Annotated in this window: 51 protein-coding genes (1 of these 51 cut by a window edge); 14 read left to right on the top strand and 37 right to left on the bottom strand. The window is 73.8% G+C overall.

Annotation, left to right across the window (positions count from 1 at the left end; translation table 11 throughout):
* A protein-coding gene (locus ABT299_RS23125) for a type 1 glutamine amidotransferase domain-containing protein (RefSeq protein ID WP_190862390.1) crosses the window boundary here: on the bottom strand, positions 1-137 show its beginning. It extends 418 nt beyond the left edge of the window; the window shows 137 of its 555 coding nt (coding positions 1-137); it begins with the start codon at positions 135-137; its stop codon lies beyond the left edge, outside the window.
* A gap of 65 nt (positions 138-202) precedes the next feature.
* Here ABT299_RS23125 and ABT299_RS23120 point away from each other — a divergent pair, with 65 nt between their 5' ends.
* Positions 203-910: a DUF6597 domain-containing transcriptional factor gene (locus ABT299_RS23120; RefSeq protein ID WP_190862388.1), complete on the top strand. Its 708-nt coding sequence runs from the start codon at positions 203-205 to the stop codon at positions 908-910.
* A 60-nt stretch (positions 911-970) separates the two neighbouring features.
* Here the strand turns inward: ABT299_RS23120 and ABT299_RS23115 are convergent, their stop codons facing one another.
* A complete protein-coding gene (locus ABT299_RS23115) occupies positions 971-1,831 on the bottom strand; it encodes a hypothetical protein (protein ID WP_500251959.1) in 861 nt (286 codons plus the stop codon).
* A 195-nt stretch (positions 1,832-2,026) separates the two neighbouring features.
* Between ABT299_RS23115 and ABT299_RS23110 the strand changes: the two genes are divergently transcribed.
* Positions 2,027-3,460 carry a pyridoxal phosphate-dependent decarboxylase family protein gene (locus ABT299_RS23110; protein ID WP_500251958.1) on the top strand — a complete coding sequence of 478 codons (1,434 nt, stop codon included), beginning with the start codon at positions 2,027-2,029 and terminating at the stop codon, positions 3,458-3,460.
* A 35-nt stretch (positions 3,461-3,495) separates the two neighbouring features.
* Here ABT299_RS23110 and ABT299_RS23105 read toward each other — a convergent pair whose 3' ends face one another.
* The 19 genes from ABT299_RS23105 to ABT299_RS23015 all read right to left on the bottom strand — a co-directional run bounded on the left by ABT299_RS23105 (position 3,496) and on the right by ABT299_RS23015 (position 24,342).
* Positions 3,496-4,071 (bottom strand): GNAT family N-acetyltransferase, encoded by a 576-nt coding sequence (locus ABT299_RS23105; protein ID WP_387030063.1) that lies wholly within the window; start codon positions 4,069-4,071, stop codon positions 3,496-3,498.
* Between the two features lie 73 nt (positions 4,072-4,144).
* Positions 4,145-5,608, bottom strand: coding sequence for a glutamate synthase subunit beta (locus ABT299_RS23100; protein WP_190862379.1), 1,464 nt, complete (start codon positions 5,606-5,608; stop codon positions 4,145-4,147).
* Between the two features lie 17 nt (positions 5,609-5,625).
* Positions 5,626-10,182, bottom strand: coding sequence for a glutamate synthase large subunit (gene gltB, locus ABT299_RS23095; protein ID WP_190862377.1), 4,557 nt, complete (start codon positions 10,180-10,182; stop codon positions 5,626-5,628).
* A gap of 418 nt (positions 10,183-10,600) precedes the next feature.
* Entirely contained in the window at positions 10,601-11,980 is a 1,380-nt protein-coding gene (locus ABT299_RS23090; RefSeq protein WP_500251957.1) for a hypothetical protein, read from the bottom strand.
* 33 nt (positions 11,981-12,013) lie between these two features.
* Positions 12,014-12,811, bottom strand: coding sequence for a hypothetical protein (locus ABT299_RS23085; RefSeq protein ID WP_190862373.1), 798 nt, complete (start codon positions 12,809-12,811; stop codon positions 12,014-12,016).
* 114 nt (positions 12,812-12,925) lie between these two features.
* Entirely contained in the window at positions 12,926-13,663 is a 738-nt protein-coding gene (locus tag ABT299_RS23080; protein WP_387030072.1) for a VIT1/CCC1 transporter family protein, read from the bottom strand.
* Between the two features lie 9 nt (positions 13,664-13,672).
* A complete protein-coding gene (gene lgt / locus ABT299_RS23075; RefSeq protein ID WP_500251956.1) occupies positions 13,673-15,151 on the bottom strand; it encodes a prolipoprotein diacylglyceryl transferase in 1,479 nt (492 codons plus the stop codon).
* A gap of 106 nt (positions 15,152-15,257) precedes the next feature.
* A complete protein-coding gene (locus tag ABT299_RS23070; RefSeq protein WP_500251955.1) occupies positions 15,258-16,058 on the bottom strand; it encodes a DsbA family protein in 801 nt (266 codons plus the stop codon).
* Positions 16,059-16,207: 149 nt separating this feature from the next.
* Positions 16,208-16,990, bottom strand: coding sequence for a DsbA family protein (locus ABT299_RS23065; RefSeq protein ID WP_190862366.1), 783 nt, complete (start codon positions 16,988-16,990; stop codon positions 16,208-16,210).
* A 56-nt stretch (positions 16,991-17,046) separates the two neighbouring features.
* Complete coding sequence (locus ABT299_RS23060; protein WP_190862364.1) at positions 17,047-17,535, bottom strand: vitamin K epoxide reductase family protein; 489 nt, start codon at positions 17,533-17,535, stop codon at positions 17,047-17,049.
* A gap of 178 nt (positions 17,536-17,713) precedes the next feature.
* Positions 17,714-18,526 carry a tryptophan synthase subunit alpha gene (gene trpA, locus ABT299_RS23055; protein WP_190862362.1) on the bottom strand — a complete coding sequence of 271 codons (813 nt, stop codon included), beginning with the start codon at positions 18,524-18,526 and terminating at the stop codon, positions 17,714-17,716.
* On the bottom strand, positions 18,523-19,755 hold the full coding sequence (trpB, locus tag ABT299_RS23050) for a tryptophan synthase subunit beta (RefSeq protein ID WP_387030081.1): 1,233 nt from the start codon (positions 19,753-19,755) through the stop codon (positions 18,523-18,525). Before trpB ends, trpA begins: the two co-directional genes overlap by 4 nt.
* 133 nt (positions 19,756-19,888) lie before the next feature.
* Entirely contained in the window at positions 19,889-20,695 is an 807-nt protein-coding gene (gene trpC / locus ABT299_RS23045) for an indole-3-glycerol phosphate synthase TrpC (protein ID WP_190862358.1), read from the bottom strand.
* A 133-nt stretch (positions 20,696-20,828) separates the two neighbouring features.
* The gene (locus tag ABT299_RS23040) at positions 20,829-21,284 is read right to left on the bottom strand and encodes a DUF2752 domain-containing protein (protein WP_500251954.1); all 456 of its coding nucleotides are present in this window, start codon (positions 21,282-21,284) and stop codon (positions 20,829-20,831) included.
* 34 nt (positions 21,285-21,318) lie between these two features.
* On the bottom strand, positions 21,319-21,978 hold the full coding sequence (locus tag ABT299_RS23035; RefSeq protein ID WP_190862356.1) for a winged helix-turn-helix domain-containing protein: 660 nt from the start codon (positions 21,976-21,978) through the stop codon (positions 21,319-21,321).
* On the bottom strand, positions 21,975-22,685 hold the full coding sequence (locus tag ABT299_RS23030) for a TIGR02234 family membrane protein (protein ID WP_500251953.1): 711 nt from the start codon (positions 22,683-22,685) through the stop codon (positions 21,975-21,977). The genes ABT299_RS23035 and ABT299_RS23030 overlap by 4 nt, the downstream gene beginning before the upstream one ends.
* Positions 22,682-23,065, bottom strand: coding sequence for a phosphoribosyl-AMP cyclohydrolase (hisI, locus tag ABT299_RS23025; RefSeq protein WP_190862352.1), 384 nt, complete (start codon positions 23,063-23,065; stop codon positions 22,682-22,684). Before hisI ends, ABT299_RS23030 begins: the two co-directional genes overlap by 4 nt.
* 137 nt (positions 23,066-23,202) lie before the next feature.
* The gene (locus ABT299_RS23020) at positions 23,203-23,409 is read right to left on the bottom strand and encodes a cold-shock protein (protein WP_018657218.1); all 207 of its coding nucleotides are present in this window, start codon (positions 23,407-23,409) and stop codon (positions 23,203-23,205) included.
* 252 nt (positions 23,410-23,661) lie between these two features.
* Positions 23,662-24,342: a TIGR03085 family metal-binding protein gene (locus ABT299_RS23015; protein ID WP_433138075.1), complete on the bottom strand. Its 681-nt coding sequence runs from the start codon at positions 24,340-24,342 to the stop codon at positions 23,662-23,664.
* 143 nt (positions 24,343-24,485) lie between these two features.
* Between ABT299_RS23015 and ABT299_RS23010 the strand changes: the two genes are divergently transcribed.
* From ABT299_RS23010 to ABT299_RS22995, 4 genes are all read left to right on the top strand, one after another.
* The gene (locus tag ABT299_RS23010; RefSeq protein WP_190862348.1) at positions 24,486-26,327 is read left to right on the top strand and encodes an ABC transporter ATP-binding protein; all 1,842 of its coding nucleotides are present in this window, start codon (positions 24,486-24,488) and stop codon (positions 26,325-26,327) included.
* The gene (locus ABT299_RS23005; protein WP_500251952.1) at positions 26,324-28,105 is read left to right on the top strand and encodes an ABC transporter ATP-binding protein; all 1,782 of its coding nucleotides are present in this window, start codon (positions 26,324-26,326) and stop codon (positions 28,103-28,105) included. Before ABT299_RS23010 ends, ABT299_RS23005 begins: the two co-directional genes overlap by 4 nt.
* A 475-nt stretch (positions 28,106-28,580) precedes the next feature.
* Positions 28,581-29,648 (top strand): hypothetical protein, encoded by a 1,068-nt coding sequence (locus ABT299_RS23000; RefSeq protein ID WP_241756066.1) that lies wholly within the window; start codon positions 28,581-28,583, stop codon positions 29,646-29,648.
* 75 nt (positions 29,649-29,723) lie between these two features.
* A complete protein-coding gene (locus ABT299_RS22995; protein WP_190862344.1) occupies positions 29,724-30,173 on the top strand; it encodes a hypothetical protein in 450 nt (149 codons plus the stop codon).
* Positions 30,174-30,186: 13 nt separating this feature from the next.
* On the opposite strand, the gene ABT299_RS22990 is transcribed toward ABT299_RS22995, so the two are convergent.
* The gene (locus ABT299_RS22990; RefSeq protein WP_500251951.1) at positions 30,187-30,759 is read right to left on the bottom strand and encodes a phosphorylase family protein; all 573 of its coding nucleotides are present in this window, start codon (positions 30,757-30,759) and stop codon (positions 30,187-30,189) included.
* A gap of 78 nt (positions 30,760-30,837) precedes the next feature.
* Between ABT299_RS22990 and ABT299_RS22985 the strand changes: the two genes are divergently transcribed.
* Positions 30,838-32,013, top strand: a complete 1,176-nt coding sequence (locus ABT299_RS22985) for a winged helix DNA-binding domain-containing protein (protein WP_500251950.1) — start codon at positions 30,838-30,840, stop codon at positions 32,011-32,013.
* Between the two features lie 156 nt (positions 32,014-32,169).
* The gene (locus tag ABT299_RS22980) at positions 32,170-33,324 is read left to right on the top strand and encodes an acyl-CoA dehydrogenase family protein (RefSeq protein ID WP_500251949.1); all 1,155 of its coding nucleotides are present in this window, start codon (positions 32,170-32,172) and stop codon (positions 33,322-33,324) included.
* A gap of 30 nt (positions 33,325-33,354) precedes the next feature.
* Here ABT299_RS22980 and ABT299_RS22975 read toward each other — a convergent pair whose 3' ends face one another.
* Complete coding sequence (locus tag ABT299_RS22975) at positions 33,355-33,960, bottom strand: hypothetical protein (protein WP_500251948.1); 606 nt, start codon at positions 33,958-33,960, stop codon at positions 33,355-33,357.
* Between the two features lie 160 nt (positions 33,961-34,120).
* Between ABT299_RS22975 and ABT299_RS22970 the strand changes: the two genes are divergently transcribed.
* Complete coding sequence (locus ABT299_RS22970) at positions 34,121-35,824, top strand: CocE/NonD family hydrolase (RefSeq protein ID WP_500251947.1); 1,704 nt, start codon at positions 34,121-34,123, stop codon at positions 35,822-35,824.
* Between the two features lie 4 nt (positions 35,825-35,828).
* On the opposite strand, the gene ABT299_RS22965 is transcribed toward ABT299_RS22970, so the two are convergent.
* From ABT299_RS22965 to ABT299_RS22925, 9 genes are all read right to left on the bottom strand, one after another.
* Positions 35,829-36,689, bottom strand: coding sequence for an ATP-grasp domain-containing protein (locus ABT299_RS22965; protein WP_500251946.1), 861 nt, complete (start codon positions 36,687-36,689; stop codon positions 35,829-35,831).
* Positions 36,690-36,719: 30 nt separating this feature from the next.
* Entirely contained in the window at positions 36,720-37,496 is a 777-nt protein-coding gene (gene hisF, locus ABT299_RS22960; protein ID WP_500251945.1) for an imidazole glycerol phosphate synthase subunit HisF, read from the bottom strand.
* 16 nt (positions 37,497-37,512) lie between these two features.
* Positions 37,513-38,232: a bifunctional 1-(5-phosphoribosyl)-5-((5-phosphoribosylamino)methylideneamino)imidazole-4-carboxamide isomerase/phosphoribosylanthranilate isomerase PriA gene (gene priA / locus ABT299_RS22955; protein WP_387030104.1), complete on the bottom strand. Its 720-nt coding sequence runs from the start codon at positions 38,230-38,232 to the stop codon at positions 37,513-37,515.
* Between the two features lie 56 nt (positions 38,233-38,288).
* The gene (gene hisH / locus ABT299_RS22950; RefSeq protein ID WP_190862315.1) at positions 38,289-38,927 is read right to left on the bottom strand and encodes an imidazole glycerol phosphate synthase subunit HisH; all 639 of its coding nucleotides are present in this window, start codon (positions 38,925-38,927) and stop codon (positions 38,289-38,291) included.
* Positions 38,924-39,109 carry a CG2302 family histidine operon protein gene (locus tag ABT299_RS22945; protein ID WP_500251944.1) on the bottom strand — a complete coding sequence of 62 codons (186 nt, stop codon included), beginning with the start codon at positions 39,107-39,109 and terminating at the stop codon, positions 38,924-38,926. Before ABT299_RS22945 ends, hisH begins: the two co-directional genes overlap by 4 nt.
* A 2-nt stretch (positions 39,110-39,111) precedes the next feature.
* Complete coding sequence (hisB, locus tag ABT299_RS22940; protein WP_190862312.1) at positions 39,112-39,705, bottom strand: imidazoleglycerol-phosphate dehydratase HisB; 594 nt, start codon at positions 39,703-39,705, stop codon at positions 39,112-39,114.
* Positions 39,702-40,802: a histidinol-phosphate transaminase gene (locus ABT299_RS22935; RefSeq protein WP_500251943.1), complete on the bottom strand. Its 1,101-nt coding sequence runs from the start codon at positions 40,800-40,802 to the stop codon at positions 39,702-39,704. The genes hisB and ABT299_RS22935 overlap by 4 nt, the downstream gene beginning before the upstream one ends.
* Positions 40,799-42,106 (bottom strand): histidinol dehydrogenase, encoded by a 1,308-nt coding sequence (hisD, locus tag ABT299_RS22930; RefSeq protein WP_433138111.1) that lies wholly within the window; start codon positions 42,104-42,106, stop codon positions 40,799-40,801. Before hisD ends, ABT299_RS22935 begins: the two co-directional genes overlap by 4 nt.
* A gap of 91 nt (positions 42,107-42,197) precedes the next feature.
* Positions 42,198-43,013, bottom strand: a complete 816-nt coding sequence (locus ABT299_RS22925; RefSeq protein WP_387030113.1) for a PhzF family phenazine biosynthesis protein — start codon at positions 43,011-43,013, stop codon at positions 42,198-42,200.
* 200 nt (positions 43,014-43,213) lie between these two features.
* On the opposite strand from ABT299_RS22925, the gene ABT299_RS22920 reads away from it, so the two are divergent.
* Together ABT299_RS22920 and ybaK are read left to right on the top strand one after the other, a co-directional pair.
* Entirely contained in the window at positions 43,214-43,876 is a 663-nt protein-coding gene (locus ABT299_RS22920) for an LON peptidase substrate-binding domain-containing protein (protein WP_190862304.1), read from the top strand.
* Positions 43,877-43,958: 82 nt separating this feature from the next.
* Entirely contained in the window at positions 43,959-44,471 is a 513-nt protein-coding gene (ybaK, locus tag ABT299_RS22915; RefSeq protein WP_190862302.1) for a Cys-tRNA(Pro) deacylase, read from the top strand.
* On the opposite strand, the gene ABT299_RS22910 is transcribed toward ybaK, so the two are convergent.
* Positions 44,355-44,957 carry a hypothetical protein gene (locus ABT299_RS22910; protein WP_433138118.1) on the bottom strand — a complete coding sequence of 201 codons (603 nt, stop codon included), beginning with the start codon at positions 44,955-44,957 and terminating at the stop codon, positions 44,355-44,357. The genes ybaK and ABT299_RS22910 overlap by 117 nt on opposite strands.
* Before the next feature lie 142 nt (positions 44,958-45,099).
* Here ABT299_RS22910 and ABT299_RS22905 point away from each other — a divergent pair, with 142 nt between their 5' ends.
* Positions 45,100-45,813 carry a DUF6882 domain-containing protein gene (locus tag ABT299_RS22905; RefSeq protein WP_190862299.1) on the top strand — a complete coding sequence of 238 codons (714 nt, stop codon included), beginning with the start codon at positions 45,100-45,102 and terminating at the stop codon, positions 45,811-45,813.
* Between the two features lie 119 nt (positions 45,814-45,932).
* Here the strand turns inward: ABT299_RS22905 and dnaE are convergent, their stop codons facing one another.
* Positions 45,933-49,463 carry a DNA polymerase III subunit alpha gene (gene dnaE, locus ABT299_RS22900; protein WP_500251942.1) on the bottom strand — a complete coding sequence of 1,177 codons (3,531 nt, stop codon included), beginning with the start codon at positions 49,461-49,463 and terminating at the stop codon, positions 45,933-45,935.
* Positions 49,464-49,938: 475 nt separating this feature from the next.
* Here dnaE and ABT299_RS22895 point away from each other — a divergent pair, with 475 nt between their 5' ends.
* A complete protein-coding gene (locus tag ABT299_RS22895) occupies positions 49,939-50,334 on the top strand; it encodes a chorismate mutase (RefSeq protein WP_500251941.1) in 396 nt (131 codons plus the stop codon).
* A gap of 62 nt (positions 50,335-50,396) precedes the next feature.
* Here the strand turns inward: ABT299_RS22895 and ABT299_RS22890 are convergent, their stop codons facing one another.
* The 3 genes from ABT299_RS22890 to ABT299_RS22880 form a co-directional block, all read right to left on the bottom strand.
* Positions 50,397-51,332, bottom strand: a complete 936-nt coding sequence (locus tag ABT299_RS22890) for an RluA family pseudouridine synthase (RefSeq protein ID WP_500251940.1) — start codon at positions 51,330-51,332, stop codon at positions 50,397-50,399.
* Complete coding sequence (gene lspA, locus ABT299_RS22885; RefSeq protein ID WP_500251939.1) at positions 51,332-52,015, bottom strand: signal peptidase II; 684 nt, start codon at positions 52,013-52,015, stop codon at positions 51,332-51,334. The genes ABT299_RS22890 and lspA overlap by 1 nt, the downstream gene beginning before the upstream one ends.
* A 68-nt stretch (positions 52,016-52,083) precedes the next feature.
* Complete coding sequence (locus tag ABT299_RS22880) at positions 52,084-52,413, bottom strand: TraR/DksA family transcriptional regulator (protein ID WP_347256925.1); 330 nt, start codon at positions 52,411-52,413, stop codon at positions 52,084-52,086.
* 898 nt (positions 52,414-53,311) lie between these two features.
* Here ABT299_RS22880 and ileS point away from each other — a divergent pair.
* A complete protein-coding gene (ileS, locus tag ABT299_RS22875; protein ID WP_500251938.1) occupies positions 53,312-56,488 on the top strand; it encodes an isoleucine--tRNA ligase in 3,177 nt (1,058 codons plus the stop codon).
* The last annotated feature ends 99 nt before the right edge of the window (positions 56,489-56,587 follow it).

Here is a 56,587-nt window from a genome sequence, read left to right as displayed (position 1 = left end):
CCGGACTGGGTGGAGACGAGGCGCGGGGTGGCGCCGGCCTGCTCGACGGCCTTCCACGGTTCGGTGAGCTCGACCTGCTCGGTGCCTTCGGGGGCGCAGAGGAAGGCGATGGTCTTGCCCTGGAGATCGGACGGCATGTTCTGTTCCTCCCATTCGGTTCTTCGCGTCCTCTGCCCGGGGAGGCGGGTGGTATGCAGGGGTGATGAATCCCACGGGCTATCGCGAGGTCCCCGAGCGCGGGGCGGGGCTGGTCTGCTCGTGGACGGCCGCGCTGCCGGCGGGTGCGGAGCCGTTCGTGCAGCGGGTGGTGCCGGACGGGTGCGTGGACGTGATCTGGTCGGCGGACGGGATCCAGGTGGCGGGCCCGGACACGGGTCCGATGCCGGCGGCGCTGCGTCCGGGGGCGGAGATGGTGGCGGTGCGGTTCGGGCCGGGGGCGGCGCCGCCGGTGCTGGGAGTGCCGGCGGACGCGCTGCGGGACGGGCGTGGGCCGCTGCGGGACCTGTGGGGCGGGGCGGCGGACGAACTGGCGGACGCGGTGGCCGGGGCCGGGTCGCGGGAGGCGCGGCGTGCCGTGCTGGTGGCGGGCGTGCGGGCGCGGGCGGCGCTGGCGGGGCCGGTGGATCCGCTGGTCCCGGTGGTGGTGGCGGGGCTCGCCGGCGGGTCGGTGCGCGAGGTGGCGGACGCGGTGGGGCTGGGTGAGCGGCAGTTGCGGCGGCGTTCGCTGGCGGCGTTCGGGTACGGGCCGAAGACGCTGCAGCGGGTGCTGCGGTTCCAGCGGGCGCTGGGGTTGGCGCGCTCGGGGATGGCGCTGGCGGACGTGGCGCAGGCGGCGGGGTATGCCGATCAGCCGCATCTCGCGAACGAGGTGCGGGCGCTGGCGGGGGCGCCCGTCCGGGTCCTGTTGTGAGGCGGACGCCGCCGGGTGGGTGGGGAGGGCGTCCGCCGAGGCCGGGCCGCGGGGCGGGGGTCAGGGTTTGAGGCGGCCGTAGGCGCGCAGGGTTTTGAGCCGTTCGACGGTGACGTGTCCGCGCCATTCGGGGCGGGTGGCGGGGGTCCAGATGAGGAAGCGGACGTCCCAGCCGCCGTCCTCGTCCTGGGCGTCGATGAGGGCGTCGAGCGCGGCCTCGATGGCGGTGTCGCCGAGGAGGCGGTGCCCGTATCCGCCGGGTGCGGGGGCGAAGTCGAGGGGGTCTTGGTGGTCGCTGCGGGCGCGGTCGGCGAAGGTGTCGCGCAGGCGGGTGAAGGCGGCTTCGGCGCGGGCGCGGTCGGGCACGTGGTCGAGGAAGGCGAGCAGGGCGAGGACGTCGTAGGGGCCGGGGTCGGCGGGCGGGTCGTCGAGGTGGCGCCAGCAGAAGGCGGTGGCGGTGTCGAGCCAGGGGTGGCGTGATCGGGCGCGGTGGAGCCGGCCGGCGAGGGCGGCGGTGGGGTTGATCGCGGCGGGCGGGTCGTCGGGGGTCTGCCACCAGGGCGCGTGGGGGGCGTCGTGGACGGCGGGCAGGACGAAGGGCACTCCCCCGTCCGGGGTGGTGATGGCGGCGAGGTGGGCGGCGATGCGGTCGACGGCGGGGTGGTCGTCGGCGCCGGCCTCGTGGAGGACGTCGAGGGCGTGCTGGGTGGCGGCGGGCTGGCTCGCCTCGCCGCGCAGGTCGGGTTCGAGGGCGTGGCCGTAGCCGCCGCCGGGGTTCTCGTAGGCGGCGAGCGCGGCGAGGAGGGGTGCGGCGGGGGCGCCGTGGAAGTGCAGGTCGAAGCGGCGGCGGTCGATCACGCGGGCGTTGCGCCGCATGAACTCCCGGGCGCGGGCGAGGTCGGTGGCGTTGAGCGTTCTCATGGGGCCTCACCGTAGGGCGGTGGGGTGAGGCCGGTCTTGGAGGAATCGGACGCGGTGGGCCCGGCCGCCCCAGCGGTGGGCGACCGGGCCCCTGGTGTCCCGCGCGGGGATGGGGCGGGACGGTAGCGGACCCGTACGTTCCCCACAAGCGGATGACGGTGATCCGTCGGGCGGTTCGTGTGGTCTGCTGGTGCCATGAGCGATCCTCTGGACGAACATGACAGGGCGGCCGCCGCGCTGGGTCCGGTCGTGGAGGCGGCGGGGCCGTACCTGGACGGGCTGGCGGAGCGCCCGGTGCACGACCGGGCGATGGACGTCCTGCTGGACGAGTTGGACGGGCCGCTGCCGGAGCGGGGCGAGGGGGCGCCGGCGGCGGTCGGGCGGTTGGTGCGGGTGGGGACGGCGGCGGCGACGCACTCGTCCGGTCCGCGGTTCTTCCATTTCGTGGTGGGCGGGTCGACGCCGGCGGCGATGGCGGGCGACTGGACGGCGTCGCTGCTGGACCAGGCGGCGGGGCTGTGGCTGACGTCGCCGCTGGCGGCGCGGGCGGAGACGGTGGTGCTGCGCTGGCTGAAGGAGCTGTTCGGGCTGCCGGCGTCGTTCGGCGGGGTGCTGACGCCGAGCGCGACGCTGGCGCACGTGACGGGGCTGGCGTGCGCGCGGCAGTGGTGGGCGGGCCGGCACGGGGTGGACGCGGCGTCGCAGGGGCTGGCGGGGCTGCCGGCGATGCCGGTGTTCAGCAGCGGGCTGGTGCACGTCAGCACGCGCAAGGCGCTGCAGATCCTCGGTTGCGGGCGGGACACGCTGCGGGTGTTCGCGCGCGACGACGCGGGCCGGGTGGATCTGGCGGCGATGGACGCGGCGCTGGCGGAGGCGGGCGGCCGGGCGGTGATCGTGGCGAACCTCGGGGAGGTGAACACGGGGGACTCCGATCCGGTCGCGGACCTGGCGGACCTGGCGGAGCGGCACGGGGCGTGGCTGCACGTGGACGGGGCGTTCGGGATGTTCGCGGCGCTGTCGCCGCGGACGGCGGGCCTGGCGCGGGGCGTGGAGCGGGCGGACTCGGTGACGGTGGACGGGCACAAGTGGCTGAACGTGCCGTACGAGAGCGGGTTCTCGTTCGTCCGCGATCCGTCGGTGCTGAGCCGGGCGTTCGGGGCGTGGGGCGCGGCGTACCTGCCGGAGGATGACGGCGACCGGATCAACTACAACATGCTGGGGCCGGAGTCGTCGCGGCGGGCGCGGTCGCTGCCGATCTGGGCGACGCTGCGGGCGTACGGGCGGGACGGGTACCGGGCGATGGTGGAGCGGCATCTGGACCTGGCCGCGCATCTGGGGTCGCTGGTGGAGGCGGCACCGGATCTGGAGCTGCTGGCGCCCGTGCGGCTGTGCGTGGTGTGCTTCCGGTACCGTCCGGCGGGCGTTCCCGAGGAGCGGCTGGACGAGTTGAACGCGCGGCTCGGCGAGGCGCTGCTCGCGGACGGCCGCGTCTATGCGGGCACGAGCCGGTACCGGGGGATGACGGTGTTCCGGCCGGCGCTGTTGAACTGGCGGACCACGAGCGCGGACGTGGAGCTCCTGGTGGAGGTGCTGCGGGAGCTGGCGGTGCCGCTGGCGGACTGGACGTGACCGCCGCTCCGACGGTCGTCGGCCGGTCCGCCGGGTCAGCGGGCGCCGGGCCAGGGGCCCGGCGGGGTGTGGTCGAAGGTGCCGGTGGCCACGGTGACGTCGTAGACGCGGAAGCCGCGGGCCTGGTAGTTCTTCAGCGCGGCGGGGTGGTCGTTGGAGCTGGTGGTGAGCCGGACGCGGCGGGTGGGCTCGCGGTCGTCCCAGCGGGTGGCGAGGTCCCAAGCGCGCGCGGCGGCGACGCTGAGCAGGTGGCCGCCGATGCCCTGGCCGGTGAAGGCGGGCAGCAGCCCGAAGCAGGTGATCTCGACGAGGCCGCCCGGCTGCGGGTCGAGCTCGGCGTAGCCGGCGGGGGTGCCGCGGACGTGCGCGACCCAGGTCTCCACGCCGGGGCGCGACAGCCAGTTGAGCCACTGGTCGTAGGTCCAGGCGAGCCGGTCCGTCCAGTAGTGGCCGCCGCCGACCGCGGTGTACAGGTAGCGGCTCAGCTCGGGGCTGGGCACTTCGGCGCGGGCGATGGCGACGGGGACGTCCGGCACCCGGGCGGGCCGCAGTTCGGCGGGGCCGAGCTGCTCCAGGTGCCAGTCGGTGACCTCGATCTGCCGGGTCGGCATGGGAACCCCCGTACGCGCGACGCCGCCGCGCCTCCGGCGGACACCGGAGGCGCGGCGGGCGAATGTTCGCGGATCAGGCTATCGGTCGCGCGGTGGGCGGAATCGGGTAGGGCAGGGCGGTGTGGCCGGTGAGGAACCGGTCCACGCCGTGCGCGGCGGCGCGTCCCTCGGCGATCGCCCAGACGATCAGGGACTGGCCGCGGCCCATGTCGCCGGCCGCGTACACCCCGTCCACCGAGGTCCGGTAGTCGCGGTCGCGGACGACGTTGCCGCGCTGGTCCAGCTCGACGCCGAGCTGGTCCAGCAGGCCCTCGCGCTGCGGGCCGAGGAAGCCCATCGCGAGGGTGACGAGCTGCGCCGGGATCTCCCGCTCGGTGCCCTCGACCGGCTTGAAGCCGGTGTCGGGGCCGCCGACCTCGACGATCCGCAGCGCCCGCACGTTGCCGTCCTCGTCGCCGACGAACTCGGTGGTGGACACCGCGTACAGCCGGTCGCCGCCCAGGCCGGCGAGCTCCTCGTGGGCGCTCTCCATCTTGAACAGCATCGGGTACGTCGGCCACGGCTGGGCGCCGGTGCGCTCCTCCGGCGGCCGCGGCATGATCTCCAGCTGGGTGACCGAGGCGGCGCCCTGCCGGATCGCGGTGCCGATGCAGTCGGCGCCGGTGTCGCCGCCGCCGATCACGACGACGTGCTTGCCCGCGGCGTCGATCGGGGACTTGTCGAAGTCGCCCTCCTGCACCTTGTTGGACGGCGGGAGGTACTCCATCGCCTGGTGGACGCCCTTGAGCTCCCGCCCGGGGATGGGCAGGTCGCGCCAGACGGTGGCGCCGCCCGCGAGGACGACGGCGTCGTGGCGCTCGCGCAGCTCGGCGGCGGTGATGTCGACGCCGACGTTCACCGAGGTCTTGAAGGAGGTGCCCTCGGCGCGCATCTGGGCGAGGCGCCGGTCGAGGTGCCGCTTCTCCATCTTGAACTCGGGGATGCCGTAGCGCAGCAGGCCGCCGATCCGGTCGGCGCGCTCGTACACGGTGACGTCGTGCCCGGCGCGGGTGAGCTGCTGGGCGGCGGCGAGCCCGGACGGGCCGGAGCCGACCACGGCGACCTTCTTGCCGGTCTTCACCGCGGGCGGCTGCGGCCGCACCCAGCCCTCGGCGAACGCCCGGTCGATGATCTCGACCTCGACCCGCTTGATGGCGACCGGGTCCTGGTTGATGCCGAGGACGCAGGCGCTCTCGCACGGGGCGGGGCACAGCCTCCCGGTGAACTCCGGGAAGTTGTTGGTGGCGTGGAGCCGCTCGATCGCCTCGTGCCAGTCCTTGCGGTAGACGAGGTCGTTCCACTCGGGGATGAGGTTGCCGAGCGGGCAGCCCTGGTGGCAGAACGGGATGCCGCAGTCCATGCAGCGGCTGGCCTGCTTCTCCAGCCGGTCGTTGCCGAAGCTCTCGTAGACCTCCGACCAGCTCCTGATCCGGACGTCCACCGGGCGGCGCTTCGGGAGCTCCCGCGGGACGGTCAGGAAACCCTTCGGGTCAGCCATGTGGGAATCCCCCTCTCTCAGCCCTGGGCCGCGGCCATGACGGCCTCGTCGACGTCGCGTCCCTGCGCCTCGGCCTCGGCCATCGCCTCCAGGACGCGCCGGTAGTCGCGCGGCATGATCTTGGTGAAGCGGGTCGCGGCGGCGTTCCAGTCCGCGAGCAGCCGCTCGGCGACCGCCGAGCCGGTCTCGGCGAGGTGCCGTTCGACCAGGCCCTTGACGAACGCCTCGTCGCCCTCGTCCAGGGGTTCCAGGTCGACCATCTCGCGGTTGACGCGGTCGGCCACCAGGTCCAGAACGTAGGCGATGCCGCCGGACATTCCGGCCGCGATGTTGCGTCCGGTGCGGCCGAGGATGACGGCGCGGCCGCCGGTCATGTACTCGCAGGCGTGGTCGCCGACGCCCTCGACGACGGCGGTGGCGCCGGAGTTGCGGACGCAGAACCGCTCCCCGACGACGCCGCGGGCGAACAGCTCGCCCGAGGTGGCGCCGTACAGGATCACGTTGCCGCCGATGATCTGCTCCTCGGCGGCGAACGCGGCGTCCGCCGGGGGACGCAGCGTGAGCCGCCCGCCGGACAGGCCCTTGCCGACGTAGTCGTTGGCGTCGCCGACCAGCCGCAGCGTGATGCCGCGCGGGACGAACGCGCCGAACGAGTTGCCGGCGGAGCCGGTGAAGGTGACGTCGACGGTGCCGTCGGGCAGGCCCGCGCCGCCCCACTTCTTGGTCACCTCGTGGCCGAGCATGGTGCCGACCGTCCGGTTGACGTTGCGGATCGGCAGGTCGAGGGTGACCTTGTCGCCGTACGCGAGGGCGCCCTCGGCGAGCTGGATGAGGGTGTTGTCGAGCGCCTTCTCCAGCCCGTGGTCCTGCGCGGCGACGCGGCGCGGCGCGTCCCCGTACGGGGTCTCGGGGGCGTGCAGCACCGGCGCGAGGTCCAGCCCGGACGCCTTCCAGTGCTCGATGGCCTCCCGGGTGTCGATCATGTCGACGTGCCCGATCGCCTCGTCCAGCGTCCGGAACCCGAGGGCGGCGAGGTACTCGCGGACCTCCTCGGCGATGAACTCGAAGAAGTTCACCACGAACTCCGGCTTGCCGGAGAACCGCTCGCGCAGCACCGGGTTCTGGGTGGCGACGCCGACCGGGCAGGTGTCGAGGTGGCAGACCCGCATCATGATGCAGCCCGACACCACGAGCGGCGCGGTCGCGAAGCCGTACTCCTCGGCGCCGAGGAGCGCGGCGATGACGACGTCCCGGCCGGTCTTCATCTGCCCGTCGGTCTGCACGACGATGCGGTCGCGCAGGCCGTTCAGCATCAGCGTCTGCTGGGTCTCGGCGAGGCCGAGCTCCCAGGGCGCGCCGGCGTGCTTCAGCGACGTCAGCGGGGACGCGCCGGTGCCGCCGTCGTGCCCGGAGATCAGCACCACGTCGGCGTGCGCCTTGGACACCCCGGCCGCGACCGTGCCGACCCCGACCTCGGCGACGAGCTTGACGTGCACGCGGGCCGCCGGGTTGGCGTTCTTCAGGTCGTGGATGAGCTGGGCGAGGTCCTCGATCGAGTAGATGTCGTGGTGCGGCGGCGGCGAGATGAGGCCGACGCCGGGCGTGGAGTGCCGGGTCTTGGCGATCCACGGGTACACCTTGTGGCCGGGCAGCTGCCCGCCCTCGCCGGGCTTGGCGCCCTGCGCCATCTTGATCTGGATGTCGTCGGCGTTGGTGAGGTACTCCGACGTCACGCCGAACCGGCCGGACGCGACCTGCTTGATCGCGCTGCGGCGCAGGTCGCCGTTGGCGTCCGGGGTGAACCGGACCGGGTCCTCGCCGCCCTCGCCGGTGTTGGACTTGCCGCCGAGCCGGTTCATCGCGATCGCGAGGGTCTCGTGCGCCTCCGCGGAGATGGAGCCGTACGACATCGCGCCGGTGGAGAACCGCTTGACGATCTCCGATACCGGTTCGACCTCCTCGATCGGCACCGGCGGCCGCGCGCCCTCCTTGAGCTTGAACAGCCCGCGCAGGGTCATCAGCTTCTGCGACTGCGAGTCGACCTTGGAGGTGTACTCCTTGAAGATCTCGTAGCGGCGGGTGCGGGTGGCGTGCTGCAGCTTGAACACCGTGTCCGGGTTGAACAGGTGCGGCTCGCCCTCGCGGCGCCACTGGTACTCGCCGCCGATCTCCAGCGTGCGGTGCGCGGCCTCGTTCCCGCCCGGCGGGTAGGCGCGGGCGTGCCGCTCGGCGACCTCGCGGGCCAGCACGTCGAAGCCGACGCCGCCGAGCCGGGAGGTGGTGCCGGTGAAGCAGCGGGACACGACCCGCTCGCCGAGCCCGATCGCCTCGAAGATCTGCGCGCCGGTGTAGGACGCGACCGTGGACACGCCCATCTTCGACATGATCTTCAGGACGCCCTTGCCGTACGCCTTCACGAGGTTGCGCACGGCCTTGCCGGCCTCGACGCCGGGCAGGCCGCCGCCGCGGATCATGTCCTCGACGGTCTCGATCGCCAGGTACGGGTTGATCGCGGACGCGCCGTACCCGATGAGCAGCGCCATGTGGTGGCACTCGCGGGCCTCGCCGGTCTCGATCACCAGGCCGACCTTGGTGCGGGTCTTCTCCCGGATCAGGTGGTGGTGGACGGAGCCGGTGAGCAGCAGCGCCGGGATCGCGGCGCGGGCCGAGTCGGCGCCGCGGTCCGACAGCACGATGATCCGCGCGCCGGCCTCGATGGCCCGGCTCACCTCGGAGTTGATCTCCTCGAGGCGGGTCTCCAGGGCCTCGCCGCCGCCGGCGACCTCGTACAGGCCGTGCACGACGTGGGCCTGCAGGTGCGGCAGGGACCCCTCGTCGTCGATGTGGATGATCTTGGAGAGCTCGTCGTTGTCCAGGATCGGGGTGGGCAGCACGAGCCGCCGGCACGAGTCCGGGCCGGGCTCCAGGAGGTTGCCCTCCGGGCCGAGCGTGGACTGCAGCGAGGTGACGAGCTCCTCGCGGATGGCGTCCAGCGGCGGGTTCGTGACCTGCGCGAACAGCTGCTTGAAGTAGTCGAACAGCAGCCGCGGGCGCTCCGACAGCACCGCGATCGGGGTGTCGGTGCCCATCGACCCGATCGGCTCGGCGCCGGTCCGCGCCATCGGGCCGAGGATGATCCGCTGCTCCTCCAGGGTGTACCCGAAGGTCTGCTGCCGCTTGACGAGGGTGTCGTGCGTCGGGATCTCCCGCTCGCGCTGCGGCAGCTCCTCGAACCGGACCAGGCCCTCGTGCAGCCACTGCGCGTACGGGTGCTCGGCGGCCAGCTCCGCCTTGACCTCGTCGTCCTCGACGATCCGCCCGGCCTCGGTGTCGACCAGGAAGATCTTGCCGGGCTGCAGGCGGCCCTTGCGGACCACCTTGTCGGCCGGGATGTCGAGCACGCCGGCCTCGCTGGCCAGCACGACCAGGCCGTCGTCGGTCACCCAGTAGCGGCCGGGGCGCAGCCCGTTGCGGTCCAGCACCGCGCCGACGACGGTGCCGTCGGTGAAGCTGACGCTGGCGGGGCCGTCCCACGCCTCCATCAGGGTGGAGTGGAACTCGTAGAACGCGCGGCGCTCGGCGTCCATCTCCGCGTGGTTCTCCCACGCCTCAGGGATCATCATCAGCACCGCGTGCGGCAGCGACCGGCCGCCGAGGTGCAGCAGCTCCAGGCACTCGTCGAACGAGGCCGTGTCGGACGCCTCGATGTCGATCACCGGGAAGATCCGGGAGATGTCGCCGGGGATCAGGTCGGACTTCAGCAGCGCCTCGCGGGCCCGCATCCAGTTCCGGTTGCCCCGGACGGTGTTGATCTCGCCGTTGTGCGCGATGAACCGGTACGGGTGCGCCAGCTCCCACGCCGGGAACGTGTTGGTCGAGAACCGCGAGTGCACCAGCGCGATCGCGCTGCTGAACCGGCGGTCCGACAGGTCGGGGAAGAACGGCTCCAGCTGCGGGGTCGTCAGCATCCCCTTGTAGACGATCGTCCGGCTGGACAGGCTCGGGAAGTACACCCGGACGTCCTGCTCGGCGCGCTCGCGCATGCAGAACACGGCGCGGTCCAGCTCCAGGCCGGTCTTGCCCGCGTGCGGGCCGCCGGCGGCGGGCGCGACGAACAGCTGCGCGAAGTGCGGCATGACCCGGCGGGCGGCCGGGCCGGTGAACGCGGGGTCGTGCGGGAGCTCGCGCCAGCCGAGCACCGTCAGGTGCTCCTCGGCGCACAGCGTCTCGATGTGCGCGACCGCGGCGGCGCGCTCCTCGGCGTCCGCGGGGAGGAACGCGATGCCGGCCGCGTAGGCGCCGGCCTCGGGCAGCGCGAAGCCGCACTCCTCGCGGAAGAACGCGTCCGGGATCTGGACGAGGATGCCGACGCCGTCGCCGTCGTCCGGCTCCGCGCCCACGGCCCCGCGATGGTCCAGGTTCTTCAGGACGGTCAGGGCGTTCTGGACGATGTCGTGGCTCTTGCGGCCGTGCAGGTCGGCCACCATGCCGACGCCGCAGGCGTCGTGCTCGTTCGCCGGGTCGTAGAGCCCCTGGGGTCCGGGGCGGCCCGGTGTGAGGGCAGCAGCAGCCATCAACCCTCCCGTCGTCGTCGGTGTGTCACTGCTTCGTGTCAGTGCAGTCCGGGACGACGTTGGCCCTGCTGCGGTGAGATGACATTACATCACTGCCGGGATCATGCCCGACTGGACCAGATCGCGAAACTTCTCCGGGGCGATCGGCTGCGCGTCATCTCCGAGTGGTTTAGACCAGGCTACCGGGTCGTGAAAGTTGCATAACGCCCTGACCTGGTGAGGATCATCACCGGGCGGGGAGGTTTACGGAGCGGAGAACGCAACACGGCTGAAACACGCGCGGGTATCCGGAGGATTCCCGGGCGCGGCCGGCGCGGCGCCGCGGCTCCCGCTCAGTGGGACGCCGCGGCTCGGTGGCGCGGCCGCCCAGCGGGACGCGGCGGCGCGGCGGCTCAGTGGGAGGCGGCGGCGCGGCGGCTCAGTGGGAGGCGGCGGCGGCGCGGCCCAGCACCGACGGCGCCTTCCCGCCCTCGATCAGCAGCGACAGCAGGTTGCCGTCCGACGCGTCGCCCTTGCCGTCCAGGCGCTGCGCCCACGACACCACCGCGTAGTGGCCCATCGCCAGGCCCCGCGCCATCCCGAAGCCCTGCCCGAACCGGTCCAGCGGCGCGGGCGCCGGCAGCGGCACCACGAACCCGCCGCCGAGCGTGTGGTCCAGCAGGCCGACGAACCGGTCGGCGTCCGCCGAGGACGCCAGGTTGAACACCGCGACGGCCAGCCCGTACCCGTGCCGGCTGTCGGCGTAGATGTCCCGCGCGGCCTGCGTGCAGCCGCCGCGCGCGAGGTCGGCGGCCACGGACTGCCCCCACACCGCGGCGGTGCAGTCGCCGTCGAGCTTCTTGGCCTCCATCGTGAGCCGCAGCTTCGTGCCGTCCACCGTCAGCTTCGCGGACGACGACGGGAACGCCTCCCCGCTCGTCAGCGGCTTGGCATCGGTCTTCCGGGACGCGATGCCCGCGTACGCGGAGGACGACGGCGAACTCGAGTAGGACTCGGGCGAGCTGCCGTTGCCCGCCGCCGTGCCCGCCGGCTTGCCGGGCGCGCCGCCGGCCGCGCCGTCGCCGCCCTTGCCGCCGTCGCCGCCGCCGCTCAACGCCACGGCCGCGATCAGCCCGATCACCACCAGCACGGCGAGGCCGGCGGCGGCACCGAAGTAGAGCTTCGCGCCGGGAGCGGCCTTGCCGCCCCCCGCGCCCTTGGCGCCCGCGGTGCCCTTGCCGCCCGCCGTGCCCCGGCGGCGCGGCATCCCGGTCCTGCCGGGCCTGCCGGTCCTTCCGGGCCCGCCGGGGCGCCGGGCCTTCTTGGGCCTGCCAGGTCTGGACGGGGCGTCCGGCGTCTCGTCCCGCACGGGCGCCTCGGCGCCGTGGGGGACGTCCTGGTACGCGGGATCCCCCTGGTAGGGGTCGCCCTCGGGGTAGCCCTGCTCTACGTAGGGCGGTTCCTCGTAGGACGCTTGCTGCGCATAGGCCGGATCCGTATAGGGCTGATCCGCGTAGGCCGGGTCGGCGTAGGGCTGATCCCCGTAAGGCTGATCCCCGTAAGGCTGCTCCGCGTACGGCTCGTCCGCGTAGGGCTGCTCGGCGGGCGGCTGCTCGGGAGGACCGGCGTGGCCCTGGGCTCCTCGGCGGCGGCCTCCGGAACGTTCCTGCCGGGCGCCGCCGTCGCGCGGCGAGCCGATCCGGCGGGGCCCGCCCGTCCGGCCCTGGCCCCTGCGCGGGGCGGGCTGCCGGCGGCCTGAGCGGCTCGCCGGCGCGCGCCTCGGGCGGCCGCCAGAGCGGCCGCGGTCATCGGGTTCCACGGCGGCGGGGACTACTGCGGCCCGGGGCGCACGCTACGACGCCCCGTTCCCGGCCAGGTCGAGCCGCTGGTAGAGGAAGTCCCCGGCGTTCTCGACGACCAGGCTGACGTCGATCATCTCGTTCAGCGAGTCGGGGCGCGCCCCGCCCGCGCGCTCCACCCACGTCACCATGGCGTAGTGCCCGTAGACGCTGGCGTAGGCGGCGGTGAACCCCGGCCCGAACGTCGCGACGCCCTTGGGCTGCAGCGGCGTCAGCCATCCCGCGCCGGTCGCCCGGTCGAGGTCGCGCAGCACCTGGGCGGAGCCGTCCTGGCTCGCCAGGTTCACGACCATGAACTGGCCGACGTACTTCTTGTCCGGGCTCACGTAGGCGGCGCGGACCACCTGGGAGCAGCCGTACTTGGCGAGATCGCCCTGCAGCCGCGCGCCCCAGCTCGCGCTCTTGCAGTCGGAGGTCAGGTCGGAGGCGGCGAGCGTCAGCGTGTACTTGCCCTGCTTCAGGGTCTTGGAGTCCGCCGAGAACGCCTCGCCCTCCGTGATCGGACGGCTGTCGGCGGTGCGCTGGGCGATCTTGGCGAACCCGTCGCCGCTGAAGTCGGGCGTGTAGGCGGTCGGCATCGCCTTCTCGGCGGGCTTGTCGTCGCCGCCTCCGCCGCCGAGGACGACCACGGCGACGACCGCGATCACGACGACGGCGACCACGGCGGCCGCCCCTCCGTACAGCAGCTTGGGGTTCGGAACGTTCCGGCGGGGCTTGTCCTCCGGCCAGAAGTCCTTCCCTGCGCCGTCGCGTCCGGCCGCGGGGGAACCAGTGTCACGGGCCTCGATCACGCCCCGGAGCTTAGCGGTCCGGCCGCACCCGCCGCGCCCAAAAGGGCGATTCATCCGCATTCGTTGTGCGGCCGGCGGCCCGCGGGCGCTCGCACCGCACCGGGACCGCCGGGATCACAGCCCGTTGGTGCCGATGAGCGCGCCGACGCCGTAGGTGATCGCGGCGGCCGCCGCGCCGAACAGCAGCTGGCGCGCCCCGCCGAACCACCACGCCCGCGTCGTCACCCGCGACACCAGCGCGCCGGCGGCGAACAGCCCCAGCGCCGCCACCGCGGCCGCCGGCCACAGCGTGGACGCGCCCAGCAGGTACGGCAGCACCGGCAGCAGCGCCCCGACCGCGAACGACAGGAACGACGAGCCCGCCGCCAGCAGCGGCGACGGCAGGTCCCCCGGGGACACCCCGAGCTCCTCCTTGGAGTGCACCTCCAGGGCCCCCTCGGGGTTGCGCGACAGCTGCCGCGCCACCTCCGCGGCGGTCTCCGGATCGACGCCGCGCGCCTCGAACACCCCGGCCAACTCGCGCTGCTCGGCCACCGGGTTGCGGGCCAGCTCCAGCCGCTCGATCTCGATCTCGGCGAGCGCCAGCTCCGACTGGGACGCGACGGAGATGTACTCCCCCGCCGCCATCGAGAACGCGCCCGCCGCCAGGCCCGCGAGGCCCGCCAGCAGCACGATCTTCGGATCCTGGCGGCCGCCCGCGATCCCGGCGATCAGCGCGAAGTTGGAGACCAGGCCGTCCATCGCGCCGAACACCGCGGGCCGCAGCCAGCCGCCGCTGACGTCGCGGTGCTGGTGGTGCAGTTCCGGTGTCTGGCCGGACTTCTCCCCGGTCATCTCCCCCGTACCGGACATCGTGTCGTCCTACTTCCCGTCCTTGACGGGCTCTCCCTTCCCTGCCCGCTCGGCAGCGTCGGGGGCACCGTCCGGTTCATTCTCCCTGCTCACGACGGTGGCCGCGACGCCGGGTCCCGGTTCGGGCTCCGGAGCGGAGGCCGGGTCGGGCGCGGGTTCCGGCCGGGGCTCCGCCGCCGCCTCCGGGCGCCCAGCGGGCTCCTCCGCCGCCTCGGGGGCCGGTTCCGCCTCCGAGGTCCCGGCGGCGTCCGCGGGGGCCTCCTCGGCGGGCTGCGCGTCCTCCACGGCGTCCGCGGACCGGTCCGCGTCCTCCGGCTCCGCCGCCTCGCCCTCGGCGGACGCGGGCTCGGCCTCCTCGGCCTTCTCGGGCGCGGACTCGACCTTCCCGGGCGCGGCCTTCTCGGACTCGGCCTTCTCGGGGGCGGGCTCCTCGGAGTCCTGGCCGACCGCCTCCGCGGCCGCCTCGTCCGCCTCGTCCGCCGTTCCGCCGGCCTCCTCGGCCTTCGGGTCCTCGTCCTCGGCGGCGTCCTCCGCCGGCCGGTCCTTCGCGGGCTCGTCCTTCGACGGCTCGTCCTTCGCGGGGGCGTCGCCGACCGGCGCGTCCACCGCGGCGTCACCGGCCGGTGCGGCGGCCCCCGGCGCGTTCCCCACGACGGCCTCGGGGCCGGTCTTGTTGCGCGCCAGGTACAGGTAGGCGGCGGCGCAGAGGAAGACCACGATCGAGGTGTAGTCGTTCAGCCGCAGGCCGAGGAAGTGGTGCGCGTCGTCGATGCGCAGCGCCTCGATCCAGCCGCGTCCCACCGTGTAGGCGGCGACGTACAGCGCGAACGCCCGGCCGTGGGTGAGCTTGTAGCGGCGGTCGGCCCAGATGATCAGGATCGCGACGCCGATGCACCACAGCGACTCGTACAGAAACGTCGGGTGGTAGGTGCCGATGTTCTCGTACTTAGGGTCCAGGGCGGGGCCGTCGCCGAGCGTCGGGCGGTGGCTCGGGTCGATCTTCAGGGCCCAGAAGGTGTGCAGCGGCTTGCCGTACAGCTCCTGGTTCCAGTAGTTGCCCCACCGGCCGATCGCCTGCGCGAGGACGATCCCGGGCGCGCAGGCGTCGGCGAGCGCGAGGATCGAGATGCCGCGCCGCCGGCAGCCGATGTACGCGCCGACCGCGCCGAGCGCGATGGCGCCCCAGATCCCGAGGCCGCCCTTCCAGATCTCCAGGGCCCGGACCGGGTCGCCGCCGCTGCCGAAGTACCGCTGCGCGTCCGTGACCACGTGGTAGAGGCGGCCGCCGACCAGGCCGAACGGCACCGCCCAGACGGCCACGTCGATGATCGTGCCGGGGGCGCCGCCCTTGGCCGCCCAGCGTCGCTCGCCGACCCAGACCGCGGCGACGATGCCGAGAATGATCATGATCGCGTAGGCACGGAGCGGGATGGGTCCGAGGTGCCAGACGCCCTGCGACGGGCTCGGGATGAAGGCGACCGGGTGCATGACCGTTGACGTTACCGCCTCCGGCGGCATGGGACGGAAACGTCCGCGTCACCGACAGCCGATCGCCGCGCTACGGACACCGGTACGAGACCATGCGGGGCGCGCCTCAGCCCTGCCCGGGGGCCTCCCCGGCGGACCGCGGGGTGCCGGAGCCCGCCTTGGCGATGGTCTTCTGCAGGGCGTCCGGAGAGGCGAGGGCGTCGTTGCCGAGCTGCTTGCCGTTGAGCGCGAGGTACGGGGTCGCGGTCACGCCCGCCTTGCCGGCGAAGGCGGTGGCCTGGTCGACCTGGCCGATCTTCTGGGAGCCGTTCACGCACGCGGCGAACGAGGGGTCGGTGACGCCGAGCTGCCCCGCCCACTTGATCAGGTCCGCGTTGGCGAAGCCCTTGTCGCCCTCGGGCGGCTGCTCGTCGTACAGCTTGTCGTGGTACTTCACCCAGTGGTCGGCGGGCATGCAGGCGGCGGCGTTGGCGGCGCGCCGCGAGTTGGACATCAGCGGGTCCTGCTGGAACAGCTGGAACGGCCGGTAGACGACCTTGACGCGGCCCTCGGCGGCGAGCTTCTTCATCGTGCCGCCGACGCGGGCCTCCATCGCCTTGCAGGCCGGGCACTGGAAGTCCTCGAAGACGTCCAGGACGGGCGTGGTGACGCCCGGGTTCGCCATGGCGACCGAGCCGTCCTGCTGCCGGGTCGCGGGCGCGATCGGGCCGCTGTACTTCACGGCGGACGGGCCGCCGCCCCCGTTGTTCCCCACCACGACGACGACGATGACGACCACGACGGCCGCCGCGGCCACCGCGCCCAGCACGACCACGAGCAGCCGCTTGCGCCGCTGCCGCGCCGCCGTCCGCCGCCGCTCCTCCGCGAGCCGGTCCCGCGCGGAACGCTCCCTGTCGGCCTTGCTCATCGATCCCCCAACGGCCGTGACGATGTGTTACCGAGCACGTCTGAGCGTAGTGGGGAGGGGCGTCCCGCGCGGTGAGGCCGCACGGAGGGTTCAGCTGTTCGGGCGGTGGACGGGGCGGTGGACGGCGCGATGGACGGGGTGGCGGACGGTCACTTCCCGGCCGCGCCGCCGCCGGCGGCGGTGACCGCGGCCTTCAGGCCGTCGGGGGTGAAGACGACGTTGGTGTCGAGCTTGCGCCCGTCGAGGAAGACCGTCGGCGTGCTGTCGACCCCGCGGGTCTGCAGCGCGTAGTTGGTCATCGTGTCGACCTGGGACTTCTTCTGCTCGTCCTTGACGCACTTCTCGAAGTTCGCGTCGGAGACCCCGATGTCCTTGCCCCACTTGACCAGGTCCTTCGGCGAGAAGCCCTTCGAGCCCTCGGCCGGCTGGAAGCGGAACAGCGCGTCGTGGTAGGAGATCCACTTGTCGGCGGGGACGCACAGCGCGGCCTCGGCGGAGCGCAGCGAGTTCGTCTTGACCGGGTCGGGGCTGTTGCCGAACAGGTGGAACGGCCGGTAGACGACCTTCACCTTGCCCTCGGCGGCGAGCTGCTCGACGGTCGAGCCGGTGTTCTTCTCGAACTCCTTGCAGTTCGGGCACTGGAAGTCCTCGAAGATCTCCAGTTCCGGCTTGGTGACGCCCGCCTTGGCCATCACGATCGAGCCGTCGGCCTGGCGGCTGAGGGGGGCCAGCGCGCCCTTGTGGACCTCGGCGCGGCCGTTCTTGTTCTTGTGGTCGATGACGAGGACGGTCGCCACCACGATCACCGCAACCGCGACCACCGACCCGATGACGATGGACAGCAGACGCCGCTGCTTGGCCCGCGCCGCCTGCCGCCGCCGCTCGGCGGCCAGGCGCTCTCTCGCGGACCGCTCCCGTGCGGCCTTGCTCATTGGGACTCCTAGGAATGGGGGCCGCGCGTGCTGCGTGCGGCGCGGGTCCGGCGGGACTAGTCGACCTGACCGATCCGCCGGAACTCGTCGAACAGAACGAGAACGAAGAGCAGGATAGTGATGGCGTGGACCCCGCTGCACCACAGGCAGATCTTGTGCAGCACCGCCAGCTCGACCGTCACCAGGTAGACGACGAAGAGCACGCCCACCGACACCGCCGCCAGCCGCGCCCAGCGCAGCTGCGGCCACGGCGAGCGCAGCGCCCAGGGGGTGATCAGCGCTCCGAACCCGACGAAGAACGCGAGCCCGTACAGCGGCATGGGGATGCCGAGGAGCTCGGAGTACTCGCTGGTGGTGACCGCGTGGCAGTCCACCGTGCTGGTGGCCGAGCACACCAGCGCGCCCTGGTCGTAGTGCGTGATCGTCAGGTAGACGGAGATGCCGAGCCCGGCGAGGGTCAGCAGCCAGGCGAGGGCCTGGTACCACGCGGCCGGGACGGGCGCCGCCGCCGTCGCGCGTTCCCGCGCCGTCATCTCTTGCGTCATCGTGGATCCTTCCGGGACGGCCTCCGCCGGCGAAAACACCTTACGGGAGCGGGAGGCCGTCTCAAGCATGAACCGGACGGCGGTGACGGGGAGTTCCCGGAACGAGGTAAAACGTCCGCGGAGACGGGCGGGACCCGTCTCCGCGGACGTTCTCGATGATCGTTCTCCGGAGGGCGGTTCAGCGGCCCTTGCGGACGCCCTCGGCCAGTTCCCCGGTGAGGGCGCGGACGCCGGCGAGGCCGGTGGCGAGGTCCGGGGCGTCCAGCAGCCGGCGGATGAACGCCGAGCCGACGATCACGCCGTCGGCGAAGCCGGCGACCTCGGCGGCCTGCGCGCCGTTGCCGACCCCGAGGCCGAGCCCGACCGGCAGGTCCCGGCCGGACCGGCCGATGATCTCCCGGGTGCGCTCGACGAGCCGCGGCGCGCCGGTGTCGACGGCGTTGCGGGCGCCGGTGACGCCCATCAGCGACGCCGCGTAGACGAACCCGCGGCACTGCGCGGTGATGGCCTCGATGCGCGCGTCGGTGGAGCTGAGCGCGACGAGGAACACCCGGTCGAGGCCGTGCTCGTCGGCGGCCTCGAGCCACTCGCCGCCCTCCTCGGGCGTGAGGTCGGGGGTGATCAGCCCGGCGCCGCCGGCACTGGCGAGGTCGCGGGCGAACGCGCCGACGCCGTGCCGGTCCACGGGGTTCCAGTACGTCATGACCAGCGTCGGGACGCCGGTGGCGGCGACGGCCTCGACGGTGCGGAACACGTCGGCGACGCGGACGCCCCCGACGAGGGCCCGGTGGACGGCGTCCTGGATGGTGGGGCCGTCCATCATCGGGTCGGTGTAGGGCAGCCCGATCTCGATGACGTCGCAGCCGGCGTCGACCATGGTCTTCGCGGCCTCGATCGCACCCTCGAAGGACGGGAAGCCGGCCGGCAGGTAGCCGACGAGCGCGGCGCGGTTCTCGGCTTTGGCCTTGTCGTAGGCGTCCTTGACGGTCACTGCGCCTCCCCCTCGGGCATCAGGCCGAAGAAGGACGCGGCCGTGTGCATGTCCTTGTCACCGCGGCCGGACAGGCACACCGCGATCACGGCGTCCGGGCCCAGCTCCCTGCCGACCTTGATCGCGCCGGCCAGCGCGTGCGCGGACTCGATCGCCGGGATGATGCCCTCGGTGCGGCACAGCAGCGAGAACGCCTCCATCGCCTCGGCGTCGGTGATCTCGCGGTACTCGGCGCGGCCGGAGTCGTGCAGCCAGGAGTGCTCGGGGCCGACGCCGGGGTAGTCGAGGCCGGCGGAGATCGAGTGGGTCTCGAGGGTCTGGCCGTCGTCGTCCTGCAGCAGGTAGGTGCGCATGCCGTGGATGACGCCGAGGGAGCCGCCGACGAGCGTCGCGGCGTGCTTGCCGGACGCGACGCCGTCGCCGCCCGCCTCGAACCCGTACAGCCGGACGGACTCGTCCGGGACGAAGGCGTGGAACATGCCGATGGCGTTGGAGCCGCCGCCGACGCACGCGACGACCGCGTCCGGCAGGGCGCCGGTCAGCTCGAGGCACTGCCGCCGCGCCTCCACGCCGATGATCCGCTGGAAGTCGCGGACCATCATCGGGAACGGGTGCGGGCCCATCACCGAGCCGATGCAGTAGTGCGTGTCCTCCACGCTCGCGACCCAGTCGCGGAACGCCTCGTTGCAGGCGTCCTTGAGGGTGCGGCTGCCGGTCCGCACCGGGACGACCTCGGCGCCGAGCATCCGCATCCGCGCGACGTTGAGGGCCTGCCGCTCGGTGTCGACCTCGCCCATGTAGACGGTGCAGTCGAGGCCGAGCAGGGCCGCGGCGGTGGCGGTCGCGACGCCGTGCTGGCCGGCGCCGGTCTCGGCGATCACCCGGGTCTTGCCCATCCGCCGGGTGAGCAGCGCCTGCCCGAGCACGTTGTTGATCTTGTGGGAGCCGGTGTGGTTGAGGTCCTCGCGCTTCAGCAGCACGCGGGCGCCGCCCGCGTGCTCGGCGAACCGCTTCGCCTCGGTCAGCAGGCTCGGCCGGCCGGCGTAGTTGGCGAGCAGGTCGTCCAGCTCGGCGGTGAAGGCCGGGTCCTTCTTGGCGGTCTCGAACTCGCGGGTCAGCTCGTCCAGGGCCGCCATCAGCGCCTCGGGGGCGAACCGGCCGCCGAAGCGGCCGAAGTGGCCGGTGGCGTCGGGCACGGCGGCAGCGCGCGCCGCACTGTCGATGGTCATGGGAAAACGCGTCCTGTCATGCGTAAGGGGCCTGCGTCGGACAGTCTCAGTGAGATGCGGCGAGGCCCCGCCATCGCTCGTGGAGCGGCTCTGCGGGCATGACCGTAGCGTACCGAGTTCCCGCCGGCACCGGTCAGCCGCTCTGCCGCAGCGCCGGGTGCGCGCCGGCCGCGACCAGGTCGGCGACCGCGGTCCGCGGGTCGCGGCCGATGACCAGGCTCTCCCCCACCAGCACCGCGTCCGCGCCGCTGGAGGCGTAGGCGAGCAGGTCGTGCGGGCCCCGGACGCCGGACTCGGCGATCTTCACGACGGGCTTGGGGATCGCGGGCGCGACGCGGGCGAAGACGCCCCGGTCGACCTTCAGGGTGCGCAGGTCGCGCGCGTTCACGCCGATGACCTTGGCGCCCGCGTCCACCGCGCGGGCGGCCTCCTCCTCGGTGTGCACCTCGACGAGCGGGAGCAGCCCGATCGACTCGGCCCGCTCGACCAGCGACACGAGCGCGTCCTGCTCCAGCGCGGCGACGATCAGCAGCGCCATGTCGGCGCCGTACGCGCGCGCCTCCCACAGCTGGTAGGAGGTGACGATGAAGTCCTTGCGCAGGACGGAGACGTCGACGTTGGCGCGAACGTCCGCGAGGTCCTGCAGGCTGCCGCCGAAGCGGCGCCGCTCGGTCAGCACGCTGATCACCTTCGCGCCGCCGGCCTCGTAGTCGCGGGCGAGGGCGGCGGGGTCGGCGATCGCGGCGAGCGCGCCCTTGGACGGGCTGCTGCGCTTGACCTCGGCGATGACCGACACGCCGGGCCCGCGCAGCGCGCCGAGGGCGTCGCGGGGGGCCGGGGCGGCGGCGGCCTTCTCCTTCAGCGCGCCGAGCGGCACCTCCCGCTGCCGTTCGGCGAGATCGGCCCGGACGCCGTCGATGATCTCGTCCAAGACGCTCAAGTGGTAGGCCCCCTATTTCAGGTCGATCCGTGCACCGATCGTAGCCGCCCCCGCCGACGGTCCTCGCACCCGGGAGGGGTCCGGGACGTCCGAGGCGCGCGGCGGTCCCGCGGTCCGCGGCGCCGCCCGCGGGTCAGGGCGCCAGGGCGTGCGCGAACGGCAGGTTCCGCACGATCCAGTAGACGGCCACGACGCCGACGAAGGAGTACACCGCGACCGGCCGGAACAGCGCCGACCACATCGGCCGGCCCCGGACGCTCAGCACCGTCCAGCGGACGTACAGGTAGCCGAGGACGGGCAGCAGCAGGAACAGCAGCGGGTTGAACCCGAACGCGGCGCCGACGTGCCCGTGCGCGAGCGCGTTGACGAGCCGCATCGCGCCGCAGCCCGGGCAGTAGTAGCCGGTCATGGCGAGGAACGGGCACGTGGGGTAGTGGCCGGGCTGGTTCGGGTCGACGACCGCGACCAGCGCCGTCGCCGCGGCGGCCCCGGCCAGGACGATCCCGTGCGGCATCAGCGCCCGCACCGGGCTCTTGCGCTCGCCTCCACCGGCCGGGTGGGGATGCGCGTGGACGGCGGGACGGCTCACGCCCCCACCATAAGGCCGCCCCGCTGGAAGTCCGCTATGCGTCGAGCACGTATCCCACGCCGCGGACGGTGCGGATGGGGTTGTCGTGGCCGAGCTTGGCGCGGAGCTGGGCGACGTGGACGTCGACGGTCCGGCTGCCCGCGCCGGCGCCGGGGCCCCAGGCGGCGTCGAGGAGCTGCTCGCGGGTGAAGACGCGGCCGGGGTTGGCCATGAGGAACGCGAGGAGGTCGAACTCGGTGACGGTGAGCGCGACGCGGTGGTCGCTCACGGCGGCGGTGCGGCGGTCGGGGTCGAGGGCGACGGGCCCGGCGCGCAGCGGCCCGGGGGCGGGCAGGGGGCCGCGGCGGCGCAGCGCGTCGGCGACGGCGGCGACCAGCACGCGGGGCCCGAAGGGGCGCTCCACGCGGTGCTCGCCGAGGTGGCGGGCGATCGCCGGGTCGAGGGGGCCGGTGACGGCGACGACGGGCGCGGGGAGGGCCGCCTCGGCGACGCGGCGGTACAGGTCGGCGGGCAGCGCGCTGGCGGACAGGTCGAGGACGACGACGTCGGGGCGGGCGCGTTCGGCGGCGGCGGGCGCGCGGCTCGGGTCGGCCTCGATCCGCACCTCGTAGCCTTCGCGGGCCAGGTAGCGGCGCTGGAGTTCGGCGACGGCGGGATCGTGCTCGGCGACCAGGACCAGGCCGTCGGCGGTCACGGCCGGCCGTTCCGGGGGGCGGCGGGGTCACCGGCCTTCCGGGCGTCCGGTCCCCCGGCCGCCGGGCTCCCGGGCTCCTCCTCGGACGGCTCCCGGGCCGCGTCGCGGGCGGTCGGGTCCTCGCCGCGGTCGAGCGACTTCCATAGCGCGGACGGGTCCTGCTCGGGGGCGCCGGACGCGGCGTCCTTCCGGGGGGCGGCGGGGCGGGACGCGGGGGCGCCGTCCCGTTCGTAGCGGGCGGACATGCCCGGCCAGCGGGCGCCGCGGGCCGCCGCGACCATGCCGCCGGCGACGAGGAGGACGCCGCCGGTGACCGACGCCATCCACCACAGGTTCACGTCCAGCGCGGGGTGCGCGCCGATCTTCAGCAGGGCGCTCCTGTCGCCGGCGACCGACAGCACGTGGGCGCGCTGGACGGCGGCGGCGGAGCCGTAGACGACGCCGGCGCCGAACAGGGCGATGAGGACGCCGACGCCGGACCGGACGCGGCCGCGGGTGGCGAACAGGGCGGCGAGCCCGGCGAGGCCTGCCCAGGCGAGCGCGGTCGCGGTGCCGCCGAGGTCGTGGCCGGTCAGGTGCTGGGAGAACGGCGTGATGGCGTCCTCGGCCTTGACGGTGGCCCAGGGGCGGCCGCCGGCGAGCAGGGCCAGGCCCGCCCCGGCGGCGCACAGCAGCGCGGTGAGGCCGCGCTCACGCCCGGGGGTCATGAGCGCGCGTCAGGGCGTTCCCCGACCACGGCGTCGAGCACGTCGGCGTCCCAGCAGGTGCGGTCGCCGGTGTGGCAGGCCGCGCCGACCTGGTCCACCTTGACCAGGATCGCGTCGGCGTCGCAGTCGAGCGCGACGGACTTGACCCACTGCTGGTGGCCGGAGGTCTCGCCCTTCACCCAGTACTCCCGGCGGCTGCGCGACCAGTAGGTGCAGCGGCCGGTGGTGAGGGTGCGGTGCAGGGCCTCGTCGTCCATCCAGCCGAGCATGAGCACCTCGCCGGTGTCGTACTGCTGCGCGATCGCGGGCACCAGGCCGTTGGCGTCGCGCTTCAGCCTCTCGGCGATCTTGGGGTCCAGATTGGACGAGGGAACGGACATGACGTCCATTGTGCCGGGTGGTTCCCGGTACCCGCGACGGACCCGGCGGCGCCGGGCGCGGCCCCCGCGCCGCGGGACACGAAAGGGCCCGCCCTCCCCTGCCGGGGAGACCGGGCCCAGACGTACGACTGCGGGTCTTACAGGGGGACGACCTGGTCGGCCTGGGGACCCCGGTTACCCTGCGTCACCTCGAACTGGACGCGCTGGTTCTCGTCCAGCGTGCGGTACCCGGAGGACTGGATCGCCGAGTAGTGCACGAAGACGTCCGGCCCGCCGCCGTCCACGGCGATGAAGCCGAAGCCCTTCTCGGCGTTGAACCACTTCACGGTGCCCTGCTGGGGCATGTCTTTCTCCTTGCGGCAAAACACGGGCCCACACCTCGCGGGCCCGGCGCGGTCGCTGCGGAACGCTCTCGCCCCCGGTACGGTCCCGGAAAAGCCAAAACGCCCGCTGCCATCAGTCCGCGGGCGTCTGGACAAACGATCGAGAACCACGACTGCAACCGACCGCACCACCGTATCACCGGTTCCGCGTAAAACGCAGGAGCGGGAAGGCTTGCGTTTCGCCTCTCAGCGAACCCTGCCGTTACCTGCCCGTTAAAGACTCCAACCGGTCTCGGTCAGGGTCTTGACAGAGTCCGTGGGCCCGGTGAGGCGGACCTTCGCGACGTCGGTACGGCCGAGCGCCCACAGGACCAACTCCCCTACGGGCCCGTGGACCCGCACGGGGCCCGAGCCGCCGCCGCCCCCACTCCGGCCCCGTCCGCGGGCTCCGCCGGAGACCCGGACGCTCCTCCCGTCGGGCCGCACCAGCGTTACCTCGACGTGAACTTTTCTTAGGACAAAGCGGGCAATTTTTATCCGTCTCCAGAGAAGTTCCTCGAGTTCACCGGACAGGTCCCTGGGCTCCCAGTCCGGCCCGGCCCGGCGGATGTCCTCATGGTGAACAAAGAACTCGACACCGTTGGCAGTTTTGTCCACGCCCGGAACCGCGTACGGCGAGAACTTCGGCGGACCCTGCCGAAACCGTTCCACCAGGCGGTCGAACGGGACGGCCCGCGCGGTGCGGCGCCGGACGCGCTCGGTGTAGAAGGCCAGCGGCGGCAGCAGTATTCCGGGCGCGGCGTCCGGCCGCCCCTCCCGGACGACCAGGTGCGCGGCCAGGTCGCGGGCGTCCCAGCCGCCGCACCTGGTGGGCGCGTCGGCGCCCGCCTCGGCCAGGGCGCCGGCCAGCAGGCCGCGCTCGCGCCGGACGGGGTCGTCCTCGGGCGTGCTCATCGGATGATCGTAGGCCGCGGGAGCCGGGTCGGGAATAAGCGTCAGGGCCGCATGGTAGGGACTAGTCAGGCCCGCGGAACCCCCACATCCCCACACGCAGGGGGCATCACCGCGGGTCGCCGTGCCGTGATCGAGGAGTAACCGTGCCGCCTGCGTCCAGACGCGTGTCCCCCCATGTCCTGCGCGAAGGACTGCGGGTGCTGTGGGTCGCCGTCCGCGCCGAACCGCGGGTGTTCACCGTCTCGGTGATCGCCAGCGCGGTCTACGCGGCGATGACCGTCGCGACCGCCCAGGTGCTCGGCTGGGCGACCCAGACCGTCGTCCTCCCGGCGTTCCGGGAGGGGCGCACCACCGCCGGGGCGCTGTCCGGCGCCGCGGCGGCGATCATCGGGGTCGCGCTGCTGAAGTCGCTCGGCGTCGCGGGCCGCCGCTTCTACGCGGGGCTGATGCAGTACCGGATGCAGGCCGCCTACCGGCGGTCGGTGACCCGGCAGTATTTGCGGCTGCCGCTCGCCTGGCACCACCGGCACCCGACCGGGCAGCTGCTGTCCAACGCCAACGCCGACGTCGAGGCGGTGTGGGCGCCGATCGCGCCGCTGCCGATGGCCGTCGGCGTGGTGTTCATGCTGCTCATCGCCGCCGTGTCGATCCTGCTCACCGACGTCGCGATCGCCGCCGTCGGCTTCCTGATCTTCCCGGCGATCGCGCTGATCAACGTGGTGTACCAGCGCCGGCTCGCGCCCGTCGCGACCCGGGCGCAGCAGCTGCGCGCCGAGGTCAGCGAGGTCGCGCACGAGAGCTTCGAGGGCGGCCTGGTCGTCAAGACCCTCGGCCGCGAGGAGGCGGAGACCGAGCGGTTCCGGGAGCGGGCGCACGAGCTGCGCGACGCCAACATCGCGGTCGGCCGGATCCGCGGCCTGTTCGACCCCGTCCTGGAGGCGCTGCCGAACCTCGGCGTGCTCGCCGTCCTGCTGATCGGGTCGGTGCGGCTGGAGTCCGGCGCGATGACGGCCGGCGACCTGGTCCACGTCGCCTACCTGTTCACGCTGCTGTCGTGGCCGATCCGCGCGCTCGGCTGGGTGCTGGCGGAGGTGCCGCGCAGCGTCGTCGGCTGGCAGCGGGTCCGCGGCGTGCTGGACGCGACGGGCTCGCTGCCGTTCGGCGACGCGGCGCTCGGCGAGGACAAGGCCGCCGCGCTGGAGGTCCGCGACGTCCGGTTCGCCTACGAGGGCGCCGACGGCGACCGCGAGGTCCTGCACGACGTGTCGTTCACCGCCTCCCCCGGCCGGACCGTCGCGGTCGTCGGGCCGACCGGGTCCGGCAAGTCGACGCTCACCTCGCTGCTGGTCCGGCTGGTCGACCCGGCGGACGGGTCGGTCCTGCTGGACGGCGTGGACCTGCGGGACGTCCGCAAGGGCGGCGTCGCGGAGACCGCCGCGCTCGTCCCGCAGCAGACGTTCCTGTTCGACGACACCGTCCGCGGGAACGTGACACTCGGCCTGGACGTCCCCGACGAGCGCGTCTGGGAGGCGCTGCGGCTCGCGCAGGCCGACGGGTTCGTCGCGGCCCTCGCCGACGGGCTCGACACCCGCGTCGGCGAGCGCGGCGCGTCGCTGTCCGGCGGCCAGCGGCAGCGGCTCGCGCTGGCGCGCGCGCTGGTGCGGCGCCCCCGGCTGCTCGTCCTGGACGACGCGACGTCCAGCGTCGACCCGCAGGTGGAGGCGCGCATCCTGCACAGCCTGCGTGAGGCCCAGTCCCTGCGCGACGACGGCGGCGGCGCGACCGTCGTGGTCGTCGCCTACCGCAAGGCCACGATCGCGCTGGCCGACGAGGTCGTCTACCTCGACCACGGCCGGGTCACCGGGCGCGGCACCCACGCGGAGCTGCTGGAGACGTCCGAGGGGTACCGCGACCTCGTCAACGCCTACGAGCGGGCGGAAGCGGAACAGGAAGCGCTCGACGGCGGCGAGGAGGCCCTGGCATGACGGTCATCGACGAGGCGGCGGCCACCGAGGGCGGCCTCAGCACGCTGCGGCGCGGCCTGCGCCTCAGCCCCGAGTTCCGGGCCGGGCTGGCGGGCACGCTGGTGCTGGCGCTGCTGTCCACGGCGGGCCGGGTGGTGGTGCCGATCGCCGTGCAGCAGACCATGGACAAGGGCCTGGACCGGGCCGGCGGCCCCGACATCGGCTTCATCCGCTCGGCGGTGCTGCTGTGCGCCGTCGCCGTGCTGCTCACGGCCCTGTGCGCGTACGCGATGAACGTCCGGCTGTACAAGACGTCCGAGGGCGGGCTCGCGGGGCTGCGCGTCAAGGCGTTCCGGCACGTCCACGACCTGTCGATGCTGACGCAGAGCGGCGAGCGGCGCGGCTCGCTGGTGTCGCGGGTGACGACGGACGTCGACCAGATCAGCAACTTCATGCAGTCCGGCGGGCTGATGTTCATCGTGTCGATCGGGCAGCTGCTCGTCGCGAGCGTGCTGATGCTCGTCTACTCGTGGCAGCTCGCGCTGCTGGTGTGGGCGGCGTTCCTGCCGCTGGCGTTCGCGCTGCGCCGCTTCCAGCGGCTCGTGTCCGCCCGGTACATGCAGGTGCGCGAGCGCATGGGCGACCTGCTCGCCGCGGTGAGCGAGTCGGTGGTGGGCGCGGCCGTCATCCGCGCGCACGCCTCCGAGGAGCGCACCGGGCGCCGCGTCGACGACACCGTCGACGCGTTCCGCAGCACGCAGACGCGCGCGCAGGCGATGGTCGCGCTGACGTTCCCGGTCAGCGAGCTGGTCGCGGCCATCGCGACCGGCGGCGTGGTCGTCGTCGGGACGCTGCTCGGCATCGGCGGCCACCTGACCGCCGGGGAGCTGGTCGCGTTCCTGTTCCTGGTCACCCTGTTCGTCAGCCCGATGCAGACGGCGACGGAGGTCCTCAACGACGCGCAGAACGCCATCGCCGGCTGGCGCCGCGTGCTGGGCGTCCTCGACACCGTCCCGGACGTCGCCGACCCCGGCGACGCCGGCGAGACCCTGCCGCGCGGCCCGATCGAGGTGCGGTTCGACTCCGTCGGGTTCGCCTACCCGGGCGGCCCGCCCGTCCTGCACGACGTGAACGCGACGATCGCGCCGCGCAGCCGCGTCGCGATCGTCGGGCAGACCGGGTCGGGCAAGACGACGTTCGCCAAGCTCCTCACCCGCCTCATGGACCCGGTGTCGGGGCGCGTCCTCGTCGACGGCGTGCCGCTGGACCGCGTCCGGTTCTCCTCGCTGCGCGAGCGGATCGTCATGGTCCCGCAGGACGGGTTCCTGTTCGACGCGTCCCTCGCCGACAACATCCGCTACGGCCGCCCGGACGCCACCGACGAGGACCTCGCCCTCGCGGTGACGGAACTGGGCCTCGCGGACTGGCTGGAAGGGCTCCCCCAGGGCCTAGACACCCCCGTCGGGCAGCGCGGCGAGTCCCTGTCGGCGGGCGAGCGGCAGCTCGTCGCGCTGGCCCGCGCCTACATCGCCGACCCGGACCTGCTCGTCCTGGACGAGGCGACCTCCGCCGTCGACCCGGCCACCGAGGTCCGCATCCAGCGGGCCCTGGACGGCGCGACCCGCGGCCGCACCGCGATCTCCATCGCGCACCGCCTGTCCACCGCCGAGGCCGCCGACGAGGTGATCGTCTTCGACGCGGGCCGCATCGTCCAGCGCGGCCCCCACGCCGAGCTGGTCGCCCGCCCCGGCGTCTACGCCGACCTCCACGCCTCCTGGACAGCCCAACGCAACCTGTAAAACCCCGGGAGGCCAAACCCCAACCCGCCTGGTCAGCGCCCCCGGCCCCGGCAGGTTGAAGCCCGGCCCCGGCAGGTTGAAGGCCAGCCACCTCACGGGCAGGCACGCGGAGCGAGCGCCAGCGAGCGCAGCGGGCCTGCCCGCCGGTTGAGGGGCTGTTTCGCGCGGAGCGCTAGCGGAGCGGGAAACAGCCCCTCAACCGTGACGGGGGTTCCAGGGGGTCGCTCCCATGGGGAAAAGCCAGCTAAAGCACTTGCCCGTTATCTGTTCCGGTGCGCATTCTGCTGGGGTGAGCAACGAGGTCGTGTTGGAATCGGCGGGCACGCTGCGGGGTCAACTGCAGCGGGGGCTCGGTAGGGCCGCGCGGCGCGCGGCGGACAGGCCCGGCGCGGGCGAGTACGTCTATGACTGCATCCGGAGGGATCCGCGGTGGGATCGGCAATGTGAGGCCAGAGGGCTGTACTACGCCCGGTTGATGGTGGATCTGGAGTTGCCGGTGTGGCCGGTGGCGGAGCATCTGGCGGATCCGTCGGACCATGCGGACGGCGACGAGTGGCGGGTGCGGCTGGCGTTGGAGGTGCTGGGGCATCTGGTGCGGTTGAGCCGGCGGGAGGCGGCGGTGCCGCTGCGCCGGTACGCCGAGGAGGGGGCGCACTGGTTCGACGCGCTGGACGAGCTGGTGGAGCTGGGCGATCCGCGGTTGGCGGAGGGGCTGGACGAGCTGGTGGCGGCGCGGTGCGACGACGGTGACATCGGGTCGCTGGTGGCGGGTGGTCCGAATCCGGTGCTGGAGAGCTGGGCGGTGCGGCAGCCGCGGATAGCGGAGGCGCTGGCGCGGCGGCGGGAGGCGGGGCGGCCGCGGCGGCCGGTCGGCGCGGTGCCGGGCGGGGCGGAGCGGACGGACGCGGAGTTGCTGGAGCTGGCGCGGCGGCGGGACGACGGGGCGATCGCGGCGATCTTCGAGTTGGGGCGGCGGCGGACGCCGGCGCTGCTGGATCTGGCGGAGGAGCTGCTGCCTCAGCGGCCGAGCAGGTTCGGCGGCGCGGTGTGCCGGGCGCTGCGGGAGTACGGGCCGGAGGCGCTGCCGTGGGCGCGGGCGTGGGCCGCCGAGCGCGGCGGGTGCGCGTTCATGGGGATCAGCATGCTGGCGAGATACGGGACCCGGCAGGACGTCCCGCTGCTGATGGAGGAGTTGCGGGATGCGTTGGAGAAGCGGGAGTGGCAGGCCGCCGCGGGGCCGATCGAGGGGCTCGGGAGGCTCCGCGCCGGCGAGGCCGTCCCGCTGCTGAAGACCGCTTGGACCGAATCACCCTACGCTTTCCTCAGACCACGCATTGTGACCGCTTTGACCCGTACCGCTCCGCACACCGCCGAGTCGTACACGATCGAGGGCCTCTGGGACTGCCAGGAGGGCGTCCGCGCGGAGGCGGCCCGGTTCGCGCCGCTGACCGAGGAGACCCGGATCCGGCTGCAGCGGCTGCACCACGACGGGGCCGAGGACTCCGGCGTGCGGGCGGCGGCGGGCGCCCGTCTCGCCGTCTGAGCGCCCGCTGAACCCTTCCGGGCCCGCGCGCGTACCGCCCGTCGTACCGCGCATCTCACCCCGGGAGGACGGGCCATGGGCTCCACGCATCACCTCGGACGTGCGGCGGGGGTCTCCCGCGCCGGTCTGGCGCTGGCGGTCGCCGCCGTGCTGGCGCTGCCGCTGGCGGCGGGCTGCAGCGCCGCTGGGAAGTCCGGCGGGTCCGGCGACGCCGACCGGGCCGCCGCGCCGGCGAACCTCGACGAGCTGGCCGCGCGGACGGGCTGCAGCCTGGTCGGCCGCCGCAAGGCGCAGCAGTTGCAGCAGGGCAACTGCCGGAACTCGCGGGGCCAGTACGTGCTGGTGAGCTTCGACAGCGACCAGGACATGACGTCGTGGCTGGACGAGGCGAAGCCGTGGGGCGGGACGTACCTGGTGGGGACGCGTTGGGTGGCGGTGAGCACTCCCGCCACCCTGCAGTCGCTCCGCAAGGATCTGGGCGGGCACATCATGTCCGGCGAGATGCACGGGATGAGCCACTCCTGACGCCGGGTCCCGCTCAGGTGAGCGCCGCGGCCCACCGTTCGAGGGCTGGTCCGGTGCGCGCGAGGACGCGCCGGGCGGCCAGGCCGCGGGTGACGGTGCCGGGCCGCAGCAGCGGGTGGCCTGGGCCATCCACGACGACGCGGAGCGCCGCGACGGGGACGCCGTCCGGGAGCGCGGCGGCGACGCGCGCCGACTCCATGTCGACGACGCGGGACCCGTCCGCCGCCCACACCCGCCGTTCCGCCTCGCGGACGATCCGGTCCGCGGTGACGAGCGGCCCGACGTGCGCGCGCAGGCCGTCCCCGGCGAGGCCGGCGGCCAGCGTCCGCGCGCCGGGGCACGGCACGGGCTTGCCGCCGCCGCGGATCTCGTCCGCCACCACCACGTCGCCGGGCGCGACCCCGTCGTCGAGCGCGCCGCCGAACCCGACGACGGCGACGGCACGGCAGCGGGGCAGCCGGGCGGTGTGCCGCGCGCGGTAGCCGACGACCACGGCGGGCGCGCGGGCGAGCCCGCGCCGGACCGCGCGGGCCTCCAGCCGCAGCGCCGCGCACACGACCAGGCCGGGCGCCTCGTCACCGGTCATCCGCCCAGTGCAGCACGGGCGCGGCGCAAGATCCAGCTCCCGGGTGCGCGGGGCGGTGCGCGCCCCTATGATTCGTTCATGCGTTCGATCAGCACGGCGGAGCGGCGGGCCAGGCTCGTCCGGCGGCACCGGCTGGCCCCGGAGGCCCGCACCGGCGATGTCGCGGAGATCGCCCGGTCGCTGGTGGTGCTGCACGCCACCGACCCGGCCACGGTGTTCCTGTCCGTCGCGGCCCGCAGCGACACGGCCGGGCCGTCCGACGTGGAGCGCGCCCTCTACGACGACCGGACGCTGCTGCGGATGCTGGCGATGCGCCGGACGATGTTCGTCGCGCCCGTCGACCTCGTCCCGGCCCTGCAGGCGTCCACCGCGTCCGCGCTCGCCGCCAAGCAGCGCCGGCGGTACGGGACCCTGATCGAGCGCGGCAGCGACATCACGGACGTCCCGGCCTGGTTCCGCCGGGTGGAGGACGCGACGCACCAGGCGCTCCTGGCGCGCGGCGAGGCGACCGGCGCGCAGCTCAGCGCGGCGGTGCCGGAGCTGCGCACCCAGGTCGACCCCGCGCCCGGGAAGGCGTACTCGCGGCCGACGGGCGTGACGACCTGGGTGCTGGTGACGCTCGGCTGCGAGGGGCTCATCGTGCGGGGCCGCCCGAACGGCGGCTGGACCAGCAGCCAGTACCGGTGGGCGCCGATCGAGACGTGGCTGCCCGGCGGCGTCCCGGAGGTCCCGGTGGACGAGGCGCGCGCCGAGGTCGTCCGGCGGTGGCTGCGCGCGTTCGGCCCGGCGCCGGTCGCCGACCTCAAGTGGTGGACGGGCTGGACGGCCGGGGAGGTCGGCAAGGCCCTCGCCCTCGTCGACACCGTGGAGGTCGACCTCGGCGGCGCGACCGGGCTCGTCCTCGCCGACGACCTGGAGCCCGATCCGCCGGCGGAGCCGTCGGCGGCGCTGCTGCCCGCGCTCGACGCCACCCCGATGGGCTGGCAGGAGCGCGGCTGGTTCCTCGGCGGCCACGGCCCGCTGCTGTTCGACCGCAGCGGCAACATCGGCCCGTCCGTCTGGTGGGACGGGCGGATCATCGGCGGCTGGGCGCAGCGCAAGGACGGCGAGGTCGCCGTCCGGCTGCTGGAGGACGCCGGCGCGGAGGCGGAGGCGGCCGTCGCGCGGGAGGCCGAGCGGATCGCCGCCTGGTACGGCGACGTCCGCGCGATCCCCCGCTTCCGCACCCCGCTGGAGAAGGAGCTCACCGCCTGACCGCGGCGCGCGCGATGAGGCCGGCGAGAGGCGAACGTGGGCGCGGAAGTGGTTTACCACGCTCGGGCGCTTTTGTTCCCGGAACCAAACCGAACAAAGCGGAGACCATTTCCGCTCTGCCCGCGACCTGGGCTCTGATCAGCCATGATGTGGGGCATGCCCGCAGATCGCATGCTCCCCTCGCCCGAGGCGGCGGACGTGGTCGCGCTCGCCCGTGACATCGCCCGCCGCGAGCTGGCGCCGCGCGCCGCGCCCGCCGAGGAGGCCGGCGCCTTCCCGCGCGAGATCTTCCGGATGCTGGGCCGCGCCGGGCTGCTCGGCCTGCCCTACCCGCCCGACCTCGGCGGCGGCGGACAGCCCTACGAGGTGTACCTGCAGGTGCTGGAGGAGATCGCCGCGGTGTGGGCGTCGGTCGCGGTCGGCGTCAGCGTGCACACGCTGTCGTGCTTCCCGCTGTACGCCTGCGGCACCGACGTGCAGCGCAAGCAGCTGCCCGAGCTGCTGGAGGGCGACCTGCTCGGCGGGTACGCGCTGGCGGAGGAGCACGCGGGGCCGGACGCGGCGGGGCTCAGCACGCTCGCGGTGCCGGACGGCGACGGCTACCGGATCACCGGCACCAAGACGTGGATCACGCACGGCGGCGAGGCCGACTTCTACGTGCTGTTCGCCCGCGCGACCGGCGACCCGGGCGGCCTGACGTGCTTCCTCGTGGAGGGCCGCATGGACGGCCTGGAGTTCGGGCCGCCCGAGCGAAAGATGGCCCTCACCGCGTCCACCACGGCCAGGCTGCACTTCGACGGCGCGTGGGTGCCCGAGGACTGGCGGATCTCCGACGAGGGCTGCGGGTACCCGATCGCGGCGGCGGCGCTGGACGCCGGGCGGCTCGGCATCGCCGCGTGCGCCGTCGGCCTCGCCCAGGGCGCGCTGGACCACGCCGTCCGGTACGCGGCGGGGCGCGGCCAGTTCGGCCGCCCGGTCATCGCCAACCAGGGGATCGCGTTCCTGCTCGCCGACATGGCCGCCGCCGTGGAGACGGCCCGCGCCTGCTACCTGGAGGCGGCCCGGCGCAAGGACCGCGGGCTGCCGTTCGCGCGGCAGGCGTCCATCGCCAAGCTCGCCGCGACCGACGCGGCGATGCGGGTGACGGCGGACGCGGTGCAGGTGCTGGGCGGCGACGGCTACACCCGCGACCATCCGGTGGAACGGTACATGCGGGAGGCGAAGGTGATGCAGATCTTCGAGGGCGCCAACCAGATCCAGCGGATGGTGATCGGCCGCCACCTCGCCCGCGACGCCGGCTACGCCTGCTGACCCGGCCGGCCCGTCACGCCCGCCGGGCCGTCACGCACGCCGGCCCGGCGGGTCCGGGGCGCCGAGCCGCGCCCGCTGGTCGGCGCGGCTGCGGCGGGTCAGCGTCAGGACGAACCCGGCCGCTGCGGCGACGCAGGCGGCGAGCACCGCGAGGAACGCCAGGCCGGTGTAGAACCCGGCGGTGCCGTCCGGCGCCACCAGCAGCGGCCCGTCGGTGCCCCGGCAGGTCAGCACGGCCGCCCCGGTCACCGGCGCGGTCAGCGAGGCGGTGTAGCGGTAGCCGGGCCGGTCGGCCGCGCTCCAGGAGTTCTTGCGGGTCAGCCGGACGCGGCCGCGCTCCCCGCCCTGCACGCCGCCGTGCTCGACGGCGCATCCGAACGGCGCCGTGCCGTCCCGCCGCACGTAGAGGAAGTAGATGCGGCCCGCCTTCAGCCGCGCGGGGACGCCGGACGCCGCGTCGCCCGACACGGCCGGCCCGGCGCCGGTGTCGCCCCGCGCCAGCGCGAGCGTCGTGAACAGGCCCGCGGCGGCCAGCACCACCAGCGCGACCGGCACCGCGTACCAGCCCGCGGCGGGACGGACGGGCGGCGTGCTCCAGGCCGGGGCGGGCGGCGCCGGCCCCTCCGGAGCGTTCACTCGCGGCCACATCCCGGTCCCCCCGATCCGAACGTCACCGTGTCGTGCCGCCACCTTTCCAGACCGCGGACCCGCACGTCAGGGACTTGGTGAGGGCGCCGAGGTGTCGGCCGGGCGCGAGCGGTTACCTTACTAGGCAGTAGCAACCGTGGGAGGTCGCATGGCCCTCAGGGACCGCCTGCCGGCCCCGCCGATCCGCGTGCGCCGCCCGCGCGGGCTGCCCCGCTCGCCGCTGCCGCGGTACACGGTCGAGCGGGACCTGCCGGTGACGATGCCGGACGGCGTGACGCTGCTCGCCGACCGCTACGTCCCGGTCGGGGTGCGGCGACCGCCCACCATCCTCGTGCGCACTCCCTACGGACGGCGAGGTCCCGCCGCACTGGCCAACGGCCTGCCCTTCGTTCCGTTCGGTTTCCAGCTGGTCGTGCAGAGCGCGCGCGGGACGTTCGGTTCCGGGGGCGAGTTCGACCCGCTCGGCGGCGAACGCGAGGACGGCCTCGCCACCGTCGCGTGGCTGAAGGAGCAGCCGTGGTTCGGCGGGTCGTTCGCCACCTACGGCGCCAGCTACCTCGGCTACTCCGCCTGGGCGATCGCCGCCGAGGCCGGACCGGAGCTGAAGGCGATGTCGCTGCAGATCACCGCGTCGTCGTTCCGGGACGCCGCCTACGTCGGCGGGTCGTTCGCGCTGGAGTCCACCCTCACCTGGACGGATCTCACGCACCGGCAGCAGCAGCCGTTCGGGCTGCTCACCGCGTCGCTGCTGTCGCGCCGCCGCGCCGTCCGCGCCGCCCGGTCCGGCCGCCCCCTCGCCGAGCTGGACGTGGCGACCGGCGGCCGGCGGATGCGGTTCTACCAGGACCTGCTCACCAACCACGGCACGGACGCGGGCTACTGGGACGGCCGCGACTTCAGCGGCACCGTCGGCGAGGTCGAGGCGCCCGTCGCCCTGCTCGGCGGCTGGTACGACGTGTTCCTGCCGTGGGAGATCAGGGACTACCTGGCGCTGCGCTCCGCCGGGCACCGCCCGTACCTCACCATCGGCCCCTGGTGGCACACCGACGCCCGGCACGGGCTGGTGTCGTTCCGCGAGACGCTCGCCTGGTTCCGCGCGCACCTGCGCGGCGACCCGTCCGGGCTGCGCGCCGACCCCGTCCGGCTGTACGTCACCGGCGCCCGCGAGTGGCGGCACTACGCCGACTGGCCGCCGCCCGGCACCCGCCAGGAGCGCTGGCACCTGCACCCCGGCCGCGGCCTCGGCCCCGACGGCCCGCGGCCGTCCGAGCCGAGCCGGTACCGGTTCGACCCGGGCGACCCGACGCCCGCGCTCGGCGGCCCGACCCTGCTCGGCAGCTCCCGCCCCGTCGACAACCGCCCGCTGGAGCGGCGCCCGGACGTGCTGTCGTTCACCTCGCCGCCGCTCACCGAGCCGCTCGACGTGATCGGCCCGATCGGCGCCGACCTGTTCGTCCGGTCCGACCGCGAGCACACCGACTTCGTCGTCCGGCTCTGCGACGTCGCCCCGGACGGGACGTCCCGGAACGTGTGCGAGGGCGGGCTGCGGCTCCCGGCGTTCGCCGAGAAGCCGGTCGGCACGGCGGGCGTGCGGCGCATCGCGGTCGACCTGTGGCCGGCCGGGCACCGCTTCGCGCGCGGCCACCGCGTCCGCGTGCACGTGGCCAGCGGCGCCCACCCGAAGGTCGCGGCGAACCCCGGCACCGGGGAGCCGCTCGCCACCGCGAGCCGCATGGTCCCGGCGGACCAGGAGGTCTTCCACGACCCGGACCACCCGTCCGCGATCATCCTGCCGATCACCGGCCGGTCCCCGGAGTCGGCGGTGCCCGCCCCCGAGGAGGAGCCCGGCTAGGGCGTCACAGCCGCGCCGCGACGGCCTTGGCGAAGCGGGCGTCGCCGCCGGGGGCGTGTTCGAGGTAGAGGGCGGGCTCGGTGAGCTCCAGCTCGATCAGGAGCGGGTCGCCGCCGGGGCCCGGGATCAGGTCGACGCGGGCGTAGAGGAGGTCGCGGCCGCCCGGGACGGCGTCGAGGACGCGGTGGGCGAGGTCCAGCTCGGCGTCGGTCGCGGTGGTGGCGGTGACCTTGCCGCGGGTCTCGCCGAGGCCGGCGAGGCCCTCGACGCCGGCGCCGGGGTTGAGGACGCGCGCCTTGCGGGCCGCGTGGCTGTACTCGCCGCCGAGGAAGACCAGGGCGGTCTCGCCCGCCGTGTCGACGGCCTCCAGGTACGGCTGGAGCATGACGGTGCGGCCGGCGTCCCGCAGCTCGCGCAGGTGGGCGCGGGCGGCGTCCTCCTCGCCCGGGCCCCAGCGGGCCGTGTCGCGCGAGCCGGACGACACCGACGGCTTCAGCACGTACTCGGGCCAGTCGGCGGGGATGCCGTCGGGGTCCCAGCGGGTCGGGACGACCGGGACGCCCGCGGCCGCCAGGTCGCGCAGGTAGCGCTTGTCGGTGTTCCAGCGCAGCACGTCCGCCGGGTTGAGGACGCGCGGGAGGCTCTCCGCCCAGGCCAGGAACTCCTCGCGCCGGTCGGTGTAGTCCCAGGTGGACCGGACGACGACGAGGTCGTAGCGGGACCAGTGGACGGCCGGGTCGTCCCACACGGCGATGTCGGCGGTGACGCCGAGGCCGGTGAGGGCGGCGGCGAGCATCCGCGCGTCGTCGCTGCCCTCGGGCAGGTGGGCGCAGGTGGCCAGGGCGCACAGGGGTGAGGCGGTCAAGGGGGGTCCTTCTCGCGGGCGGGGAGTGGGTCAGCGGACGGGGGCGCCCGCGCCGCGCAGCGCGTCCTTCACCTCGGAGATCGTCATCTCGCCGAAGTGGAAGACGCTGGCGGCCAGCACCGCGTCGGCGCCGGCGGCGACGGCGGGCGCGAAGTGCTCCACGGCGCCCGCGCCGCCGCTGGCGATGACGGGCACGGTGACGGCCTCGCGGACGCGGCGCAGCATCTCCAGGTCGAAGCCGGCCTTGGTGCCGTCGGCGTCCATCGAGTTCAGCAGGATCTCGCCGACGCCGAGCTCCTGGCCGCGCCGGGCCCACTCGACGGCGTCGATGCCGGTGCCCTTGCGGCCGCCGTGCGTCGTCACCTCGAAGCCCGAGGGGGTGTCCTGCCCGTCCGGGAGCACGGCGCGGCGGGCGTCCACCGACAGCACGACGCACTGCGACCCGAACCGGTGCGCGGCCTCCCGCAGGAACTCCGGCCGCGCGATCGCCGCGGTGTTGATCGACACCTTGTCGGCGCCCGCGCGCAGCAGCCGGTCGACGTCGTCGACGGTGCGGACGCCGCCGCCGACCGTCAGCGGGATGAACACCTGCTCGGCGGTGCGGCGCACCACGTCGTAGGTGGTGGAGCGGTCCGCGCTGGACGCGGTGATGTCCAGGAACGTCAGCTCGTCGGCGCCCTCGGCGTCGTAGCGGCGGGCCAGCTCGACGGGGTCGCCGGCGTCCCGCAGGTTCTGGAAGTTGACGCCCTTGACGACGCGCCCGGCGTCGACGTCCAGGCAGGGGATGACCCGTACGGCGACGGTCACTTCACGGCCTCCGCGCTCATTTCACGGCCTCCAGGGCCTCTTCCAGCGTGAACGCCTGCGCGTACAGCGCCTTGCCGACGATCGCGCCCTCGACGCCGACCTCGACGAGCTTGGCGAGCTCGCGCAGGTCGTCGAGGGACGAGACGCCGCCGGACGCGACGACCGGCTTGTCGGTGCGGGAGCAGACCTCGCGCAGCAGCCCGGTGTTGGGGCCGCGGAGCGTGCCGTCCTTGGTGACGTCGGTGACGACGTAGCGGGGGCAGCCGTCGGCCTCCAGCCGGGCGAGGACCTCCCACAGGTCGCCGCCCTCGCGGGTCCAGCCGCGGGCGGCGAGCGTCGTGCCGCGCACGTCCAGCCCGACCGCGATCTTGTCGCCGTGCGAGGCGATGATCTTGCGGCACCAGTCCGGGTTCTCCAGCGCCGCGGTGCCGATGTTCACGCGGGCGCAGCCGGTCGACAGGGCCGCCTCCAGCGAGGCGTCGTCGCGGATGCCGCCCGACAGCTCCACCTTCACGTCCAGCCGCCCGGTCACCTCGGCGAGCAGCTCCCGGTTGGAGCCGCGCCCGAACGCCGCGTCCAGGTCGACCAGATGGATCCACTCCGCACCCGCGTCCTGCCAGGCCAGCGCGGCGTCGAGGGGGGCGCCGTAGGAGGTCTCGGTGCCGGCCTCGCCCTGCACCAGGCGGACCGCCTGGCCGTCGGCGACGTCAACGGCGGGAAGGAGCGTCAGAGTCATGCGGAAACCCTATCGATACAGGTGAACGTGCCCGGCGCGGGCGAGCGCCGGCGCGGTCAGGAGAGGGTGGACAGCCAGTTGCGCAGGAGCCGCGCCCCCGCGTCGCCGGACTTCTCCGGATGGAACTGGGTCGCGCACAGCGGGCCGTTCTCGACCGCCGCGACGAACCGGTCCCCGTGCTCGGCCCAGGTGACCAGCGGCGGTTCGAGGGTGCCGGTCGGGTCGGGCTCCAGCTCCCAGCGGCGCGCCGCGTAGGAGTGCACGAAGTAGAACCGGGCGTCCGCGAGCCCCTCGAACAGGACCGAGCCGTCCGCGACGTCCACGGTGTTCCAGCCCATGTGCGGGACGACCGGCGCCTCCAGCCCGTCGACCGTGCCGGGCCACTCGTCGCAGCCCTCGGTGGTGACGCCGTGCTCGATGCCCTTGGAGAACAGGATCTGCATGCCGACGCAGATGCCGAGGACCGGCCGGCCCCCGGCGAGCCGGCGGCCGATGATCTGCTCGCCGCGCACCGCCCGCAGCCCCTGCATGCAGGCCGCGAACGCGCCCACGCCCGGCACGACCAGGCCGTCGGCGGCGAGCGCCGCGTCCCAGTCGGCGGTGACGGTGACGTCCGCGCCCGCGCGGGCGACGGCGCGCTCGGCCGAGCGCAGGTTGCCCGACCCGTAGTCGAGCACGACGACCTTCGGGTTCACAGCCACATCACTCCCCCGGCGAACGCCAGCCCCGCCAGGCACAGCACGACCAGCGCCGCGCCCTTCAGTCCCTGCTTGAGGAAGCTGTAGACGCCGGCGAGCAGGAACACCGCGACGGCGAAGACCGCGACGTTGAAGAACGTGAAGTGCAGTCCGCCCGTGTCCAGAGCCGCGGTGCCCACGGCTACAGGGCTCCCTTGGTGGACGGGATGCCGTGCACCTTCGGGTCGAACGCGACCGCGTCGCGCAGCGCGCGCGCCAGCGCCTTGAACTGCGCCTCGACGATGTGGTGGGCGTTGCGCCCGTACGGCACGTGGACGTGCAGCGCCACCTGGGCGTTCGACACGAACGACTCGAAGACGTGCCGGGTCATCGTGGTGTCGTACTCGGGGCCGATCATCGGGGCCATGCCCTCCGGCTCCACGTGCACCAGGTAGGGGCGGCCCGACACGTCCACGGTGACCTGGGCGAGCGCCTCGTCCAGCGGGATGGAGGCGTCGGCGAAGCGGCGGATGCCGGCCTTGTCGCCGAGCGCCTCGCGGAACGCCTGGCCGAGCGCGATCGCGGTGTCCTCGATCGTGTGGTGGCTGTCGATGTGCAGGTCGCCGGCCGTCTTGACGGTCAGGTCGAACGACCCGTGCTTGCCGAGCTGCGCCAGCATGTGGTCGAAGAACCCCACGCCCGTCGCCACGTCGACCTGGCCGGTCCCGTCCAGGTCGATCTCGACGAGGACCTGCGTCTCCTTGGTCCCGCGCTCGACTCGTCCCTTGCGCGTCACGAGCTCTCCTCCAGTACGTCCTTGAGGGCGGCGCGGAACGCGGCCGTCTCCTCGGGGGTGCCGACGCTCACCCGCAGCCACTCGGGCGGGCCGACCTCGCGGATCAGCACCCCGCGCTCCAGCAGCCCCTCCCAGACCCTCCGGCGGTCCGGGAACGTCCCGAACAGCACGAAGTTGGCGTCGGAGTCGGCCACCCGGAACCCCTCGGCGCGCAGCCACGCCACCAGGCCGTCGCGCTCGCGGCGCAGCGCCTCGACGGTGCCGAGCAGCTCCTCGCCGTGCGCGAGGGCGGTGCGCGCCACCGCCTGGGTGACGGCCGACAGGTGGTAGGGCAGCCGGACCAGCAGCAGCGCGTCGATCACGGCGGGGTCGGCGGCCAGGTAGCCGAGCCGGGTGCCCGCCATCGCGAACGCCTTGGACATCGTCCGGGTGACGATCAGCCGGGGGTGGCCGTCCAGCAGCGTCAGCGCCGACGGCGTACCCGCCCGGCGGAACTCGCCGTAGGCCTCGTCGACGACGACCATGCCGGGCGCGGCGTCCAGGACGGCCTCGATGGCCTCCAGCGGCAGCGCGGTGCCGGTCGGGTTGTTCGGCGAGGTGAGGAACACGATGTCGGGCCGGTGCTCCTGCACGGCCGCGAGCGCGCGGGCCGGCTCCAGGCCGAAGTCCTCGTCGCGGAACGCGTCGATCCAGCGGGTCCCCGACACACCGGTGATGATCGGGTGCATCGAGTAGGACGGCTCGAAGCCGAGCGCGCTGCGGCCCGGCCCGCCGAACGCCTGCAGGATCTGCTGGATGATCTCGTTGGAGCCGTTCGCCGCCCACACCCGGCCGGCGGTGAGGCCGATGCCGGGCGTGTCGCTGTTGAGGAAGGCGGCGAGGTCGGTGCGGAGTGCGACGGCGTCGCGGTCGGGGTAGCGGTTCAGCGACCCGGCGACGTCCATGACGGCCTCGCCGAGCGCCTTCACCAGCCGCTCGGACGGGGGGTAGGGGTTCTCGTTGGTGTTCAGCGCGTACGGGACGTCGAGCTGCGGCGCGCCATAGGGCTCCCGGCCGCGCAGGTCGTCCCGCAGCGGCAGGTCGTTCAGTGAGGTCACGAAGGGATCTCCCAGTCGAAGCGTGCCTTGAGCGCCGCGCCGTGCGCGGGCAGGTCCTCGGCCTCGGCGAGCGCGACGACGCGCCCGGTGGCCTGGGCGAGGGCGTCGCGGTCGTACTCCACGACATGGACGCCGCGCAGGAACGTCTGCACCGACAGCCCGGACGAGTGGCACGCGCATCCGCCGGTCGGCAGCACGTGGTTGGACCCGGCGAGGTAGTCGCCGAGCGACACCGGCGCGTACCGGCCGACGAAGATCGCGCCGGCGTTGCGGACGCGGGCGGCGACGGCGGGCGCGTCGGCGGTGTGGATCTCCAGGTGCTCGGCGGCGTAGGCGTCGACGACCTTGAGGCCGTCGTCGATCCCGTCCACCAGCACGATGCCGGACTGCCGCCCGGCGAGCGCCTCGGTGATCCGCTCGGTGTGCTTGGTCCGCGCGACCTGCGCCTTCAGCTCGCGCTCGACCTCGTCGGCGAGCCGCACCGAGTCGGTGACCAGCACGGCGGCGGCGAGCACGTCGTGCTCGGCCTGGCTGATCAGGTCGGCGGCGACGTCCACCGGGTCGGCGGTGTCGTCGGCGAGGATCGCGATCTCGGTCGGGCCCGCCTCGGCGTCGATGCCGATCACGCCCTTGAGCAGCCGCTTCGCGGCGGCGACGTAGACGTTGCCGGGCCCGGTGACCAGGTCGGCGCGGCGGCACTCGTCGGTGCCGTAGGCGAACATGGCGATCGCCTGGGCGCCGCCGACGGCGTACACCTCCTCGACGCCGAGCAGCGCGCACGCCGCCAGGATCGTCGGGTGCGGCAGGCCGCCGAACTCCTTCTGCGCGGGCGAGGTCACGGCGAGGGAGCCGACGCCGGCCTCCTGCGCCGGGACGACGTTCATCACCACGCTGGACGGGTACACGGCGCGGCCGCCCGGCACGTACAGGCCGACGCGGCCGACCGGGATCCACCGCTCGGTGACGGTGCCGCCGGGCACGACCCGCGTGGTCGTGTCGGTGCGGCGCTGGTCGCGGTGCACCGCGCGGGCGCGGCGGATGCTCTCCTCCAGCGCCTCGCGGACGGCGGCGTCGAGCCCCGCGAGGGCCTGGTGGACGGCCTTGACCGGGACCCGGGTGCTCTCCAGCTCGACCCCGTCGAGCGCCTTGGTGTGCTCCCGCACCGCCTGCGAGCCCCTATGGCGCACGTCCTCGCAGATCGGCCGCACCTTGTCCAGGGCGGCCTCGACGTCGAGTTCGGCGCGGGGCAGCACGGAGCGCGGGTCGCCGGGGAGCGAGCCGCGCAGGTCGATACGGGAAATCACGCGCCCAGTCTACGGAGTGGCCCCGGTCCCCCGTGCACCGTCTCACGTGCCGAGACGCCCGTGTCGCCGGTGCCCGGGGACGTGCCGCGGGTCACACCCGCAGCGTCCCGTCCAGCACGGTGACGGCCGCACCGGACACGATCACGCGGTCGCCGCGCAGCGCGGTGCGGACGAGGCCGCCGCGCTCGGACGCCTGGTAGCCGGTCAGCGCGTCCCGGCCGAGCCGCTCGGCCCAGAACGGGGCGAGCGCGCAGTGCGCCGACCCGGTCACCGGGTCCTCGCCGTCGCCGAGCAGGACCCGGGCGGCGAAGAACCGGGACACGAAGTCGTGCCCGCCGGCCCCGCCGTCGGCGCGGGCGGTGACGATCACGCCGCGCCCGTCGATCCGCCCGAGCGCCGCCATGTCGGGGGCGAGCCCGCGCACCTCCTTCTCGTCCGCGAGCTCGACGAGGAGGTCGTCCTGGACGTTGCGGCCCGTCCAGCCGACCTCGGTGCCGAGCGCCTCGGCCAGCCCCGCAGGGGGCACGACGGGCTCGGGCGGGCAGGACGGGAAGTCCATCGCCAGCCCGCCGTCCGCGTCCCGGGTGACGGTGAGGACGCCGCTCTTCAGCGTCCGGAACCGGATGGAGCGGTCGGCCGGGACCGTCCCGGTGTCGTAGAGGGCGTGCGCGGCGCCCATGGTGGCGTGCCCGCAGAGCGCCACCTCGACCAGCGGCGTGAACCAGCGCAGCTCGAAGTCCGCGCCGGGCTCGTCGACGGGGCGGACGAACGCGGTCTCGGAGTGCCTCATCTCGGCCGCGACCCGCTGCATCCACGCGGCGTCGGCGGGCGCGTCCAGCAGGCAGACCCCGGCGGGGTTCCCGGCGAACGGGCGGTCGGTGAAGGCGTCCACGACGAGGATCCTCATGCCGCCGACGCTACCCGCGGCGCCCGCCGCGGCGGCACGGCCAATCGGACGGAAGTGGCCCGGCCGCCCCGGACTGGACGAGAGCGTGACACACGCTTCACACTGTGAAAAATCACCCCTTACCAAGATCATCGACACCGGCGTACGCTGGCGTCGAGGGCGTCCCCGGCCGGCGCGGGAAGGCGCGGGAAAGAGGCGACATGACCGAGCGGCTCCCGCTGTTCCCGCTGGGCACCGTGCTGTTCCCCGGCCTGGTGCTCCCGCTGCACCTGTTCGAGGAGCGGTACCGGCTCCTCATCGGCGACCTGCTCGAACGGCCCGAGCCGCGCGGCTTCGGCGTGGTCGGCATCGAGCTCGGCCACGAGGTCGGCGAGGACGCGGCGCACCGCCTGTCCGGGGTCGGCTGCCTGGCCGAGCTGCGCGAGGCCCGGCGCCACCCGGACGGCCGCTACGACATCGTCACCACCGGGACGCGCCGCTTCCGCGTCAAGGAGCTGGACCGGTCCCGCCCCTACCTGCAGGGCGAGGTGGAGTTCCTCCCGGAGGAGCCCGGCGCCGACCCCGGGCCCGCCGCCCGGCGCGTGCGGCGGCTGTTCCGGCTCTACCGGGAGCGGCTGTCGGCCGCCGGCGCCGGTCCGGTCGACGACCCGGCCCTGCCGGACGACCCGGTCGCCCTGTCGTACCTGATCGCGGCGTCGGTCGTGCTCGACGGGCACGAGAAGCAGCGGCTGCTGGAATGCGAGGACGCGGCGCTGCGGCTCGCCGCCGAGCGCGAGCTGCTGGTCCGGGAGAACCGGATCCTGGACTCCCTGCCGATGATCCCGGCCGGGCAGTTCCTCGACGGCTCGTTCACCCTGAACTGACCGGGGAGCCCGGGGGCCGTCCCCTCGGCGGGGCACCGAGCCGGTCGCGCGCGGGGCCGGAGATCACGGCAGACTGTCCCCCATGAGCAAGCGGGCAGGGGCAGGGGGCGGGAAGGCGGGCGGCCAGGGCACGCCCGCGACGGTCGCCGCCGCCAAGGCCGGGATCGAGTTCACCGTGCACGCCTACGAGCCGGCTCCGGACGCCGAGTCCTACGGCGCGGCGGCGGCCGACGCGCTCGGCGTCCCGCACGACCGGATCTTCAAGACGCTGGTGGCGGAGGTGGACGGGCGGCTGACCGTCGGTGTCGTCCCGGTGTCGGGGTCGCTGGACCTGAAGGCGCTGGCCGCGGCGGCGGGCGGGAAGAAGGCGGCGATGGCGCACCCGCGCGACGCCGAGCGCGCCACCGGCTACGTGGTCGGCGGGATCAGCCCGCTGGGCCAGCGGCGCCGGCTGCCGACGGTGATCGACGCGTCGGTGTCAGCCCTCGCGACCGTCTACGTCTCGGCCGGTCGGCGCGGACTCCAGATCGAGGTCGTCCCCGCCGACCTCGTCGCCCTCACCGGCGCCACCGTCGCCGCGATCGCCCGGGGGTAGCCGGCGGACGAGCACCTCCAGCAGCCCGTACGCGGCGACCGCCGCGACCGGCCAGAACACCAGCACGCCCTTGGCGCGCAGGTCGGCGACGCCGGTGACGGTGGCGCCGTCGCGGGCGTGCCGGACGACGTCGTCGTAGTGGCCGAGCCCGATCAGGTGCCCGGTCTTCCAGGCGAGCAGCGACGCGGCCGCGCCGCCGGCGGCGATGCCGAGGATCAGCGCGATGTCGTTGCGGCGGCCGCGCGCGGCGTAGGCGGCGACGCCGCAGAGCAGGCCCGCCGCCAGGCCGATCAGTGCGAACCTGCCGTCGATCCCGACCGGGCCCTCGCCTTCCGGATCGGCGATCAGCGGCTCACCTTGGATGATCACATATGTGACCTTGGGGATGGTGTTCGCCCACAGCAGCCCCGCGAGCGGCCCGAGCGGCGTCACGATGGCGGTGGTGACCAGCCAGGTCGTCAACTGCCTGCCGGTCGGTCGCCGCACTGCGTACGCTCCTCGATGGAAGTGTCCTCTGACAGCGAAAGCCTAGCCTGCCCAGGTCAGCCGATCGACAATCGAATGGTGTCCCATTCCCGTCTCGATTCACGCCCGCGACCGCCCCGGTTACTGGGATAATGTGCCCGACATGTCCGGATTCAGTCCCGCGTTCGAACGCCTCGGCGCCGCCCTGGCGGCCGTCGTCCTGCAGCAGCAGGAGACGCTCGCCGAGTTCCTCCCGCGCGAGGACTGGAGCGCCGACCTCACCGCCCGCACCTATACCAGCGGCGGCGTGACCGTCCGCGTCTCGCTGCTCGGCTCCTACGCCGCGCGCGAGCGCACCTGGCTGTGGGGGTGGGCGAACCCGCAGTTCGGCGACGCCCATCCCGCGGTCGTCCCGACGCTGGTGATCCGCGCGCTCGGCGAGCGGCTCGGCATCACCGAGTTCACCACGCCCGAGGTCGACCTGTCCTGGTACGACGGGCCCGCCGGGCACGGCGGCGAGCTGATCGCGATGGCGGCGGGCGGGGTGCTGCGCGGCGCCGGCTACATCGGCGCGGGCTACGACGGCGGCTCGGCCTACCTGCACGTCGACGACCCGCAGGTGCCGGCGGCCGGCTGGGACCCGATCCCGGTCCCGCGGCTGCTGGCCGGGGCGACGAGCCTGTTCCCGCACGAGCCGCGGCTCACCCTCGCGGGGCTGCTGTCGCACCACCGGATCGCCTACCGGCAGAGCGACGAGCTGACCGAGATGCGGCTGCCCGGCGGAGGTGGAGCCCGCGCGCTGTTCGACGGCCTCGGCCGCTTCGTCGACTGGCAGGCCGACCTCGCGCACGCGGCGCCCGCCGCGGTCCGCGGCTGACCGGCGACCGCTCCCGGTCGTTCCCCGGCTGATCGCACGGCGGCGCGGGGTCCGCACCGACCGCTACCGGACACCATCACCGGTGCCCCCTCCCGGTGCCGGGAGGGGGCGGGACGCGGCTAGCCCAGGCAGGACGGGCCGAGGAGCTGCTTCAGATCCCCCATCAGCGCCGGGGACGGGGCGACGCGCAGCCGGTCGTCCAGCCGGACGACCGTGGTGCGCGGCCCGTTCTGCAGGTGCAGGTGCACCTCCGACGTGCCCGGATGGGTGATCAGCACCTCCTTCAGCCGCGACACCGTCGGCGGCGTGCAGCGGCCGAGCGGCAGCGTCACCGCCAGCGGGCCGGTGCCCTCGGTGATGGTCAGGTCCGGCTGGGTGACCTCCATCGCGATGATCTTCGCGACGTCCTCGCGGCGGTCCAGCTTGCCCTTGACGATCAGGATCGCGTCCTCGGCGAGCAGCGTGGAGCACAGCTGGTACGACGACGGGAAGCACAGCACCTCGATGGAGCCGCCGAGGTCCTCCAGCTGGAACATCGCCCACGAGTTGCCCTGCTTGGTGACCTTGCGCTGCAGGCCCGACAGCAGCCCCGCGACGACGACGATCTGCCCGTCCGGCCGCTCGCCCCCGTTCAGCACCGCGATCGTGCAGTCGGCCTCCCGCTCCAGGATGTGCTCGACGCCGAGCAGCGGGTGGTCGGAGACGTACAGGCCGAGCATCTCCCGCTCGAAGGCCAGCAGGGTGGTCTTGTCCCACTCCTCGCCCTCGGGGATCGCGACGGCGAACGCGTCCTCGCCGCCCTCCTCCTCCAGCGCGCCGAACAGCGAGTCCTGCCCGACGGCCTCCTTGCGCTTGATGTCGATGACCGAGTCGATCGCCTGCTCGTGCACCATCAGCAGCGCCTTGCGCTGGTGCCCGAGCTCGTCGAACGCGCCCGCCTTGATCAGCGACTCCACGACCCGCTTGTTGCAGACCTGCGACGGGACCTTGTTGAGGAAGTCGTTGAAGTCGGTGTAGGCGCCCTTCTCCCTGCGGGCCGCGACGATCCCGTCCACCACGTTGTGGCCGACGTTGCGGACCGCCGACAGCCCGAAGCGGATCTCGGTGTCGCCCAGCGGGGTGAAGTCGGCCTCGGAGGTGTTGACGTCCGGCGGCAGGACCTTCAGCCCCATCCGGCGGCACTCCGACAGGTAGAGGGCGCTCTTGTCCTTGTCGTCGCCGACGGACGTCAGCAGCCCCGCCATGTACTCGGCCGGGTAGTTCGCCTTGAGGTAGGCGGTCCAGTAGGAGACCAGGCCGTACGCGGCGGAGTGCGCCTTGTTGAACGCGTAGTCGGAGAACGGGACCAGGATGTCCCACAGCGTCTTGACGGCCTCCTTCGAGAAGCCGTTGTCGAGCATGCCCTTCTCGAACCCGACGTACTGGGCGTCCAGCTCGGCCTTCTTCTTCTTGCCCATGACGCGGCGGAGCAGGTCCGCTTTGCCGAGCGTGTAGCCCGCCACCTTCTGCGCGATCGCCATGACCTGCTCCTGGTAGACGATCAGGCCGTAGGTGGTGTCGAGGATCTCCTTGAGCGGTTCCTCCAGCTCGGGGTGGATCGGGGTGATCTCCTGCTGGCCGTTCTTGCGCAGCGCGTAGTTGGTGTGCGAGTTCGCGCCCATCGGGCCCGGCCGGTACAGGGCGCCGACGGCGGAGATGTCCTCGAAGTTGTCCGGCTTCATCAGCCGCAGCAGCGAGCGCATCGGGCCGCCGTCGAACTGGAACACCCCGAGGGTGTCGCCGCGGGCGAGCAGGTCGTAGGTCGGCTGGTCGTCCAGCGGGAGGGCGAGCAGGTCGACGTCGACGCCCTTGTTCTTCTTGATCCCCTTGAGCGCGTCGTCGATGATCGTCAGGTTCCGCAGGCCCAGGAAGTCCATCTTCAGCAGGCCGAGCGTCTCGCAGGTCGGGTAGTCGAACTGCGTGATGATCGCGCCGTCGGCGTCCCGGCGCATGATCGGCACGTGGTCGGTGATCGTCTCACCGGACATGATGATCCCGGCGGCGTGCACGCCGGTCTGCCGGATCAGCCCCTCCAGGCCCTGCGCCAGATCCATGATCTGCTTGACGTCGGTCTCTTCCTCGTACAGCTTGCGCAGCTCGCCGGCCTCGCCGTAGCGGGGGTGCTTCTCGTCGAAGATGCCCGACAGCGGGATGTCCTTGCCCATGACGGCGGGCGGGAACGCCTTGGAGATCCGGTCGCCGAGCGCGTACGGGAAGCCGAGGACGCGGCCGGCGTCCTTGATGGCGGCCTTCGCCTTGATGGTGCCGAACGTGGCGATGAAGGAGACCTTGTCGGCGCCCCACTTCTCCGTCGTGTACTTGATGACCTCGGCGCGCCGGTCTTCAGGGAAGTCGATGTCGATGTCGGGCATGGACGCGCGCTCGGGGTTCAGGAACCGCTCGAAGATCAGCCCGTGCGGGATCGGGTCGAGGTCGGTGATGCCCATCGCGTACGCGATCAGCGAGCCCGCCGCGGACCCTCGTCCCGGCCCGACCAGGATGCCGTTCTCCTTGGCCCACATGATGAAGTCGGCGACGACGAGGAAGTAGGACGGGTACCCCTTGCCGAGGATGACGCCCATCTCGTACTCGGCCTGCTCCTTGTACCCCTCGGGCAGGCCGTCGGGGAAGCGCCGCTCCAGGCCCTTCCAGACCTCCTTGCGGAACCAGCTCTCCTCCGTCTCGCCCTCGGGGACGGGGAAGCGGGGGCTGAGGTCGCGGTGCTCGAACATCCCCGTGGGGTCGACCTTCTCGGCGAGCAGCAGCGTGTTGCGGCAGCCCTCGGCCCAGATGTCGGACGAGTCGATCGCGCGCATCTCGTCGGCGGTCTTGAGGTAGTAGCCGGACCCGTCGAACCGGAACCGGTCGGGGTCGGCGAGCTGCTTGCCGACCTGCACGCACAGCAGCGCGTCGTGCGCGGTCGCCTCGGACTCGTGGGTGTAGTGCGAGTCGTTGGTCACCAGCGGCGGGATGTTCAGCTTCTTGCTGATCTCGATCAGGCCGTCGCGGACGCGGCGCTCGATGTCGAGCCCGTGGTCCATCAGCTCGAGGAAGTAGTTGTCCTTGCCGAGGATGTCCTGGAAGGTCGCGGCGGCCTTGAGCGCCTCGTCGAACTGGCCGAGCCGCAGCCGGGTCTGGATCTTGCCGGACGGGCAGCCGGTCGTGCCCATCACGCCCTCGGCGTGCTCGGCGAGCAGCTCCTCGTCCATCCGCGCGTACTTGAAGACGAAGCCCTCGGTGTAGGCGCGGCTCGACAGCTTGAACAGGTTGTGCAGGCCGGCCTTGTTGCGCGCCCACAGCGTCATGTGGTTGATCAGGCCGCCGCCGGAGACGTCGTCGCGCTTCTGGCTCGGCTCGCCCCACTGGACCTTCTTCTTGTGGAAGCGGGACTCGGGCGCCATGTACGCCTCGATGCCGATGATCGGGGTGACGCCGGCGGCGGTGGCCTGCTTGTGGAAGTCGTAGGCCCCGTGCATGTTGCCGTGGTCGGTCATCGCGATCGCCGGCATCTTCTGCCGCCCGACCTCCTCGAACATCTGCTTCAACCGGGCGGCTCCGTCGAGCATGGAGTACTCGGTATGAACATGCAGGTGAACGAAAGAGTCGGCCATGCCCGCTGCGCCTCCTGATGCTCGCATGCGACCGCCCACGTGCGTGGCCCGCACGTGGTCGCGGTATCGGTCCCGGGGGAAGAACGCCGTCCCGGCGGGGTCGCCGGGATGACGCGGTCCTGAGAGCCTAACCCCGTCCGGGGGCCGTCCGCTCCCCGACTCGCCCACCGTCTCCCGCGTCACATCCGGCACTCGGGGCCGCGCCCGCCGCACCCCGTCCGGGCCGTCTCACGACCCGAGACGGACGTCCGGGATTTGACTGGGGCCGGGCGCTCCGCCGTACCATCGGCGCGTGGAACGTCGCCATTTCGGGTTTACGCGGCCGGCTCCGGGCGAGCCGGTCGGCACGACGACCTGAGCGACGACCCCGGAGCCGGCCAAGGCGGAGACCCACTCGGGCTCCGCCTTTTCCATTGGACGCGGCCCCGGGCACGGACCCCCGCACGGCGCGGCCGCCGCGAGAAGGGAGACCGAGATGCACGACCAGGTCATCGACGCCACCGGCGGCACCCCCGACGTCCCCGGGCCGTCCTGCCCGGCCTGCGGGCCCGCGGGCGCGCCCGCGGAGGCGGCCGCCCCGCTGCTGCGCGTGCCGCTGCCGTCCGTCGAGGAGCTGGCGACCGTGGACGCGGCGCGCGCGGCGATCGACGGGCTGGACGCGGCGCTGGCCGTGCTGCTGGAGCGCCGCGCCGCCGTCGCCGCCCTCGTCCAGCGACTCAAGCCCGTCGGCGGGTTCGCGGGCCGCGACCCGGACCGGGAGCGCGCGATCGTCGACGCGATGGCGGAGCACGCGCCCTCCCTCGGCCGCGACGGGCTCGCGAAGATCATGAGCGCGGTCATCGAGGCCGGCCTGGCCGCCGCCGAGCGCTGACCGCGGAACGCTGACAGCCCGCGGCCCAGGGCGCGCGAGGCGCGCGCGCCCCGGGCCGCCGGTCAGGACTCGTTGGAGACGATCTCCAAGGCGCGGGCCAGGTCGTCGGGGTACGGGCTCTCGAACCGCACCCAGTCGCCCCGCGTCGGATGCTCGAAGCCCAGCCGGACGGCGTGCAGCCACTGCCGGCGCAGGCCGAGCCGCTCGGCGAGGGTCGGGTCGGCGCCGTAGGCCATGTCCCCCGCGCAGGGATGCCGGATCGCCGACATGTGCACGCGGATCTGGTGCGTCCGGCCCGTCTCCAGGTCGATGTCCAGCAGCGTGGCGGCGCGGAACGCCTCCACGGTGTCGTAGTGCGTCACCGACGGCTTGCCGCCCGCCACGACCGCGAACCGGCCGTCGCCCGACGGGTGCCGGTCGATCGGCGCGTCCACCGTCCCGCGGAACGGGTCCGGGTGGCCCTGCACGAGCGCCTGGTAGCGCTTGTCGATGCGGCGCTCCTTGAACGCCCGCTTGAGCCGCGAGTAGGCGACCTCGCTCTTGGCCACCACCATCGCGCCCGTGGTGTTGGCGTCCAGCCGGTGGACGATCCCCTGCCGCTCGGACGCGCCGCTGGTCGCGATCGTGTGCCCGGCGCCGAGGAGCCCGCCGAGGACGGTCGGGCCCGTCCAGCCGGTCGTCGGATGGGCGGCGACCCCGACCGGCTTGTTCACCACGACGATGTCGTCGTCCTCGTACAGGATCCCCATGCCGGGCACGGGCTCGGCGACCGCCGCGGGCGGCGCCGGGGGCGGCGGCAGCGTCACCTCCAGCCACGCGCCGGCCTGCACCCGCTCGGACTTGGTCGCGACCTCCCGGCCGTCCAGCAGGACGTCGCCGGCGGCGATGATGTCGGCGGCCCCGCCCCGCGACACCCCGAACAGCCGGGCCAGCGCGGCGTCGACCCGCTCGCCCTCCAGCCCGTCCGGCACGTGGAGGCTGCGCACCTCACCGCCCATCAGGGCTTCTCCTCGCGCGCCGGGACGTCCTCGTCCCCGGCCGCCGGGGAGGCGGTGCCGTCCTGCGCGGGCGCCTCGCCGCCGGTGCGCGCCTCGCCGCCGGTGCGCGGTGCGGCCCCGGGGGCCTTCGCGTCCTTCGCCGCGGGCGGCTCCTCGGCGGCGGGCGGCTCGGCGGAGGCCCCGTCCGGTCCCCCGTCCCCGTCCTCGTCGCCGTCCTTGCCGGACAGGCGCGTCCCGTCGATCTGGAGGCCGCGCGCCGCGAGCACGACGGCCAGCACGCCGCCGCACACGATCGCCGAGTCCGCCAGGTTGAACACCGGGTAGTGCGGGAACTCGATCCAGTCGACGACGTGGCCCTTCAGCGGCGCCGGGGCGCGGAAGAGCCGGTCGAGCAGGTTGCCGATCGCACCGCCGAGCAGCAGCCCCAGGCAGACCGCCCAGGGCAGGCTGCGCAGGTTGCGGGCGGTGCGCAGGATCGCCACCACCACGCCGCAGGCGATCACGGTGAAGACGATCGTGTAGCCGGTGCCGATCGAGAACGCGGCGCCGCTGTTGCGGGTCTCGCGCAGCGTCAGCAGCCCGCCGAGCAACCGGACCGGCGCCCGGTCCTGCAGCGTGGCCACCACGATGGTCTTGGACACGATGTCGGCGGCGAGCGCGGCCAGGGCCACGGCGATCAGCACGCCGACGCGGCGCGGCCGGGGAGATCCCGTGGATTCCCCGGCCCCTCCGTCAGGGTTCGTTTGGTCGCTCAGCGACGTTCCTCGCGTTGTTTGCATGTCACACACAGGGTCGCACGCGGGAAGACCTGGAGGCGCGCCTTGCCGATCGGTTCGACGCACGACTCGCAGATCCCGTACGTGCCGGCTTCCATTCGCTGGACGGCCCGCTCGATCTGGGCCAGGAGGTCCCGTGAATTGTATGCGAGCGCCAGCTCGTGCTCGCGCTCGTACGTCTTGGCGCCCGCGTCGGCCTGGTCGTCCCCGGCGCCCTCGCTGATGTCGCCCTCGGCGATCTGCACCGCGGACGCCGCGATCTCCTCGCGCAGCGCGACGATCTGCTCCTCCAGCCCGGCCCGCACCTCGGCGAGCTCCGAGGCCGTCCAGTGCCCCTCGCCCGCGCGGACGGGGAGGTCCGCGGCCTTCGCGGCGGCCTCGCCCCCGCCGGACCCGCCGCGGCCGGACCCGGCCGCGGCCTTCCCGCGCTTGGCGGCGGGCTTGGCCGCCCGGGACCCGCCGGCGGACCTGGTCGCGGGCGCCGTGCCCGCCGAACCCTTGGCCGCGGGCGCCTTCGCCGCGCCCTGCCGCGTGCTCCGGCCCTTCTTGCCGGCCGGCGCCGTCCTCGCGGACGACCCCGTCTCGCCGGACGGCGCCGTCTCGCCAGAGGGCACCGCGCCCTTTCCCGCGCCGGCCATGGTGGCCTCCTCAGCGCTGATCGCCTCGACAGGCAGTGCGGGCAGCATAAGTCCCCTTTCGCGGGCCGGGTAAACACCCTGGGTCGGTTACCGACCGCTTATGCCCGGCGCCCGCTCACAAGGAAACTCCAGCGAATAGCAGGAGATCGCAAAGGAACCTCATCGCCGGGGCCGGTCCCCGGCGAGCCCCCTCGGAAAGCGATAACGGGAAGAGGACGGTGGCCGCGTGCGTTAGAGTCGTGACGAGCAGTCTTGTGGCAGGCGCTGATGGGGACACCTGCCGCCGAACGCGGCCATGAGCGACCCGGGGACGGTGCGAGCCCGGGGGCGAGCCCGGCGGCCTGATCACCCCGGAGCCGCCGGAAGAACCGCCCCGGACGTCCCGTCCGCGGGCCCAGTAGACCCGGCAGCCGAGACTCGAACGAAGCGGGCCGCGCATGTCCGGGCGACCGGGCGCGCGGTCAAGGAGGGTGGTACCGCGGGTCCCCGCTCGGCCGGTCCGGGCAGGCGTCTCGTCCCTCCGGTCCACGTGCCGAGTTACGCGCCGATCCGGAGGTCCGCCCAAGTGAGCCGTAGTTTCCGGCCGCTGCCCGCGCAGGTCGATCTGCCCGCCATGGAGCGGGACATGCTGCGCCGCTGGCGGGAGAGCAAGGTCTTCGAGCGGTCCCTGGAGCGCACCGCGTCCGGGACCCCCTGGGTCTTCTACGAGGGCCCGCCCACCGCGAACGGCATGCCCGGCGTCCACCACGTCGAGGCACGCGTGTTCAAGGACATCTTCCCGCGCTTCAAGACCATGAAGGGCTACCACGTCCCCCGGAAGGCCGGCTGGGACTGCCACGGCCTGCCCGTCGAGGTGGCCGTGGAGAAGGAGCTCGGCCTCACCGGCAAGAAGGACATCGAGGAGTACGGCGTCGCGGAGTTCAACGACCGCTGCCGCGAATCGGTCCTGCGCCATGTGGACGCATTCGAAGAGATGACCGAGCGCATGGGCTACTGGGTCAACACCGACCAGGCGTACCGGACGATGGACCCCGAGTACGTCGAGGCCGTCTGGTGGTCCCTCAAGCAGGTCTTCGACAAGGGCCTGCTGTTCCGCGACTTCCGCATCACCCCGTACTGCCCGCGCTGCGGCACCGGCCTGTCCGACCACGAGCTGGGCCAGCCCGGCGGGTACGAGACGGTGTCGAGCCCGTCGGTGTACGTGCGGATGCCGGTCACGTCCGGCCCGCTCGCCGAGATGGGCGCGGCGCTGCTGATCTGGACGACGACGCCGTGGACGCTGGTGTCCAACACCGCCGTGGCCGTCCACCCAGACGTCACCTACGTCGCCGCCCGCCCCGCCGGGTCGGACGAGATCCTCGTGGTGGCCGAGCCGCTCGTCGACCAGGTCCTCGGCGAGGGCGCCGAGCGCCTCGCGACCTACCAGGGCCGCGAGCTGGAGCGCACCACCTACCGGCGGCCGTTCGAGCTCGTCGACATCCCGGACGCGCACTACGTCGTGCTCGGCGACTACGTGACCGTCGAGGACGGCACCGGGCTCGTCCACCAGGCGCCCGCGTTCGGCGGGGACGACATGACCGTCTGCAAGAACTACGGCATGCCGATCGTCAACCCGATCGGGCCGGACGGCCGGTTCCTGCGCGAGGTGCCCCTCGTCGGGAACAAGTTCTTCAAGGACGCCGACGAGCCGCTCACCGACGACCTGCGCGCGCGGGGGCTGCTGTACCGGGGCGGCCACTTCGAGCACAGCTACCCGCACTGCTGGCGCTGCCACACGCCCCTGCTGTACTACGCGCTCCCCGCCTGGTACATCCGCACCACCCAGATCAAGGACCGGCTTCTCGAGGAGAACGACAAGACGAACTGGTTCCCCGAGACCGTCAAGACCGGCCGGTACGGCGAGTGGCTGCGCAACAACGTCGACTGGTCGCTGTCCCGCAGCCGCTACTGGGGCACTCCCCTGCCGCTGTGGGTGTGCGGCGACGACGAGGACCACATCACCTGCGTCGGCTCCCTCACGGAGCTGGGCGAACTCGCCGGAAGCGACATGTCCGGCCTCGACCCGCACCGCCCGTACGTCGACGACGTCACGTTCCCCTGCCCGCAGTGCGGCACCGAGGCGCGCCGCGTCCCCGACGTCATCGACGCCTGGTACGACTCGGGCTCCATGCCGTTCGCCCAGTGGGGCGCGCCGCACCGCAACAACGACGTCTTCGAGAACACCTACCCGGCCCAGTACATCTGCGAGGCGCAGGACCAGACCCGCGGCTGGTTCTACTCCCTCATGGCGGTCGGGACGCTGGTGTTCGACAGGTCGTCCTACGAGAACGTCCTGTGCCTCGGCCTCATCCTCGCCGAGGACGGCCGCAAGATGAGCAAGCACCTCGGCAACGTGCTGCGCCCCATCCCGCTGATGGACCAGCACGGCGCCGACGCGCTGCGCTGGTTCATGCTCGCCAGCGGCCTGCCCTGGGCGTCCCGCCGGGTCGGCAACGCCGCCCTGGAGGAGATCGTCCGCAAGGTCCTGCTGACCTACTGGAACACCGCGTCCTTCTTCGTCCTGTACGCGAACGCGGCGCAGGCGCAGGGCAAGGCGTGGACGCCGGACCGGCTCGGTGAGGCGCCCGCGCCCGCCGACCGCCCGCTGCTGGACCGCTGGGCTCTCGCCGAGCTGCACCGCACCGTCCGCGAGGTGGACGCGTCGCTGGAGCAGTTCGACACCGCCCGCGCCGGGCGCCGCCTCGCCGAGTTCGTCGACGACCTGTCCAACTGGTACGTCCGGCGGTCCCGCCGCCGCTTCTGGGAGGGCCCCGAGACGGCCGAGGGCGCCGCGGCGTTCGCGACGCTCTACGAGTGCCTGGAGACCCTCACCCGGCTGATGGCGCCGATGGTGCCGTTCATCACCGACCACGTGTGGGACGTCATCCGGCCCGAGGGCGGCCCCGAGTCGGTGCACCTCGCCGACTGGCCCGCGGTGGACGAGGACCTCCTCGACGCCGACCTCACCGCGCAGATGGCCCTCGTCCGGCGGCTGGTCGAGCTCGGCCGGTCCGCGCGCGCCGCCAGCGGCGTCCGCACCCGCCAGCCGCTCGGCCGCGCGCTCGTCGGCGCCGCCGGCTGGACGGCGCTGCCCGAGCAGCTGCGCGCCCAGATCGCCGAGGAGCTGAACGTCCAGGCGTTCGAGGAGCTGTCCTCCATCGGCGGCGACCTCGTCGAGTACGAGGTCAAGCCGAACTTCCGGGAGCTCGGCAAGCGGTACGCCAAGGACACCCCGAAGGTCGCCAAGGCCGTCACGTCCGCCGACCCCGCCGCGCTCGTGCACGCGCTGCGCGACACCGGCGCCGCCGAGGTCGACGCCGAGGGGGTCGGCGCGGTGAGCCTGTCCCCCGGCGACGTGATCGTCACCGAGCGGCCGCGCAGCGGCTGGGCGGTGGAGAGCGCCGCGGGCGAGACCATCGCCCTCGACCTCACCGTCACCGCCGAGCTGCGCCGCGCCGGGCTCGTCCGGGAGGCCGTCCGGCTCGTCCAGGAGGCCCGCAAGGCCGCCGGGCTGGACGTCACCGACCGGATCGAGCTGTGGTGGCAGGCCGCCGGCGACGACCTCGCCGAGGCGCTGCGCGCCCACGGCGAGGAGGTCGGCGCCGAGGTGCTCGCCACGTCCGTCACCGAGGGCCGTCCAGAGGGCCTCACCGCCGGCCGCGACGACGAGCTCGGCCTGACGTACTGGCTCCGCAAGTCTTAGTCATCCCAGGGGGGCGACCCCCTGGAACCCCCGTTGCGACTGACATCACAGGTCGCGGCCGGAGGGCATCCGGCTCGACCTGTGGAAACGCACCGCATT

The organism is Spirillospora sp. NPDC000708 (genome assembly GCF_040299565.1).
In the GTDB taxonomy this organism is placed as follows: Bacteria; Actinomycetota; Actinomycetes; order Streptosporangiales; family Streptosporangiaceae; genus Spirillospora.
The sequence above is the reverse complement of the archived record's forward strand: the minus strand, read 5'-3'. Positions and strand labels throughout refer to the sequence as shown.

What these genes read in the sequence shown, in the direction of transcription:
- ABT299_RS23120 (WP_190862388.1), top strand. Translation starts at nt 203, where the DNA reads ATGAATCCCACGGGCTATCGCGAGGTCCCCGAGCGCGGGGCGGGGCTG.
- ABT299_RS23115 (WP_500251959.1), bottom strand. Translation starts at nt 1,831, where the DNA reads ATGAGAACGCTCAACGCCACCGACCTCGCCCGCGCCCGGGAGTTCATG.
- ABT299_RS23110 (WP_500251958.1), top strand. Translation starts at nt 2,027, where the DNA reads ATGAGCGATCCTCTGGACGAACATGACAGGGCGGCCGCCGCGCTGGGT.
- ABT299_RS23105 (WP_387030063.1), bottom strand. Translation starts at nt 4,071, where the DNA reads ATGCCGACCCGGCAGATCGAGGTCACCGACTGGCACCTGGAGCAGCTC.
- ABT299_RS23100 (WP_190862379.1), bottom strand. Translation starts at nt 5,608, where the DNA reads ATGGCTGACCCGAAGGGTTTCCTGACCGTCCCGCGGGAGCTCCCGAAG.
- gltB (WP_190862377.1), bottom strand. Translation starts at nt 10,182, where the DNA reads ATGGCTGCTGCTGCCCTCACACCGGGCCGCCCCGGACCCCAGGGGCTC.
- ABT299_RS23080 (WP_387030072.1), bottom strand. Translation starts at nt 13,663, where the DNA reads ATGTCCGGTACGGGGGAGATGACCGGGGAGAAGTCCGGCCAGACACCG.
- lgt (WP_500251956.1), bottom strand. Translation starts at nt 15,151, where the DNA reads ATGCACCCGGTCGCCTTCATCCCGAGCCCGTCGCAGGGCGTCTGGCAC.
- ABT299_RS23070 (WP_500251955.1), bottom strand. Translation starts at nt 16,058, where the DNA reads ATGAGCAAGGCCGACAGGGAGCGTTCCGCGCGGGACCGGCTCGCGGAG.
- ABT299_RS23065 (WP_190862366.1), bottom strand. Translation starts at nt 16,990, where the DNA reads ATGAGCAAGGCCGCACGGGAGCGGTCCGCGAGAGAGCGCCTGGCCGCC.
- ABT299_RS23060 (WP_190862364.1), bottom strand. Translation starts at nt 17,535, where the DNA reads ATGACGCAAGAGATGACGGCGCGGGAACGCGCGACGGCGGCGGCGCCC.
- trpB (WP_387030081.1), bottom strand. Translation starts at nt 19,755, where the DNA reads ATGACCATCGACAGTGCGGCGCGCGCTGCCGCCGTGCCCGACGCCACC.
- ABT299_RS23030 (WP_500251953.1), bottom strand. Translation starts at nt 22,685, where the DNA reads ATGACCCCCGGGCGTGAGCGCGGCCTCACCGCGCTGCTGTGCGCCGCC.
- hisI (WP_190862352.1), bottom strand. Translation starts at nt 23,065, where the DNA reads ATGTCCGTTCCCTCGTCCAATCTGGACCCCAAGATCGCCGAGAGGCTG.
- ABT299_RS23020 (WP_018657218.1), bottom strand. Translation starts at nt 23,409, where the DNA reads ATGCCCCAGCAGGGCACCGTGAAGTGGTTCAACGCCGAGAAGGGCTTC.
- ABT299_RS23015 (WP_433138075.1), bottom strand. Translation starts at nt 24,342, where the DNA reads ATGAGCACGCCCGAGGACGACCCCGTCCGGCGCGAGCGCGGCCTGCTG.
- ABT299_RS23005 (WP_500251952.1), top strand. Translation starts at nt 26,324, where the DNA reads ATGACGGTCATCGACGAGGCGGCGGCCACCGAGGGCGGCCTCAGCACG.
- ABT299_RS23000 (WP_241756066.1), top strand. Translation starts at nt 28,581, where the DNA reads ATGGTGGATCTGGAGTTGCCGGTGTGGCCGGTGGCGGAGCATCTGGCG.
- ABT299_RS22995 (WP_190862344.1), top strand. Translation starts at nt 29,724, where the DNA reads ATGGGCTCCACGCATCACCTCGGACGTGCGGCGGGGGTCTCCCGCGCC.
- ABT299_RS22990 (WP_500251951.1), bottom strand. Translation starts at nt 30,759, where the DNA reads ATGACCGGTGACGAGGCGCCCGGCCTGGTCGTGTGCGCGGCGCTGCGG.
- ABT299_RS22985 (WP_500251950.1), top strand. Translation starts at nt 30,838, where the DNA reads ATGCGTTCGATCAGCACGGCGGAGCGGCGGGCCAGGCTCGTCCGGCGG.
- ABT299_RS22980 (WP_500251949.1), top strand. Translation starts at nt 32,170, where the DNA reads ATGCCCGCAGATCGCATGCTCCCCTCGCCCGAGGCGGCGGACGTGGTC.
- ABT299_RS22970 (WP_500251947.1), top strand. Translation starts at nt 34,121, where the DNA reads ATGGCCCTCAGGGACCGCCTGCCGGCCCCGCCGATCCGCGTGCGCCGC.
- priA (WP_387030104.1), bottom strand. Translation starts at nt 38,232, where the DNA reads ATGACTCTGACGCTCCTTCCCGCCGTTGACGTCGCCGACGGCCAGGCG.
- ABT299_RS22925 (WP_387030113.1), bottom strand. Translation starts at nt 43,013, where the DNA reads ATGAGGATCCTCGTCGTGGACGCCTTCACCGACCGCCCGTTCGCCGGG.
- ABT299_RS22920 (WP_190862304.1), top strand. Translation starts at nt 43,214, where the DNA reads ATGACCGAGCGGCTCCCGCTGTTCCCGCTGGGCACCGTGCTGTTCCCC.
- ybaK (WP_190862302.1), top strand. Translation starts at nt 43,959, where the DNA reads ATGAGCAAGCGGGCAGGGGCAGGGGGCGGGAAGGCGGGCGGCCAGGGC.
- ABT299_RS22905 (WP_190862299.1), top strand. Translation starts at nt 45,100, where the DNA reads ATGTCCGGATTCAGTCCCGCGTTCGAACGCCTCGGCGCCGCCCTGGCG.
- dnaE (WP_500251942.1), bottom strand. Translation starts at nt 49,463, where the DNA reads ATGGCCGACTCTTTCGTTCACCTGCATGTTCATACCGAGTACTCCATG.
- ABT299_RS22895 (WP_500251941.1), top strand. Translation starts at nt 49,939, where the DNA reads ATGCACGACCAGGTCATCGACGCCACCGGCGGCACCCCCGACGTCCCC.
- ABT299_RS22890 (WP_500251940.1), bottom strand. Translation starts at nt 51,332, where the DNA reads ATGGGCGGTGAGGTGCGCAGCCTCCACGTGCCGGACGGGCTGGAGGGC.